Source organism: Paramagnetospirillum marisnigri, assembly GCF_001650715.1.
GTDB lineage: Bacteria > Pseudomonadota > Alphaproteobacteria > Rhodospirillales > Magnetospirillaceae > Phaeospirillum > Phaeospirillum marisnigri.
This window is the reverse complement of sequence record NZ_LWQT01000037.1, coordinates 54986-109777: the sequence shown is the minus strand read 5'-3', so window position 1 is coordinate 109777 and position 54792 is coordinate 54986. Positions and strand designations below refer to the sequence as shown.

58 protein-coding genes (2 of these 58 only partly in view) are annotated in these 54792 nt (G+C 66.2%); 30 read left to right on the top strand and 28 right to left on the bottom strand.

Going from position 1 to position 54792, the window contains the following annotated elements:
• Window positions 1-1242 carry the 5' portion of a bifunctional acetate--CoA ligase family protein/GNAT family N-acetyltransferase gene (locus A6A04_RS02855; protein ID WP_068489744.1) on the bottom strand. It extends 1407 nt beyond the left edge of the window, so the window shows 1242 of its 2649 coding nt (coding positions 1-1242); it begins with the start codon at window positions 1240-1242; its stop codon lies off the left edge, out of view.
• A gap of 129 nt (window positions 1243-1371) precedes the next feature.
• On the opposite strand from A6A04_RS02855, the gene A6A04_RS02850 reads away from it, so the two are divergent.
• From A6A04_RS02850 to A6A04_RS02840, 3 genes are all read left to right on the top strand, one after another.
• Window positions 1372-2226, top strand: a complete 855-nt coding sequence (locus A6A04_RS02850; protein ID WP_068489779.1) for a hypothetical protein — start codon at window positions 1372-1374, stop codon at window positions 2224-2226.
• Between the two features lie 99 nt (window positions 2227-2325).
• Entirely contained in the window at window positions 2326-2793 is a 468-nt protein-coding gene (locus tag A6A04_RS02845; RefSeq protein WP_068489743.1) for a Spy/CpxP family protein refolding chaperone, read from the top strand.
• Between the two features lie 62 nt (window positions 2794-2855).
• Window positions 2856-3338, top strand: a complete 483-nt coding sequence (locus tag A6A04_RS02840; protein ID WP_068489742.1) for a DUF4405 domain-containing protein — start codon at window positions 2856-2858, stop codon at window positions 3336-3338.
• Between the two features lie 49 nt (window positions 3339-3387).
• Here the strand turns inward: A6A04_RS02840 and A6A04_RS02835 are convergent, their stop codons facing one another.
• Window positions 3388-4374 (bottom strand): 2-hydroxyacid dehydrogenase, encoded by a 987-nt coding sequence (locus A6A04_RS02835; RefSeq protein ID WP_068489741.1) that lies wholly within the window; start codon window positions 4372-4374, stop codon window positions 3388-3390.
• 148 nt (window positions 4375-4522) lie between these two features.
• On the opposite strand from A6A04_RS02835, the gene A6A04_RS02830 reads away from it, so the two are divergent.
• Window positions 4523-5023: an SH3 domain-containing protein gene (locus A6A04_RS02830; RefSeq protein WP_068489740.1), complete on the top strand. Its 501-nt coding sequence runs from the start codon at window positions 4523-4525 to the stop codon at window positions 5021-5023.
• A 222-nt stretch (window positions 5024-5245) separates the two neighbouring features.
• Complete coding sequence (locus A6A04_RS02825; RefSeq protein ID WP_068489739.1) at window positions 5246-5464, top strand: hypothetical protein; 219 nt, start codon at window positions 5246-5248, stop codon at window positions 5462-5464.
• Window positions 5465-5507: 43 nt separating this feature from the next.
• Here the strand turns inward: A6A04_RS02825 and A6A04_RS02820 are convergent, their stop codons facing one another.
• From A6A04_RS02820 to A6A04_RS02810, 3 genes are all read right to left on the bottom strand, one after another.
• Window positions 5508-6323: a universal stress protein gene (locus tag A6A04_RS02820; RefSeq protein WP_068489738.1), complete on the bottom strand. Its 816-nt coding sequence runs from the start codon at window positions 6321-6323 to the stop codon at window positions 5508-5510.
• 23 nt (window positions 6324-6346) lie between these two features.
• Window positions 6347-7483, bottom strand: a complete 1137-nt coding sequence (locus tag A6A04_RS02815) for an acyl-CoA dehydrogenase family protein (RefSeq protein ID WP_068489737.1) — start codon at window positions 7481-7483, stop codon at window positions 6347-6349.
• Between the two features lie 124 nt (window positions 7484-7607).
• Window positions 7608-8795, bottom strand: coding sequence for an acetyl-CoA C-acyltransferase (locus A6A04_RS02810; protein WP_068489736.1), 1188 nt, complete (start codon window positions 8793-8795; stop codon window positions 7608-7610).
• Between the two features lie 68 nt (window positions 8796-8863).
• Here A6A04_RS02810 and A6A04_RS02805 point away from each other — a divergent pair, with 68 nt between their 5' ends.
• Window positions 8864-9172, top strand: coding sequence for a nucleotidyltransferase family protein (locus A6A04_RS02805; RefSeq protein ID WP_082914648.1), 309 nt, complete (start codon window positions 8864-8866; stop codon window positions 9170-9172).
• On the top strand, window positions 9162-9521 hold the full coding sequence (locus tag A6A04_RS02800; RefSeq protein ID WP_068489735.1) for a HepT-like ribonuclease domain-containing protein: 360 nt from the start codon (window positions 9162-9164) through the stop codon (window positions 9519-9521). Before A6A04_RS02805 ends, A6A04_RS02800 begins: the two co-directional genes overlap by 11 nt.
• Here the strand turns inward: A6A04_RS02800 and A6A04_RS02795 are convergent.
• The 10 genes from A6A04_RS02795 to A6A04_RS02750 form a co-directional block, all read right to left on the bottom strand.
• The gene (locus tag A6A04_RS02795; RefSeq protein WP_068489734.1) at window positions 9508-10998 is read right to left on the bottom strand and encodes an aldehyde dehydrogenase family protein; all 1491 of its coding nucleotides are present in this window, start codon (window positions 10996-10998) and stop codon (window positions 9508-9510) included. The genes A6A04_RS02800 and A6A04_RS02795 overlap by 14 nt on opposite strands.
• A gap of 2 nt (window positions 10999-11000) precedes the next feature.
• Window positions 11001-12224 (bottom strand): phenylacetate--CoA ligase family protein, encoded by a 1224-nt coding sequence (locus A6A04_RS02790; protein ID WP_068489733.1) that lies wholly within the window; start codon window positions 12222-12224, stop codon window positions 11001-11003.
• A gap of 149 nt (window positions 12225-12373) precedes the next feature.
• The gene (locus tag A6A04_RS02785) at window positions 12374-13198 is read right to left on the bottom strand and encodes an ABC transporter ATP-binding protein (RefSeq protein WP_068489732.1); all 825 of its coding nucleotides are present in this window, start codon (window positions 13196-13198) and stop codon (window positions 12374-12376) included.
• A gap of 90 nt (window positions 13199-13288) precedes the next feature.
• A complete protein-coding gene (locus A6A04_RS02780; RefSeq protein ID WP_068489731.1) occupies window positions 13289-14527 on the bottom strand; it encodes an ABC transporter substrate-binding protein in 1239 nt (412 codons plus the stop codon).
• Between the two features lie 53 nt (window positions 14528-14580).
• Window positions 14581-15651: a branched-chain amino acid ABC transporter permease gene (locus tag A6A04_RS02775; RefSeq protein ID WP_068489730.1), complete on the bottom strand. Its 1071-nt coding sequence runs from the start codon at window positions 15649-15651 to the stop codon at window positions 14581-14583.
• Window positions 15652-15655: 4 nt separating this feature from the next.
• Complete coding sequence (locus tag A6A04_RS02770; RefSeq protein ID WP_068489729.1) at window positions 15656-16549, bottom strand: branched-chain amino acid ABC transporter permease; 894 nt, start codon at window positions 16547-16549, stop codon at window positions 15656-15658.
• A 10-nt stretch (window positions 16550-16559) separates the two neighbouring features.
• Window positions 16560-18494 carry a long-chain fatty acid--CoA ligase gene (locus A6A04_RS02765; RefSeq protein ID WP_068489728.1) on the bottom strand — a complete coding sequence of 645 codons (1935 nt, stop codon included), beginning with the start codon at window positions 18492-18494 and terminating at the stop codon, window positions 16560-16562.
• The gene (locus tag A6A04_RS02760; RefSeq protein WP_068489727.1) at window positions 18491-19318 is read right to left on the bottom strand and encodes an ABC transporter ATP-binding protein; all 828 of its coding nucleotides are present in this window, start codon (window positions 19316-19318) and stop codon (window positions 18491-18493) included. The genes A6A04_RS02765 and A6A04_RS02760 overlap by 4 nt, the downstream gene beginning before the upstream one ends.
• Before the next feature lie 133 nt (window positions 19319-19451).
• Entirely contained in the window at window positions 19452-20372 is a 921-nt protein-coding gene (mmsB, locus tag A6A04_RS02755; RefSeq protein WP_407670236.1) for a 3-hydroxyisobutyrate dehydrogenase, read from the bottom strand.
• Between the two features lie 111 nt (window positions 20373-20483).
• Window positions 20484-21620, bottom strand: coding sequence for an isobutyryl-CoA dehydrogenase (locus A6A04_RS02750; protein WP_068489725.1), 1137 nt, complete (start codon window positions 21618-21620; stop codon window positions 20484-20486).
• A 220-nt stretch (window positions 21621-21840) separates the two neighbouring features.
• Between A6A04_RS02750 and A6A04_RS02745 the strand changes: the two genes are divergently transcribed.
• The 4 genes from A6A04_RS02745 to A6A04_RS02730 all read left to right on the top strand — a co-directional run bounded on the left by A6A04_RS02745 (window position 21841) and on the right by A6A04_RS02730 (window position 26139).
• Window positions 21841-22500, top strand: coding sequence for a GntR family transcriptional regulator (locus A6A04_RS02745; protein WP_068489724.1), 660 nt, complete (start codon window positions 21841-21843; stop codon window positions 22498-22500).
• 221 nt (window positions 22501-22721) lie between these two features.
• Complete coding sequence (locus A6A04_RS02740) at window positions 22722-24248, top strand: malonate--CoA ligase (RefSeq protein WP_068489723.1); 1527 nt, start codon at window positions 22722-22724, stop codon at window positions 24246-24248.
• 2 nt (window positions 24249-24250) lie between these two features.
• Window positions 24251-25285: an enoyl-CoA hydratase/isomerase family protein gene (locus tag A6A04_RS02735; RefSeq protein WP_068489722.1), complete on the top strand. Its 1035-nt coding sequence runs from the start codon at window positions 24251-24253 to the stop codon at window positions 25283-25285.
• A 92-nt stretch (window positions 25286-25377) separates the two neighbouring features.
• A complete protein-coding gene (locus A6A04_RS02730; protein ID WP_068489721.1) occupies window positions 25378-26139 on the top strand; it encodes an SDR family NAD(P)-dependent oxidoreductase in 762 nt (253 codons plus the stop codon).
• Window positions 26140-26148: 9 nt separating this feature from the next.
• Here A6A04_RS02730 and A6A04_RS02725 read toward each other — a convergent pair whose 3' ends face one another.
• Window positions 26149-26382: a TraR/DksA C4-type zinc finger protein gene (locus A6A04_RS02725; protein ID WP_068489720.1), complete on the bottom strand. Its 234-nt coding sequence runs from the start codon at window positions 26380-26382 to the stop codon at window positions 26149-26151.
• A 195-nt stretch (window positions 26383-26577) separates the two neighbouring features.
• On the opposite strand from A6A04_RS02725, the gene A6A04_RS02720 reads away from it, so the two are divergent.
• Entirely contained in the window at window positions 26578-26790 is a 213-nt protein-coding gene (locus A6A04_RS02720) for a hypothetical protein (RefSeq protein ID WP_068489719.1), read from the top strand.
• A gap of 63 nt (window positions 26791-26853) precedes the next feature.
• The gene (locus A6A04_RS02715) at window positions 26854-27051 is read left to right on the top strand and encodes a CCE_0567 family metalloprotein (protein ID WP_068489718.1); all 198 of its coding nucleotides are present in this window, start codon (window positions 26854-26856) and stop codon (window positions 27049-27051) included.
• 67 nt (window positions 27052-27118) lie between these two features.
• Here A6A04_RS02715 and murI read toward each other — a convergent pair whose 3' ends face one another.
• A complete protein-coding gene (murI, locus tag A6A04_RS02710; RefSeq protein WP_068489717.1) occupies window positions 27119-27937 on the bottom strand; it encodes a glutamate racemase in 819 nt (272 codons plus the stop codon).
• 130 nt (window positions 27938-28067) lie between these two features.
• Here murI and A6A04_RS02705 point away from each other — a divergent pair, with 130 nt between their 5' ends.
• From A6A04_RS02705 to A6A04_RS02685, 5 genes are all read left to right on the top strand, one after another.
• Window positions 28068-28766: a cyclic nucleotide-binding domain-containing protein gene (locus tag A6A04_RS02705; RefSeq protein WP_068489716.1), complete on the top strand. Its 699-nt coding sequence runs from the start codon at window positions 28068-28070 to the stop codon at window positions 28764-28766.
• Window positions 28767-28770: 4 nt separating this feature from the next.
• Window positions 28771-29475, top strand: coding sequence for a helix-turn-helix domain-containing protein (locus tag A6A04_RS02700; RefSeq protein ID WP_068489715.1), 705 nt, complete (start codon window positions 28771-28773; stop codon window positions 29473-29475).
• A gap of 91 nt (window positions 29476-29566) precedes the next feature.
• Window positions 29567-30148, top strand: coding sequence for a DUF2249 domain-containing protein (locus A6A04_RS02695; RefSeq protein WP_068489714.1), 582 nt, complete (start codon window positions 29567-29569; stop codon window positions 30146-30148).
• Window positions 30148-31446: a hypothetical protein gene (locus tag A6A04_RS02690; RefSeq protein WP_068489713.1), complete on the top strand. Its 1299-nt coding sequence runs from the start codon at window positions 30148-30150 to the stop codon at window positions 31444-31446. The genes A6A04_RS02695 and A6A04_RS02690 overlap by 1 nt, the downstream gene beginning before the upstream one ends.
• A gap of 5 nt (window positions 31447-31451) precedes the next feature.
• A complete protein-coding gene (locus tag A6A04_RS02685) occupies window positions 31452-31943 on the top strand; it encodes a hemerythrin domain-containing protein (protein WP_068489712.1) in 492 nt (163 codons plus the stop codon).
• Window positions 31944-31970: 27 nt separating this feature from the next.
• Here the strand turns inward: A6A04_RS02685 and A6A04_RS02680 are convergent, their stop codons facing one another.
• Window positions 31971-32315: a hypothetical protein gene (locus tag A6A04_RS02680; protein ID WP_068489711.1), complete on the bottom strand. Its 345-nt coding sequence runs from the start codon at window positions 32313-32315 to the stop codon at window positions 31971-31973.
• Between the two features lie 140 nt (window positions 32316-32455).
• On the opposite strand from A6A04_RS02680, the gene purU reads away from it, so the two are divergent.
• Window positions 32456-33316 carry a formyltetrahydrofolate deformylase gene (gene purU / locus A6A04_RS02675; protein WP_068489710.1) on the top strand — a complete coding sequence of 287 codons (861 nt, stop codon included), beginning with the start codon at window positions 32456-32458 and terminating at the stop codon, window positions 33314-33316.
• A 1-nt stretch (window position 33317) separates the two neighbouring features.
• Here purU and A6A04_RS02670 read toward each other — a convergent pair whose 3' ends face one another.
• Complete coding sequence (locus A6A04_RS02670; protein ID WP_082914647.1) at window positions 33318-33944, bottom strand: FecR family protein; 627 nt, start codon at window positions 33942-33944, stop codon at window positions 33318-33320.
• A 76-nt stretch (window positions 33945-34020) separates the two neighbouring features.
• On the opposite strand from A6A04_RS02670, the gene A6A04_RS02665 reads away from it, so the two are divergent.
• The 5 genes from A6A04_RS02665 to A6A04_RS02645 all read left to right on the top strand — a co-directional run bounded on the left by A6A04_RS02665 (window position 34021) and on the right by A6A04_RS02645 (window position 38959).
• Window positions 34021-34401 carry a DUF423 domain-containing protein gene (locus A6A04_RS02665; RefSeq protein WP_068489708.1) on the top strand — a complete coding sequence of 127 codons (381 nt, stop codon included), beginning with the start codon at window positions 34021-34023 and terminating at the stop codon, window positions 34399-34401.
• An 81-nt stretch (window positions 34402-34482) separates the two neighbouring features.
• Window positions 34483-34848, top strand: coding sequence for a response regulator (locus tag A6A04_RS02660; protein WP_068489707.1), 366 nt, complete (start codon window positions 34483-34485; stop codon window positions 34846-34848).
• A 22-nt stretch (window positions 34849-34870) separates the two neighbouring features.
• Entirely contained in the window at window positions 34871-37129 is a 2259-nt protein-coding gene (locus A6A04_RS02655) for an ankyrin repeat domain-containing protein (protein WP_172822722.1), read from the top strand.
• Between the two features lie 72 nt (window positions 37130-37201).
• Window positions 37202-38164: a hypothetical protein gene (locus A6A04_RS02650; RefSeq protein WP_068489705.1), complete on the top strand. Its 963-nt coding sequence runs from the start codon at window positions 37202-37204 to the stop codon at window positions 38162-38164.
• 354 nt (window positions 38165-38518) lie between these two features.
• Entirely contained in the window at window positions 38519-38959 is a 441-nt protein-coding gene (locus tag A6A04_RS02645; RefSeq protein ID WP_068489704.1) for a CBS domain-containing protein, read from the top strand.
• On the opposite strand, the gene soxZ is transcribed toward A6A04_RS02645, so the two are convergent.
• Window positions 38960-39289 carry a thiosulfate oxidation carrier complex protein SoxZ gene (soxZ, locus tag A6A04_RS02640; protein WP_068489776.1) on the bottom strand — a complete coding sequence of 110 codons (330 nt, stop codon included), beginning with the start codon at window positions 39287-39289 and terminating at the stop codon, window positions 38960-38962.
• 2 nt (window positions 39290-39291) lie between these two features.
• The gene (locus tag A6A04_RS02635) at window positions 39292-39756 is read right to left on the bottom strand and encodes a thiosulfate oxidation carrier protein SoxY (RefSeq protein ID WP_245651061.1); all 465 of its coding nucleotides are present in this window, start codon (window positions 39754-39756) and stop codon (window positions 39292-39294) included.
• Window positions 39757-39938: 182 nt separating this feature from the next.
• Between A6A04_RS02635 and A6A04_RS02630 the strand changes: the two genes are divergently transcribed.
• A complete protein-coding gene (locus A6A04_RS02630; protein WP_068489702.1) occupies window positions 39939-40166 on the top strand; it encodes a sulfurtransferase TusA family protein in 228 nt (75 codons plus the stop codon).
• Between the two features lie 43 nt (window positions 40167-40209).
• Here the strand turns inward: A6A04_RS02630 and A6A04_RS02625 are convergent, their stop codons facing one another.
• The 4 genes from A6A04_RS02625 to A6A04_RS02610 are packed head-to-tail and all read right to left on the bottom strand — an operon-like array spanning window position 40210 to window position 44232.
• Window positions 40210-40887 (bottom strand): N-acetylmuramoyl-L-alanine amidase, encoded by a 678-nt coding sequence (locus A6A04_RS02625; RefSeq protein WP_068489701.1) that lies wholly within the window; start codon window positions 40885-40887, stop codon window positions 40210-40212.
• Window positions 40884-41759 carry a DMT family transporter gene (locus A6A04_RS02620; RefSeq protein ID WP_068489700.1) on the bottom strand — a complete coding sequence of 292 codons (876 nt, stop codon included), beginning with the start codon at window positions 41757-41759 and terminating at the stop codon, window positions 40884-40886. Before A6A04_RS02620 ends, A6A04_RS02625 begins: the two co-directional genes overlap by 4 nt.
• The gene (locus tag A6A04_RS02615) at window positions 41759-43573 is read right to left on the bottom strand and encodes an ATP-binding cassette domain-containing protein (protein ID WP_068489699.1); all 1815 of its coding nucleotides are present in this window, start codon (window positions 43571-43573) and stop codon (window positions 41759-41761) included. Before A6A04_RS02615 ends, A6A04_RS02620 begins: the two co-directional genes overlap by 1 nt.
• Before the next feature lie 41 nt (window positions 43574-43614).
• Complete coding sequence (locus A6A04_RS02610; protein ID WP_068489698.1) at window positions 43615-44232, bottom strand: LysE family translocator; 618 nt, start codon at window positions 44230-44232, stop codon at window positions 43615-43617.
• Between the two features lie 104 nt (window positions 44233-44336).
• On the opposite strand from A6A04_RS02610, the gene A6A04_RS02605 reads away from it, so the two are divergent.
• The 5 genes from A6A04_RS02605 (at window position 44337) to A6A04_RS02585 (ending at window position 52263) form a co-directional block, all read left to right on the top strand.
• Complete coding sequence (locus A6A04_RS02605) at window positions 44337-44762, top strand: Rrf2 family transcriptional regulator (protein WP_068489697.1); 426 nt, start codon at window positions 44337-44339, stop codon at window positions 44760-44762.
• Between the two features lie 55 nt (window positions 44763-44817).
• On the top strand, window positions 44818-45381 hold the full coding sequence (locus A6A04_RS02600) for a flavodoxin family protein (protein WP_068489696.1): 564 nt from the start codon (window positions 44818-44820) through the stop codon (window positions 45379-45381).
• Window positions 45382-45476: 95 nt separating this feature from the next.
• Window positions 45477-45818 (top strand): hypothetical protein, encoded by a 342-nt coding sequence (locus tag A6A04_RS02595; protein ID WP_068489695.1) that lies wholly within the window; start codon window positions 45477-45479, stop codon window positions 45816-45818.
• A gap of 82 nt (window positions 45819-45900) precedes the next feature.
• Entirely contained in the window at window positions 45901-50235 is a 4335-nt protein-coding gene (locus A6A04_RS23055; RefSeq protein WP_068489694.1) for a beta strand repeat-containing protein, read from the top strand.
• Between the two features lie 33 nt (window positions 50236-50268).
• The gene (locus A6A04_RS02585; RefSeq protein ID WP_245651060.1) at window positions 50269-52263 is read left to right on the top strand and encodes an O-linked N-acetylglucosamine transferase, SPINDLY family protein; all 1995 of its coding nucleotides are present in this window, start codon (window positions 50269-50271) and stop codon (window positions 52261-52263) included.
• Here the strand turns inward: A6A04_RS02585 and A6A04_RS02580 are convergent.
• The 3 genes from A6A04_RS02580 to A6A04_RS02570 form a co-directional block, all read right to left on the bottom strand.
• Entirely contained in the window at window positions 52260-53321 is a 1062-nt protein-coding gene (locus A6A04_RS02580) for a hypothetical protein (RefSeq protein ID WP_068489692.1), read from the bottom strand. The two genes, A6A04_RS02585 and A6A04_RS02580, sit on opposite strands and share 4 nt — an antisense overlap.
• On the bottom strand, window positions 53318-53617 hold the full coding sequence (locus tag A6A04_RS02575) for a metal-sulfur cluster assembly factor (RefSeq protein WP_068489691.1): 300 nt from the start codon (window positions 53615-53617) through the stop codon (window positions 53318-53320). Before A6A04_RS02575 ends, A6A04_RS02580 begins: the two co-directional genes overlap by 4 nt.
• Window positions 53618-53818: 201 nt before the next feature.
• Window positions 53819-54792 carry the end of an ATP-binding protein gene (locus tag A6A04_RS02570; RefSeq protein WP_156612438.1) on the bottom strand. The gene runs 1090 nt beyond the window's last position, so only the last 974 of its 2064 coding nucleotides appear in the window; the start codon falls outside the window, past its right edge; it ends in the stop codon at window positions 53819-53821.

The following is a 54792-nucleotide window of genomic DNA, read 5'->3' as shown; positions in this document are numbered from 1 at the left end:
GGCCGGGGCCACCGCCTCTTCCCCCACCCACGAAGTCAGGACGGCGCCGCCGTGACGGCGCTGGGTGTCGATCACCGACTGGGCGGCCTCCACCGGATCGGACATGGCATTGGGGGCATGCACCACCAGGATGGCGTCCACCTCCTCGGCCTCGATCAAGACCCGCAGGGTCTCGGCATAGCGCTTGCCATCGGCGTCGACCCCGAGATCGACGGGATCGTCGGCGACCCAGCCACGCGGCATCAGCGCCGACAGCTTGCGCAGGGTCTCCTCGGACAACTGGGCGATCTGGCCGCCGCCGGGATCGCCCATCTCGGCCTTGGCCATCATGGCGGTGCCGCCGCCATTGGACAGGATGGCCAGCCGGTTGCCCTTCATGGGCCGCGCCCGGGCCAGGGTCTCCACCGCGCCGAACAGCTCGTTGATGTCGTTGACCCGGAGCGCGCCCGCGCGGCGGATGGCGGCGTTGAAGGAATCCTCGGGCCGGGCCAGCGCCTCGGCCAGGAACGGCCCCACCGGGCGGTCGTCGGCGACGCTCCCGGCGCGGACCAGCAGCACCGGCTTGTTGCGGGCGCAGGCGCGGGCGGCGGCCATGAAATTGCGCCGCGCCCCGATATCCTCGATATACAGCAGCACGGCGCGGGTCTGGTCGTCATTGGCCAGATAATCCATCACGTCGGCGAAATCGATATCGGCGCCTTCGCCCAGGCTGACGAAATGGGAAAAGCCGATGCCGCGTGGCCGCGCCCAGTCCAGCACGGCGCTGCACAGGGCGCCCGACTGCGATACCAGCGCCACCTTGCCGGGCAGGGCGGAGACATGGGAGAAGCTGGCATCCAGCCCGATGCGCGGCACCAGCACGCCCAGGCTGCCGCGTCCCAATAGGCGGATGCCGTGAGGGGCGGCGGCGGCCAGCATGGCCTCCTTGTCGCCATCGGCGGCGATGACCACCGCCGCGCGGGTGCCCTTGCGCCCCAGGGCGTCGAGCAGGGCCGGGGCGGCGGCGCCGGGGGTGCACAGCACCGCCAGATCGGGGGCGAGGGGCAGGGCGTCCACATGGGCATAGGCCAGCACCCCGGCCACGGCGCGGTGCTTGGGGTGCACCGGCATGATGGGCCCCTTGAATCCGCCCGCCAGCAGGTTGCGCATCACCACTGTTCCGGCCGAGCGCGGCCGATCCGAGGCGCCGATCACCGCCACCGAGGTGGGCTCGAACAGATAGCTGAGATTGCGAATGCTCATGGTGGTTCCGGTCTGGCGCTTGCAACGCGAAAAAGCAAGGGCGAAGTGTGCCCGCCCGGGGCTTTAATCCGGCCCCGTCCTGGTCTATGTTCGGCTGAGATGATCTCCCGATTGGAAAGTGGTGACTTCATGCGGTGCAAGGCTCTGGTCGTGCTGGCGTCCCTTCTGGTTCCGCTTCTCCCGGCCTGGGCGGCGGACGAGGCCGCCCCGGTGCTGGCCCAGCCGGTTCCCGCCGCTTCCAGCCCGGCGACTCCCAGCCAGCCAGCCGAGGAAACGCCCGGCTTCCTGGCGGTGCGCCCCCTGACCGAGACGGTTGCTCCGGCGCCGGTTGCCGTTCCCGCACCCGCACCGGTTTCCGCTCCCGTGGCGCCGCCGGTGGTGGTGGTTCCGCCTCCTCCTCCGCCGCCTGCCGTCGAACCCGCGCCCGCGCCGCCGCCCGTCGCCACCAGCATCGGCTTTGGCTGGGAAGTGATTGTGGTGGTCGCGGGCCTGATCGCCGCCGCCATGCTGGCCCTGGGCGCCGCCATTGCCGGTTGGACCGGCACCATGATGGCGCGCTCGCTGCAGGCCAGCGACGAGACACGCCGCCGCCAGGCCGCCAAGACCCTGCTGGTGGTGGAACTGGAGGCGCGGCGTCAGGCTTTCGAGGCGGTGCCGGTGCCGCCCAATGCCGATGCCGGTGTATCCTTCGTCTCGGCGGTCTGTGCCCTGGCCGACATGGACAGCGGCTGGCAGGCGGCCCAGACCTCGCTGCATCTGCTGGGCGAGAAGCAGGCCGGGCATCTGGCGGTGCATTACAGCGCCGTGCGCTATGTGGCCAATTTCGTCAAGGGCCAGTCCTTCGCCGCCGCGCTGCGCATGCTCCAGGCCAATCGCATCGGCGGCCATCCCTGCCCCGATCCGGCCGCCATGCGCGAGGCCCATGTGGAATTGGCCGCCGCCTTCCGGGGTATCGAGAAAATCATCCAAGGTCTCAAGGGGTAGGGGCGGGCTGCCCGTTACCTTGTGTTACCATATGGCTCGTCGTCCTGTTACACGGACGGCCTAGAACGGCATCATTCGATCCCCAATCGAGGTGCCGATATGAAGTCCTTTCCCCGTTATACCATCGCCATCCTGATCGCCCTGGGCCTGGCCGGGGCGGTGGGTGCCGCCCGCGCCAATCCCATGATGGGCGGCCATATGGGCGGCGGCGACCAGTTCGCGCGCATGTGCTCCGACATGGATGCCCGCATGGCGGCCAAGAACGCCTATATGGAGATCAAGCTGGACTTGACGGATCGCCAGAAGGGCGAGCTGAAGGCCCTGACCGAGACCATCAAGGCGGCCAATGAGCCGGTCCGCAAGGTCTGTGCCGAACTGACCGCCCAGCCCCAGGCCGCCACTCCGCCTGCCCGCATGGCCCAGATGCAGAAGATGATGGAGGCCAAGACCGCGTCCATGGCCAAGGTGGTTCCCGCCATGACCAAGTTCTACGAGACTCTGACCCCGGACCAGAAGAAGCTCGCAGATACCATGATGAGTGGCCGCCACGGCCCCATGCATCACTGACACCAACCATTTCCCCCCGGCGGCAAGTGGCCGGGGGGAGATCGCTGACGCGAGACAAGATCATGACACTGAGGGAATGGGCCACGCCGCTCACCATGGGCAGCTTCGCCCTGATCGCCGTCACCGGCATCTTGATGTTCTTCCACCTGGACTCAGGCCTCAACAAGCTGGCCCATGAATGGCTGGGCTGGGGGCTGGTGGCCGCCGTCGGCCTGCACGCCGCCGCCAATCTCGGGATGTTCAAGCGCTATTTCCATCAGAGGGCGGCCTTGGCGGTGATGGGCGCCTGTCTGCTGCTGCTGGCGGCGTCCTTCGTGTCGCCGCCGGGCGATAAGGCCAAGCCGTCCCATATCCTGGCGGTACAGGCGTTGCTGGACGCGCCGGTGACGGTGGCGGCCCAGGTCGCCGGGACCGATGCCGAGGACGCCGTGGCGCGGCTGCGCGCGGCAGGCTTCAATGCCCGGGCAGAGCTCTCTTTGCGCCAGATGGCCGGGGCAGGGCGCGATGAGCAGATGAAAGCCCTTGGGGTGTTGTTCAAGAAATGAAAAAAGCCCCCCGAGGCATCGCCTCGGGGGGCTTTGTCCGTCGAGGACTCTAGAACATGGAGGCCAGGACACGGTCCGGCGGATTATGGCCATCGGCAAAGGTCTTGATGTTGATCAGCACCTTCTCGCCCATATCGACGCGGCCTTCCACGGTGGCCGAGCCCAGATGGGGCAGCAGCACCACGTTATTGAGCGCCAGCAGCTTGGGATTGACCGCCGGTTCGTGCTCGAACACGTCCAGACCGGCACCGGCCAGGTCGCCCCGGATCAGCATGCGGGTCAGCGCGTTCTCGTCCAGGATCTCGCCACGGGCGGTGTTGACCACATAGGCGTGCTTGGGCAGCAGTTCCAGGCGCCGGGCCGACAGCAGGTGGAAGGTGGCCGGGGTGTGCGGGCAATGAACGGTGACCACATCCATGCGGGCCAGCATCTGGTCCAGGCTTTCCCAGTAGGTCGCCTCCAACTCGTTCTCGATGTCGGGATGGACCTTCTTGCGATTGTGGTAGTGGATGGCCATGCCAAAGGCCTTGGCGCGCCGTGCCACCGCCTGGCCGATCCGGCCCATGCCGATGATCCCCAGGCGCTTGCCCCAGATGCGGTGGCCCATCATGAAAGTGGGGCTCCACCCCTTCCAATCGCCCGAGCGGATCAGGCGCTCACCCTCGGCCAGACGGCGCGGAACCGCCAGGATCAGGGCCATGGCCATGTCGGCGGTGTCCTCGGTCAGGACGCCGGGGGTGTTGGTGATGGTGATGCCCCGCTGACGGGCGGTGGCGAGGTCGATATGGTCGACGCCGGTGCCGAAATTGGCGATCAACTTCAGATTGGGACCAGCCTGGGACAGGATGGCGGCATCGATGCGATCGGTCACGGTGGGGACCAGAACGTCGGCGGTCTTCACCGCCTCGATCAATTCGGTCTTGGTCATGGGATGGTCGTCGACGTTCAGTCTGGCGTCGAACAGCTCCATCATCCGGGTTTCGATGACGTCGGGCAGCTTGCGGCTGACAACGACGACCGGCTTCTTATGCGGCATTTGTGTACTCCTCCCGGGGACTGCCCCAACGACCTAGCAACTTGGGCCTGCCTTGTCCAGAGGGCAGTTGGAACTTCTTGAAAGTGTCGCTCTCCACCCAGCTTGACCGCAAGGTCGGGGCAACGCCTATAATGAGGGTGGAGGCACGATGAATTCGAGTCTGTTCGGGGGGATCCTTGCGGTATTTCTGATGCTGGTCCAGGCCGCGCCCGGTGTGGCGGGCGAGGCCAGTGGCCTGCCTTTGCCCCGCTTCGTGTCACTGCGGTCCGATGAGGTCAATGTGCGGACCGGCCCGGGCCAGCGCTATCCCATCGACTGGATCTATGCCCGCAAGGATCTGCCGGTGGAGGTCATCGCCGAATTCGAGGCCTGGCGCAAGATCCGCGACTGGCAGGGAACCGAGGGTTGGGTGCATCAAAGCATGCTGTCGGGACGGCGCATGATGGTGGTGATCGGCAGCCAGCGGCAGTTGCGCGGCTCCGATGGCGAGTCCGCCGACACGGTGGCGCTGGTGGAGGCCGGTGTGCTGGGGCGGCTGTTGCAATGCCCGCGCTCGCGCGACTATTGCCGGGTCGAGGTTGGCCAGATGCAGGGATGGCTGAAGCGCGAGGAAATCTGGGGAGTCTACAAGGGTGAGTGGCTGGAATAGCCTGAGAAAAATTGCATAAAATTTTTCGCAAATTCTCTGATATTTATCCTATAAATTTGATAAATATTGAGAACTCTATCCTTTAGAGTAATTAATTCCCTTTCTTCTTAATCTGAAGTATAATCCCACTTCAGGGTGAGTAGACGGCACAGTGCCATCCTGCCCAACCTGGAACGGCGCTTCTCCCCTGTCGGAAGGATCGCCCTGTGTGGTGAGGCGTCCATGACGCTGGGATCCGAAACATGCACCATCCGCCTGGTTTCCGAAATCGGGCGTCAACTGGTCGAGGCCGACGACGAAGCGGCCCTGCGGGATTTCACTCGCAAGACCCTCTCATGCCCCCGTCTGCGCCAATGCCCCAACAGCGATTACTGCACCATCTTCAGCGCCTCGCTGCTGAGCGATCTGGACAAGCATTCTCACGATTACGATGAAGGGTAGGGGCGGGTTCAGCGCCCCCTCCCATTACCGTCAAGAAAACCAGTCAGTTGGACATCAGCACCGGCACGGTCATATGGGCCAGGACGTATTTGGTGCCGCTGCCGCGCTTGAGCGACAGGCCGTACTGGCCATGCGCCCCCATCACCACCAGATCGGCGCCAAGGTCGCAGAGCCGCGACAGCAGCATGTCCATCTTGCCGATATGCTCGCCCGCCAGATGCTCACCCACGGCATTGATGCCATCGGCGGCCAGATGGTCGATCACGTCCACATGGGGCACCTCGCCCATGGCGGCGGCGGCGCGGTCGTGGGCCTTGTGCATGGAGAGCACGGTCACCTGCTTGGCTCCGGCCATCAGCGGCTTGGCGTCGTTCAGCGCACGCACCGCTTCCTTGCCCGCGTTCCAGGCCACGGCGATACGCTCGCCCACGGTTTCGAAGCTGCCGGTATGGGGAACCACCAGGACCGGGCGGCCGCAATGCAGGATGGTATGTTCCACCAGTTCCTTGGGCACCAGCTTGCCCTTGGGGTCGATCTGGCCCATCACCACCAGATCGGCATAGCGGGCACAGAACATGGTCTCGCTCAGCACATGGTCGGGCTCGCCATGGGCCAGTTGCCACCAGCGGCCGGTGACTCCGGCGGCAGCGGTCTTGCTCTCGAACAGGGCCTTGGCCGCGTCGCGGGCGGCGACCAGCACGTCGCTGGCCTTGTGGGCGACGGCGCTGGGCTTGTGGCTTTCGACACGCGCGAACAGGCCGGTCAGGCGGGAGCCGAATTTCTTGGCCAGGCCGACGGCGATATCAAGGCGGGCGACGCAGCGTTCGCTGTCGTCCAGGTGAACCAGAATGTCCTTCATGTGGAAAACCCCCAAGCTCAGTGCTACTGGGCCGCCAGCGCCCGCGAGATCACCAGGCGCTGAATGTCGCTGGTGCCCTCGTAGATCTGGCAGACCCTGACGTCGCGGTAGATGCGTTCAACCGGAAAATCGGCGAGATAACCGTAACCGCCATGAATCTGGATGGCGTCGGAACAGACCCGCTCCGCCATCTCGCTGGCGAACAGCTTGGCCATGGAAGCCTCTTTCAGGCAAGCCCTTCCGGCATCGCGCAACCCTGCTGCGTGCAGGACGAATTGCTCGGCCGCCTCGATCCTTGTCGCCATGTCGGCCAGCCGGAAGGCCACCGCCTGATGCTCGAAGATGGGCTTGCCGAACTGCTTCCGCTCCTGGGCATAGGCCAGAGCATGGTCGAAGGCCGAGCGCGCCATTCCGACGCTTTGCGCCGCGATTCCCAACCGTCCGCCTTCCAGATTGGCCAGGGCGATCTTCAGGCCCTCGCCTTCCTCGCCCAGACGGGCGGAGGCGGGAACCCGGATATCGTCCAGGGTGACGAAGCAGGTGTCCGACAGGTGTTGCCCCAGCTTGTCCTCCACCCGCGCCACGGTGAAGCCGGGCGTGTCGGTGGGAATGATGAAAGCGGAAATGCCGCGCTTGCCCGCCTGCGGGTCAGTGACGGCGAAAACGATGGCCACCTGGCCGTTCCTGGCCGAGGTGATGAACTGTTTGGCGCCGGTGATGACGTAGTGGTCGCCATCGCGCCGCGCGCGGGAGCGGATGGCGGCGGCGTCGGAGCCCGCCTCTGGCTCGGTCAGGCAGAAGCAGCCGATCTTCTCGCCCCGGGCCATGGGCCGCAGGAACTCCTCCTTCTGGGCCTGGGTGCCAAAGCGCAGGATGGGGGCGCAGCCCACCGAATTGTGCACGCTCATGATGGTGGAGACCGGGCCGCAGCCCGCTGCGATCTCCATCACCGCCATGACATAGGAGACGTAATCGGTTCCGGCGCCGTCCCATTCCGGCGGCACCACCATGCCAAGGAAGCCGAGGCTGCCCATCTCGGCCAGCGCGCCGCGCGGGAAATGGTGGTCGCGATCCCACAGGGCGGCGTTGGGCAGCAGCTTTTCCTGAGCGAAGTTCCGCGCCATGTGGCGGATCATCTGCTGTTCCTCGGTGGGGATCATGATTTTTGTCCCTCAAGCGCCGGGCGGCGACCTCCGGTCGCCTTGGCTATCGCGGCACAGGCCGCGCCGGGCCTTGCCCGCAACTCCTCGCTTCGCTCGTCGGTCATGCACGTACCTCCCTCGCCTAGGCCAACTCAACCGCCAGCGCGGTGGCCTCGCCGCCGCCGATGCACAGCGAGGCGACGCCGCGCTTCAGGCCGTATTGCTTCAGCGCCGCCAGCAAGGTGACGATGATGCGCGCCCCCGAGGCGCCGATGGGATGGCCGAGCGCGCAGGCGCCGCCATGGATATTGACGCGGTCGTGGTCCAGCTTGAGGTCGTGCATGGCGGCCATGGTCACCACCGCGAAGGCCTCGTTGATCTCCCACAGGTCGATATCGCCCGCCTTGCAGCCGATCTTGGCCAGCAGGGCATTGATGGCGCCCACCGGGGCGGTGGTGAACAGGGCGGGGGCCTGGGCGAAATTGGCGTGGCCCAGGATGGTGGCCAGGGGCGCGATGCCGCGCTTCTCGGCCTCGGAGCGGCGCATCAGCACCAGGGCGGCGCCGCCATCGGAGATGGAGGACGAATTGGCCGCCGTCACGGTGCCATCGTCGCGGAAGGCGGGCCGCAGCGTCGGAATCTTGTCGGGCTGGGCCTTGCGCGGCTGTTCGTCGATGGCGATCACGCTGTCGCCCTTGCGGGTCTTGAGGATGACCGGGGCGATCTCGGCGGTGAATGAGCCATCGGTGGAGGCCTTCTGGGCACGGGCCAGCGAGGCGAGGGCGAAACCGTCCTGGGCCTCGCGGCTGAACTTATAGCTGTCGGCGCATTCCTCGGCGAAGGTGCCCATCAAGCGGCCCTTGGCATAGGCGTCCTCCAACCCGTCGAAGAACATGTGGTCGAGGACCTTGCCATGGCCCAGGCGATAGCCGCCCCGGGCCTTGTCCAGCAGATAGGGCGCATTGGACATGCTTTCCATGCCGCCCGCCACCATCACCTGGGCGGTGCCCGCCACCAGCAGGTCATGGGCCAGCATGGCCGCCTTCATCCCCGAACCGCAGACCTTGGAAATGGTGGTGCAGCCCGCCGATTGGGGAATGCCCGCCCCCAGCGAGGCCTGGCGCGCCGGAGCCTGGCCCAGCCCGGCGGGCAGGACGCAGCCCATGAAGACCTCGTCCACCTGATCGGGCGCGATGCCGGAACGCTCCACCGCCGCCTTGATGGCGGCAGCACCCAATTGCGGCGCCGACAGGCCCGCCAGTTCGCCCTGGAAGCCGCCCATGGGAGTACGGGCGGCGCCGGTGATGACGATGGGATCAGGGGTGGTCATGGGGATGGTCCTTTGAGCGTGAAGATCGTATCTGGTAAAATGGCGCCATCGGAAACGGAGTGTCCGCCATGGGACAGGTGCCCAAGCTTGAAGAGGTCATCGCCATCCTGAGGGCGCACGAGGATTTCTACCGCGCCAAGGGGGTGACCCGCATGGCTGTGTTCGGTTCGGTCGCCAGGGGCGATGCGGGGCCCGACAGCGATGTGGACTTGGTGATCGATTATGACCGGGAGTCTCGTTTCAGCCTGCTGACCCTGTGTGGCGTTCAGAACGACACGGCCGACTGGTTGGGGCGCAAGGTGGATGTGCTGACCTGGGACGCTCTGAAGCCCAGGATCAGCAAGCGCGTGGCGGAAGAGGCGGCGGATGTCTTCTGACTGGCGAGAGCGCGCCTCCCAACGTGTGGACGACATTCTTGGGGCCATTTCCGAAATCGAGGGATTTATCGCGGACCTGGGAGAACAGGCTTTTCTTGGGGACCGCATGCGCGTGCTGGCGGTGACCCACCTGATCATGATCATCGGCGAGGCGGCCAAGCATCTGGCTCCGGGCATCGAGGAACGATACCCGGAGATTCCGTGGCGGGACGTGCGTTCCATGCGCGACCGCATCGCGCATGAATACGGCACGATCAATCCTCGGCTGGTCTGGCGGATCGCCTGCAACGATCTGGCTCCTCTTCGGCTTGCCATGGTCCAGGAACGCGACTTCCTCACTTCATGTTGAAGATGATGGTCTTCTTGTGGGTGAAGTGCTCCAGCATGGATTCCAGCGAGGCCTCCTTGCCCAGGCCCGAGGTCTTGACCCCGCCATAGGACAGGGTGGGCTGGACCACCAGGTTCTGGTTGACCTGGACGAAGCCTGCCTCCAGCCGCCTGGTGGCGTCCATGGCGACCTTGATGTCGCGGGTCCAGATGGAGGCGGCCAGGCCGTATTCGCTGTCATTGGCCTGCTCGATGACGGTGTCGTAGTCGCTCCACTTGATCACGGCGCAGACCGGGCCGAAGATTTCCTCCTGGCAGATGCGATCCGAGTTCTTAACTCCGGTAAAGATCACCGGCTGGACGAAGCGGCCCTTGGCCAGCTTCGGGTCGGTCGGCATGGCGGAGCAGGTGTGCTTGGTGGCGCCCTTGGTCTCCTCGCCCAGCGCGATGTAGGAGCGCACCCGCTCCAACTGGCCGTCGGAGACAATGGTGCCGATATCGGTCTTCTCGTCCAGGGGATCGCCCATCACCATGGCGTCCACCTTGGCCTTCACCCGGGCGATGAACTCGTCGTGGATGCTCTCGTGGACGAACAGGCGCGAGGAGGCGGTGCAGCTCTGGCCCTGGCGGGTGAAGCGCATGCCGGCCAGGGCGCCCGCCACCGCCTGATCCATGTCGGCATCGGCGCAGACGATCATGGGGCTCTTGCCGCCCAGTTCCAGGGTGACGGGGATCAGCTTCTCGGCGGCGGCCTTGTAGACGATGCGGCCGGTCTCCACCGAGCCGGTGAAGCTGACCTTCCTGACGTCGGGATGCTCCACCAGCGGCGCGCCACATTCGGGGCCGAAGCCCGACAGCATGTTGAACAACCCATGGGGCAGGACGGTGTTCATGATCTCGGCGACGCGCAGCACGGTCAGCGGCGCTTCTTCCGCCGACTTGACCACCACGGAATTGCCCGCCACCAGGGCGGCGGCGGCCTTCATGGCCATCAGCAGCAGCGGCACGTTCCACGGGATGATGCAGGCCACCACGCCGACCGGCTCGCGCACGGTGACGGTCAGCATGTCGGGGTTGAAGGGGATGGTCTCACCCTTCAACTCGCTGCCCAGCCCGCCGAAATAGGTGAACATATCGGCCAGCACCCCGGCCTCGACCCGGCTTTCGGTGCGCAGGGCCTTGCCGGTTTCCAGCGCCACCAGACGGCCCAGCTCCTCCACATGACTGGCCAGAACCCGGCCGCATTCGGCCACCAGCTTGCCGCGCGCCCGGGCCGCCAGCTTGGCCCATTCCTTCTGCGCTGCCTTGGCCGAGGCCACGGCGGCGTCCACATCCTCCTTGGTGCCGAAGGCGGCGGTGCCGATGACCTCGCCGGTGGCGGGATTATCCACGTCGAAGGTCTTGCCCGACTTGGAGGCAACGAAGGCGCCACCGATCAGGTGCTTGCCCGAAAGCTGCTTGGCCAGCGCGAAGGGATCGAGATTCGGGGTCAGGGTCATGCTCAGGCTCTCTTGTCTTGGATGACGATGCCGTCGTTGGGCAGGCTGCCGGGGGCGTGCAGGACGATCTCGGTCTTCAGCTTGCACAGCGACTGGAAGGAGTCCTTCAGCGCCGCTTCCAGTCCGGATGCGGCGCTTTCGATATTGAGGGTCAGGCGGTCGGCTCCGGCCTCGCCTTCCACCACCAGTCGGGCGCGGATCACCTCGGGGTGGCGCTTGATCACCTCGGCGATCTGGCGGGGATGGACGAACATGCCCTTGATCTTGGTGGTCTGGTCGGCGCGGCCCATCCAGCCCTTCAGGCGCATATTGGTGCGGCCGCAGGGACTGACGCCCGGCAGCACCGCCGACAAATCGCCGGTGGCGAAGCGGAGCAGGGGATAGTCCTGGTTGAAGCTGGTCACCACCACCTCGCCGACCTCGCCCTCGGGGGCCGGGTCACCGGTTCCGGGGCGCACGATCTCGACGATGATGGCCTCGTCCACCACCAAGCCTTCCCGCGCCGCGGTCTCATAGGCGATCAGGCCCAGATCGGCGCTGGCATAGCACTGGGTGACGTCGACCCCCAGATCCTTCAGCCCCTGGCGCAGCGGCGGCAGCAGCGCCTCGCCCGAGACGCAGGCCTTGGTCAGCGACGAGTGGTCCAGGCCCAGTTCCTCGGCCCGTTCCAGGATGATCTTGAGGAAGGACGGCGTGCCGCCATAGCCCTGGGGCTTCAGGTCGGCGATGGCCTTGGCCTGGTTGTCGGTATTGCCCACCCCGGCCGGGAAGACCGGGCAGCCCAGCGCGTGGGCGCCGGTCTCGAACATCACGCCGCCGGGGGTGAAATGGTAGGAAAAGCAATTATGCATCAGATCGCCCCGGCGGAACCCGGCGGCGAACAGGGCGCGGGCGATGCGCCACCAGTCATTATCCCAGCCCTCGGGGTCGTAGATGGGGCCGGGCGAGGCGAAGACCCGGCGCAACTCGGATTTCGGCGTCGCGATCAGCGAGGCGAAGGGCGGGTCGGCCTGCTGGGCGTCGATCAACTCGGACTTCCGGGTCACGGGCAGCTTGGCCAGGGCGGCGCGGTCGGTGATCGCGGCCGGGTCGAGTCCGGCCAGCAGGCGGCCATAGGCGGGGGCATCGGCCTGGGCCAGCCTGATCTGCTCGGGCAGGGCCGCGAACAGCGCCGCCTCGCGCTCGTCGGCCGAGCGGGTTTCCAGGGAATCGTAGAAGTCGGTCATTTTGCTTCCGTCGTTTCAAACCCTCTCCCGCTTGCGGGAGAGGGAGGAGGCGCGCCCGCGCCGGAGGGTGAGGGCCAACTGGATTGGATGGGAGGGGCCCAGGCCCCCACCCCGACCCTCCCCCGCAAGCGGGAGAGGGGGCTAGCTGCCTACAGCCACCGCTTGCGGCGCTTGTAGGATTTCAGGTTCTTGAACGATTTGCGTTCCTTGTCGCCGCCCAGATAGAATTCCTTGACGTCCTCGTTGTTGACCAGGTCGTCCTTGGCTCCGTCCAGCACGATCTTGCCCGATTCCATGATATAGCCGAACTCGGCGATCTTCAGCGCCATGCGGGCGTTCTGTTCCACCAGCAAGATGGTGACGCCGGTCTCGGCGCACAGCTTCTCGATGATGCCGAACACCTCCTTGACCAGCAAAGGCGACAGGCCCATGGAGGGCTCGTCCAGCAGGATCATCTTGGGCCTTGCCATCATGGCGCGGCCGATGGCCAGCATCTGCTGTTCGCCGCCCGACAGATAGCCGGCCAGTCCGGTGCGTTCCTTCAGGCGGGGGAAATAGTTGAACACCATGTCGATGTCGTTGCGGATGGCGGCGCCGCCATCCTTGCGGGTGAAGGCGCCGAGCCGCAGATTCTCGGTCACCGTCATGTCCTCGATGATGCGCCGTCCTTCCATCACCTGGAAGATGCCGCGCCGGACGATCTCTTCCGGCGCGCGGTTGGCGATCTCCTCGCCCATGAAGGTGATGTTGCCGCGCGTCACCTCGCCGTCCTCGGTGCCCAGCAGGCCGGAAATGGCCTTCAGCGTGGTCGACTTGCCCGCGCCGTTGGGACCCAGCAGGGTGACGATGCGGCCCTTGGGCACGTCGAGGCTGACGCCGCGCAGGACCAGGATGACGTCGTCATAGACCACTTCGATATTGTTGACCGAGAGAAGGATTTCCTCGGGGGCCAGCTTCGGTGCGGGTTCAGCCATAATTCAGAGCCTCTTGGAACCTCTGGAGTTTAGAGCCACGTCATGCCCGGACTTGTTCCGGGCATGACGTGGAGGTCTTAACGTTATGACTTACCAGCCCAGCCATTCCTTGCGGCGGGGGATTTCGGCGGTATAGATCTGCTTCATGCCGATACTGCCGCCCTTGGTGGAGGCCTGGTAGACCTTCACCGTGGTGGTGCCGCGATGGTCCTCGTTGGTCCAGGTCGACGGCAGGCAGACGCCTTCCAGCCCGGCGGGGACCTTGTCCTTCATGCCTTCCATGGCCTTCTTGATGTTGGGGCCGCTGATGCCGCCCGACTTGGCGGCGGCTTCCATGGCTTCCTTCATGTAGAACACCGAGCAGACGGCGCGGATATAGTGCACCGGCCGGGCCTCGGCGCCCGAGGCATCGGAGACCTTGGAAATCTCCTTCACCAGCTTCATGCCGGGGACGTCGTCGGCCCAGGTGGCGGCGCCCACCACCCAGACCAGCTTGTCGGCGGCATCACCGGCGGTCTTCAGCGAGCCCTCGTCGGTGCCCCAGATATTGGCCAGGAACTGGGTGTTGACGCCCACGGTCTCGCACGACTTCAGCAGCGAAATGGTCGAGCCCGAGGTATTGGCCAGATAGGCGTATTGGGCGCCGGATTCCTTGAGCGACAGGCACTGGGCCTTGAAGTCGCCGGGCTTCAGCGAATACTGGATCTCGTTCAGCACGTCGAAGCCCAGTTCCTTGGCATAAGCGCCGCAGGACTGCTTGGGAGCGTTGGGATAGGGGTGGTTGTCGCCCATATGGACGTATTTCGGCTTGCCCGTTCCGCCCTTCTTCTTCCAGTCGTCGGCGGCCCATTGCACCAGGCCGCGGCAGGCGTCGGAATAGCTGGGGCCGTAGAAGAAGTTGTAGGGCGCGCCCTTGACCGAGGTCTTGCCCTGCGGGTCGGTCAGGTGGCCGGAATAGGAGGCCGAGAAATAGGGAATCTCGTCCTTGGCCACGTTGGTGACCAGCGCTTCGGTGTCGCCGGTGCCCCAACCCTGGATGGCCACCGCCTTTTCCGAGCCGGTCAGCTTCTTGTAGGCGGCCATGGCGCGCGGCACTTCATAGGCATAGTCCACGGTCTCGAAGATGATCTTCTTGCCCGCCACGCCGCCATTGGCGTTGATGTAGTTCATGGCGTCGGCGATGCCCTGGCCGTAGGGCTTGCCCACCGACGAGGTGGCGCCGGTGATGTCGGCGATATGGCCGACCAGGATGCCGTCGGCGGCCACCGCCGCTCCGGCGGTGACGGCCATGGCGGCCAGGGTGGCTCCGGTAGTCAGAATCCGCTTCATCTGGTTGTTCCTCCCAATTTGGTTCAGGCGTCTTGGTTTGTTGTTCTTATGGTTCAGTACGAGAAGGGATATAGCTTCCAATAGGACTTGATCAGGCGCCAGCGATGGACCAGTCCATCGGGCTCGAACATCAGGAACAGCACGATGGCCAGGCCGATGGCGGCCTCCTTGATATAGGCGAGCGCACTGGTCAGGGCGGGAATGTCGCCCGCCACATGTTTGATGGTGCTGACGGTGGCCTCGGTGGCTTCGGGCAGCAGCACCATGAAGGCGGTGCCCATCAGGGTGCCCATCACCGAGCCCATGCCGCCGATGATGATCATCCCCAGGAACTGGATCGACAGCAAGATGGTGAAGCCCTCGGCCGAGACATAGCCGAGATAGTGGCCGTAGAGCGCGCCGCCCACCCCGGCATAGAAGGACGAGATGCCGAAGGACAGGATGCGGTACTTGGTGAGGTTGATGCCCATCACCTCGGCCGACAGATAGTGGTCGCGCACGGCGACGAAGGCGCGGCCGTCGCGGGTGCGCAGCAGGTTGGCGCCCAGCAGATACATCACCACCAGGAAGAACAGCACCACGTAGAAGAAGCCCTTGTCGCCGCTGACCTCGTAGCCGAACACGTTGATCGGCCCGGCCATGGCGCCGGAGGACCCGCCGGTGAACCAGTTGGCGCGCGAGAAGAAGTCTTCCAGGATGAACTGGGAGGCGAAGGTGGCGATGGCGAGATACAGCCCCTTCAGCCGCCCGGCGGGAATGCCGAACAGCAGGCCCAGGGCGGTGGTCATGACCCCCGCCAGTGGGATGGCCAGCAGCACCGGCACGCCGAAACTGTTGTTGAGCCAGGCCGAGGCGAAGGCGCCGAAGCCGAAGAAGGCGGCATGGCCGAGGCTGATCTGGCCGGTGGAGCCCACCAGGATGTTGAGGCCCAGGGCGGCGATGCCGTAGTAGCCGATCTGGATCAGGATGGCCAATAGGTAGTTCGACGCCACCAGCGGCGCCGCCAGGGCCAGCACCACGCCGAAGATGCACCAGTTGCGCGACGCGGGCGTCAGGAAAAGCGTGGTGTCGGCGGCGTAGCTGGTCTTGAACTGGCCGCAGGGAATGAGGCTGCTGCTGATCATGGTCTCACACCCTCTCGATGGTCTTGGTGCCGAACAGGCCGTAGGGCTTGATCATCAGGATGATCACCAGCACGTAGAACGGCGCCACGGTGTAGAGGTTGCCCACATGCAGCCATTGGCCGTCCACGTATTCGGCCATGTTCTCCAACAGGCCGATGATCAGCCCGCCGATGATGGCGCCGACGATGGAATCCAGCCCGCCGACGATCACCGCCGGGAACACCTTGATGCCGAAGAAGGAGAGCGCCGAGGACACGCCGTTGACCATGCCCACCACCACGCCGGCCAGGGCGGAGACCATGGCCGAGATGGCCCAGGCCATGGCGAAGACATTCTTGACCGAGATGCCCAGGCTTTGCGCCACCTGCTGGTTGAAGGCGGTGGCCCGCATGGCCAGGCCCATGCGCGAGTATTTGAAGAACCAGGCGAACAGACCCATGATCACCACCGAGACCACCAGGCTCATCAGATAGGCGGGCTGGACCTGCAGGCCCAGCACATTGACTGACTTGACCGGGAAGATTTCCGGGAAGGGCTGCGGCCAGACGCCGAAGATGGACTTCATCACCGCCTGGAAGAAGATGGACAGGCCGATGGTGACCATGATCACGCTGATCACCGGCTCGCCGATCATGGGGCGCAGCACGACCATCTGCAGGGTGACGCCGAAGGCCAGCATGAACAGGAAGGTCATGGGAAAGGCGATCCAGAACGGCAGCGCCATGCTGGTGACCAGCCACCAGCAGGTCCAGGCGCCGATCAGCAGGAATTCGCCCTGGGCGAAGTTCACCACCTGGGTCGACTTGTAGATCAGCACGAAGCACATGGCGACGACGCCATACAGCGTGCCGACGATGACGCCGTTGACCATCAGTTGGAACAGCAGGTTCGATTCCATGGGGCGTCTCCTATTCGGCGGCCATCTGGGCTTTGGGCGGGGCCAGCAGGGTGACCACCTTGAGGTCGGTCTTGATCCGGGACGTGGTGCCGTCCTGGAAGGTGATGACCGCGTCCACCGGCACCATGGGCCGGTCGGCATAGACCGCGTCGATGATGTCGCCGTATTTGTCGTTGATGACGCCTCTGCGCACCTTGCGGGTGCGGGTCAGCTCGCCGTCGTCGGCGTCCAGCTCCTTGTAGAGCAGCAGGAATTTGCGGATGCGCTGCGGCTCGGGCAGGGTCTGGTTGACCTTTTCCACCTCGGCGGTCAGCAATTCGTAGACCTGTGGCTGCGCCGACAGATTGGTGTAGTTGGTGAAGCTGATGCCCTTGGCCTCGGCCCATTTCGACACGATGGAGAAACGGATGCAGATGATGGCCGACAGATAGGGCTTGTCCGAGCCCAGGATCACCGCCTCGGCGATGAAGGGCGAGAATTTCAGCTTGTTCTCGATGAACTGCGGCGAGAAGCGCACGCCCATCGAGGTGGTGGCCAGGTCCTTGATGCGGTCGATCACCACCAGATGGCCGTTTTCCTTCTTGATATAGCCCGCGTCGCCGGTCCGCAGCCAGTTGCCGTCGACGATGTCTGCGGTGCTGGTCTCGGGGCTCTTGTAATAGCCGGTGAACATGCCGTCGGTGGTGGCGACGATCTCGCCCACCCCGTTGGCGTCGGGATTGTCGATGCGCAGTTTGGCGTCGTCGAAGGGCACGCCCACCGAGTCGAAGTCGATATCGCCCTCGCGGTGCACGGTATAGGCCCCCGCCAGCTCGGTCTGGCCGTAGATCTGGCGCAGCGGCACCCCCATGGCCAGGAAGAAGCGGAAGGTCTCCGGCCCCAGCGCGGCGCCGCCGGTGGCGGCCGAGCGCAGGAAGGAAAAGCCGATGCGGTCCCTCAGCGCCGAGAACAGGATCAGGTCGGCCAGCTTGGACCGCTTGCCCTCGTCCAGCGCCTTCATGCCCAGCTTCATGCCCCAGTCGAACATCCACTGCTTGAAGCGGGTGGAATCCATCATGCGGGCACGCACATCGGCGGCGATGCCTTCCCACATGCGCGGCGCCAGCAAGATGAAGTTGGGGCCGATCTCGCGCATATCGGCCATCATGGTCTCGGGCTCTTCCACGAAATTCACGATGTTGCGCGCCACCAGCGGCTGGGCCACGGCATAAATCTGCTCCATGATCCAGGGCAGCGGCAGCACCGAGACGTAATTGTCGCCCGCCTGCTTGGGGTCGGCGCGCAGATAGGCGGCCGCATGGCGCAGGAAGGGACCGGCCTGCAGCATGGCCAGCTTGGGGTTCGAGGTGGTGCCCGAGGTGGTGCACAGAATGGCGACGTCGTCGCCCTTGCCCGCCGCCACCTCGGCCTCGAACAGGCCGGGCTTGGCCTGCAGCAGGTCCTCGGCCTTGACCCGCAGCTCGTCGGCCGAGATCAGCCGCGCGTCCTTGTATTTGCGCATGCCGCGCGGGTCGAAATAGACGATGTGCTTCAGGCAGGGGACCTCGGCCGAGATTTCCAGCAGCTTGTCCACCTGCTCCTCGTCCTCTGCCAGCACCGTGGTGGCGCCGGTATAGGTCAGCAGATAGGCGACCTCGGCATTCATGGAATCGTGGTAGATGCCCATGGACAGGGCGCCGACCGCATGGGCGGCCAACTCGCCCCACACGCTTTCGGGGCGGTTCTTGCCCAGGATGGCGATGACCTCGCCACGCTCGACCCCCAGGGCCTTGAGCCCCAGCGCGATCATCTTCACCCGGTCCAGGTAGTCGGCCCAGGTGAAGGCGTTCCAGATGCCGAACTCCTTTTCCCGCATGGCGGTGTCATTGGGCCAGCGTGTGGCGTTGTGCAGCAGCGCCTTGGGGAAGGTGTCGTGGATGGCGGTGTCAAGAAACTCGCTCGTCACGCTGCGTTCTCCCCGGCCGCTTCGTCGTCGTCGATGCCCAGATAGGCCACCTTGACCCGCTCATTGGCCATGACCTCGTCGGGCAGGCCTTCGGCGATCTTGCGGCCGAATTCCAGCACCATCACCCGGTGGCTGATATCCATCACCACCCCCATGTCGTGCTCGATCATCACCACCGTCATGCCCCATTCCTCGTTCAGATCGACGATGTAGCGGGCCATGTCCTCCTTCTCTTCCAGGTTCATGCCCGCCATGGGCTCGTCCAGCAGGATGATGGAGGGCTCCACCGCCATGGCGCGGGCCAGTTCCACCCGCTTGCGCAGGCCATAGGGCAGGGTGCCCGCCACCGCCTTGCGGATATGGGCGATTTCCAGGAAGTCGATGATGTCCTCGACCTTGCGGCGATGGGCCAGTTCCTCGCGCCGCGCCCCGGTCAGCCAGTACAGCGCGCCGCTGACGGCGTTGTTCCTCAGCAGGTGGTGGCGGCCGACCATGATGTTGTCCAGCACGCTCATATGGCCGAACAACGCCAGGTTCTGGAAGGTGCGGCCGAGGCCCAGGGTGGCGCGGGTATTGGGAGTCAGCCCGGTGACGTCGCGGCCCTTGAGGAATACCCGGCCCGAACTGGGCTTGTAGCGTCCCGAGACGCAGTTGAGCATGGAGGTCTTACCGGCGCCGTTGGGACCGATGATGGAGAACAGTTCCCCCTTCCTGACCTCGAAGCTGACCTCGGTCAGCGCCCGCACGCCGCCAAAGCCCAGCGACACGTCCCGCACTTCCAGCACGGGACGCGATTGGGGCGCGGCAATTCCTTCCACGGACATCGGCCTAGACTCCCGGACGGGATCGGCGTCATGGCCGATCCTTTATGTTTCCACCCTGTGAAAGGCCCCTCTTTGGCGGGGGCTCCATTTCAATAAACGAGCATACGTTTTTTTAATTGCCGCGCAAGCGGGTTTAGGTGCTTCCCCGCAGCATGTGGATAATGCCGGAAAAGTCGAGGCCGCCCTGGCCGGTTCCCGCCATCATGGCATAGAGCTGGGCCGCTTCGGCGCCGAGAGGGATCGAGGCCCCGGCAACCGAGGCCGCCTCCACCGCCAGCTTCAGGTCCTTCAGCATCATGGCGGCGGCGAAACCGGCCTTGTAGTCGCGATTGGCGGGCGAGGTCGGCACCGGGCCGGGCACCGGGCAATAGCTGGTCATGGACCAGCACTGCCCCGACGACTTGGAGGCGATGTCGAACAGCTTCTGGGCGTCCAGGCCCAGCTTCTCGGCCAGGGCGAAGGCCTCGCAGGTGCCGATCATGGAAATGCCCAGCAGCATGTTGTTGCAGATCTTGGCCGCCTGGCCATTGCCGGGGCCACCGGCATGGACGATGGTCTTGCCCATGGCCTCCAGGAACGGCTTGGCCGCTTCGAAAGCCGCGTCGGGACCGCCGACCATGAAGGTGAGCGTCGCCGCCTCGGCGCCGCCGACACCGCCCGACACCGGGGCGTCGACGAAGGCGTGGCCCGCCTTGGCGGCTTCCTCCGACACCAGACGGGCGGTGGCGACGTCGATGGTGGAGGAATCGATGAACACGGTTCCTTTACGGGCGGCGGCGAACAGGCCGCCTTCGCCCAGCATCACCGACTTCACATGGGCACCGGCGGGCAGCATGGTCACCACCACGTCCACATCGCGCGCCGCGTCGGCGGCGACCGTGACGGCGGCGGCCCCGGCATCGGCGGCGGATGTGCGCGCCGCCTCCGACAGGTCGAAAGCCTTTACCGCGTGGCCCGCTTTCAGCAGGTTGCGCATCATCGGCGCGCCCATATTGCCCAGACCGATGAATCCGACGCTCGCCATGTGGTTGTCCCTTTCCTTTTTGTCCCTCAAGCGCCGGGCGCTCACTCCGTTCGCTTGGCTTCCGCGCCACGTGGCGCGCGCCCTCAACGGGCTAGTCGCTTCGCTCCATCCTTGGAGCGCGGGCGTCCTCGCCCGCCTCCCCTAGCTCGTCAACGCTCGCCCCACGATCACCCGCATGATCTCGTTGGAGCCTTCCAGAATCTGGTGCACCCGCAGATCGCGCAGATAGCGCTCGATGGGGTATTCCTTGATATAGCCATAGCCGCCATGCAGTTGCAGCGCCGCGTCCACCACCGAGAACCCCACATCGGTGGCGACGCGCTTGGCCATGGCGCAGTGCACCGTGGCCTCGGACGACGCCCGGTCGAGGGAATCGGCGGCGCGGTGGATCATCAGCCGGGCAGCCTCCAGTTCGGTGGCCATGTCGGCCAGCTTGAACTGTGTCGCCTGGAAGGTGGCGATGGCCTGGCCGAATTGCTGGCGCTGCTTGGTGTAGTCCACCGCCAGTTCCAGGCATCGCCGGGCGCCGCCCAGCGAACAGGCGCCGATATTGATACGGCCGCCGTCCAGGCCCTTCATGGCGATCTTGAAGCCGTCGCCCTCGGCGCCGATGCGGTTGGCCACCGGGATGCGACAGTCCTCGAAAATGACCGAGGCGGTGGGCTGGCTTTTCCAGCCCAGCTTCTTTTCCTGCTTGCCGAAGTCGAGGCCGGGAGTTCCCGCCTCCACCACCAGGCAGGAAATGCCCTTGGGGCCGGGGCCGCCGGTGCGGGCCATCACCACATAGACATCCGAGCGGCCGCCGCCCGAGATGAAGGCCTTGGTGCCGTTCAGCACATAATGATCGCCGTCGCGCTCGGCCCGGGTGCGCAAGCTGGCGGCGTCGGAGCCGGCATTGGGCTCGGTCAGGCAGTAGCTGGCGAAACGCCGCATGGCGGTCAGGTCGGGCAGCCAGCGCTGGCGCTGGTCCTCGGTGCCGAAGCTGTCGATCATCCACGACGCCATGTTGTGGATGGAGATATAGGCGGCGGTGGAGGGGCAGGCGGCGGCCAGTTCCTCGAAGATCAGGGCGGCGTCCAGGCGCGACAGCTGCGAGCCGCCCACGTCTTCCCGCACATAGATCCCGGCGAAGCCCAGTTCGGCGGCCTTGCGCAAGGTGTCCTCGGGGAAGATGGACTCCTCGTCCCAAAGGGCGGCATGGGGCGCCATCTCGCCCTCGGCGAAATCGCGCGCCGCCTGGCGAAAGGCGTCCTGGTCGGAGGTCAGTCCGAAATCCATGGTGGCGTCCGTCCCTGTCCGGGCTCTGGCGGCCCGGTGTATGGTCAAAGCGTAGCGGTCTTGGCGACCGATGGCTATGGAATTAGCATATCGGATGCGGGCGGTCCATATCCTGTATACGGAAATGGTGAAATTTGTGTGCGGAGCATGCTTCCGGGTTAGACATGTATGACCGAGCTTGTATAGTGGTGGGCGTAACCGGGTGGTGCGGGATGGCAAGATGAGCGAGCAGAAGCGACCGGCGACCAGGGCTGACGAGATTCGTCAGGCCATCGAGAAGGACATCTTCCAGGGTGTGCTGCGCCCCGGAACGCGGCTGGACGAGGAAAGCCTGGCCGCCCGCTTCGGCTTGTCGCGAACCCCGGTGCGGGAAGCCATCCTGCAACTGGTCTATTCCGGTCTGGTGGTGAAGAAGCCCCGGCAGGGTGCGGTGGTGGCGCCGCTGGACCTGCACCGCATGGTGCAGATGTTCGAAGTCATGAGTGAAATCGAGGGGTTATGCGCCCGCTACGCCGCGCGGCGCATGTCGCCGGACGAGAAGGCCCGGCTGGCGGAGTTGCATGGCCGCGCCGCCAGTTTGTGCGAGTCCCGCGAGTTGGACGAATACTACGCCGTCAACCGCGCCTTCCACGACGCCATCTACGATGGCAGCCATAACGAGGTGCTGCAGGACATGGCGCGCTCGCTGTTCGCCCGCCTCGCCCCCTATCGCCGCTACCAGCTCAACCATCCCCATCGGGTGGAGGGCAGCTTCGCCGAGCATGGCGAGGTGGTGGCCGCCATCAGTGCCGCCGATCCCGACCGGGCCCAGGCCGCCATGCGCAAGCACGTCACCATTCAGGCCGATATTTTTGCTGAATTCGTGTCCATCATGTCGTGATCTTGTATCCAAGATGTGATGAATTTGGATACAATTTCCTGGCGCCCTGGTTCCAGGTGTGCTATCGCCGAAGACAGGATCAACCAAAGCAGTCGTCATGGCCGGGCTTGACCCGGCCATCCGCGTGATGCCGAGGCTCCGCCGCCCGAGGGGCGGAGCCATGGGGATGCCCGGAACAGGTCCGGGCATGACGACGAAATGGATGGGGAGTGCGCCGCCGCATGTTGGACAATCTGTTCGAGCTGTTCCGCTCGCGCTTTCCCGCCGACCGTTCCCGACCGTTCATCCAGGTGCCCGACGGCCAGACGCTCAGCTATGGCGATGTGGAGGCCCTATCGGCCCGCTTCGCCAATCTGCTGGTTTCGGTGGGGGTGGCGCCGGGTGACCGGGTGGCGGTGCAGGTGGACAAGTCGCCGGAAGCCGTCGCGTTGTATCTGGCCTGCATGCGTTGCGGCGGCGTGCTGCTGCCCCTCAATACCGCCTATCAGTCCGACGAGTTGGAATACTTCCTGTCCGATGCCGCTCCGGCGGCGGTGGTGTGCCAGCCGCACCGGCTGGCGGAACTGGAAGGCCTCGTCGCCAAGGCGGGGATCCGGGCCACGGTGCTGACCCTGGGGGCGACCGGCGATGGCAGCCTGTGCCAGCGCGCCAAGGGATTGCCGTCCGACATCGCCACCACCGGCCGGGGCGGCGACGACATCGCCGCCATCCTGTATTCCTCGGGCACCACCGGGCGGCCCAAGGGCGCCATGATGAGCCATCGCAACCTGGCCTCCAACGCGCTCACCCTGCACAAGCTGTGGGGCTTCCGGCCCGACGACGTGCTGCTGCACTGCCTGCCCATCTTCCACACCCACGGCCTGTTCGTGGCCATCAACTGCGTGCTGCTCAACGGCACGTCCATGATCTTCTGTCCCAAATTCGACGCCGAACAGGCCATCCGCCTGTTGTCCAAGGTGACGGTGTTCATGGGGGTGCCCACCTTCTACACCCGCTTCATCGCCAGCCCCTCGCTGACCCCCGCGGCCTGCCAGACCATGCGGCTGTTCATCTCGGGCTCGGCGCCACTGCTGGAAGAGACCTTCAACGAGTTCAAGGCGCGGACCGGATTCACCATTCTGGAACGCTACGGCATGACCGAGGGCGGCATGTTCACCTCCAATCCGCTGGACGGCGAGCGCCGGGCGGGGACGGTGGGCTTTCCCCTGCCGGATGTGGAGCTTCGCATCACCGACGAGGATGGGCGCGTGCTGCCCCAGGGCGAGATCGGCATCATCGAGGTCAAGGGGCCGAACATCTTCACGGGCTATTGGAACATGCCGGAGAAGACCAAGGCCGAGTTCACCGCCGACGGCTTTTTCAAGTCGGGCGATGTGGGCGTGGTGGACGAGCGGGGCTATGTCTCCATCGTCGGGCGCGCCAAGGACCTGATCATCTCGGGCGGCTACAACGTCTATCCCAAGGAGGTGGAGGACGCCATCGACCGCATGGCGGGCGTGGTCGAATCCGCCGTGGTCGGCATGCCCCATCCCGATTTCGGCGAGGCGGGCCTGGCGGTGGTGGTCACGCCCGCCGACACGGCCCTCACGCCCGATGGCATCATCGCCGATCTGCGCGGCCGTCTCGCCAACTACAAGGTGCCCAAGCAGGTGGTGCTGGTGCGCGACTTGCCCCGCAACGCCATGGGCAAGGTGCAAAAGACCGTGCTGCGCGACAGTTACGCCCAGATGTGGAAGGACAGCCTGTGACCATGACGTCTGAGATACATTTCGAGCGCCAGGGCCGCCTCGGCCGCATCACCCTGGACCGCCCCAAGGCGCTGAATGCCCTGACCCTGGATCAGGTCCACGTCCTGCATCCCCAGTTGGACGCCTGGGCCGCCGATCCCGAGGTCACCTGCGTGGTGATCGAGGGCACGGGCGAGAAGGCGTTTTGCGCCGGTGGCGACATCAAGCAGTTGTACGAGGCGTGCAAGGCGGGCGATCTGGAGTTCGTCGCCGCCTTCTATCGCGATGAATACCGCCTCAACCGCCGCATCAAGACCATGCCGAAACCCTATATCGCCCTGATCGGCGGCATCGTCATGGGCGGCGGCGTCGGCGTCTCGGTGCACGGCAAATACCGCATCGCCACCGAGAAGACCCTGTTCGCCATGCCGGAAACCGGCATCGGCTTCTTTCCCGATGTGGGCGGCAGCTATTTCCTGCCCCATCTTCCCGGTGCCATCGGCCAGTATCTCGGCCTGACCGGAACCAGGCTGAAGGCGGCCGATACTCTGCACGTGGGGGTGGCCACCCATTACGTGGACAGCGCCCGGATCCCCGCCTTGGTGGAAGCCCTGTCCGAGGCCCGCGATGAGGCCGGGGTCGCCGCCACCCTGGTCGGTTTCGCCTCCGACCCCGGCCCGGCGCCGCTGGATGACAAGCGCGCCCTGATCGACCGCTGCTTCGGCCATGACAGCCTGGATCAGGTCTTCGCCGCGCTGGAGGCGGAAACCAATCCCTTCGCCGCCGAGACCCTGGCCACGCTGCGCGCCAAGTCACCCCATCTGGTGGCGGTCAGCTTCGAGATGATCAAGCGCGGCCTGAGCCTGAGCTTCGACGAATGCATGAAGATGGAGTTCCGCCTCGCCCTGGCCCTGGCTCCGGCCCATGACTTCGTCGAGGGGGTGCGTGCCCTGCTGATCGACCGCGACAACCAGCCCCAATGGCGCGAGCGGGGAGCCGAGGCCGAGATACTGGCGGCGTTCGATGCGGTTCCCGCCTGCGGGGATCTGAGCTTTTAGTGTGCCCCCACCCCAACCCTCCCCCGGCCGGGCCGGGGGAGGGAGGGACCCGCGCAGCGGGAGGGAGGGGGCCTCATGACCAGGAGGCTTTCATGAACATCAACGGATTGGCCGCCATCGTCACCGGCGGCGGCTCGGGATTGGGGCAGGCCACCGCTCGGGCCCTGGCGGCCCAGGGCGCCAAGGTGGCGGTGTTCGATATCGATGCCGCCAAGGCCGAGGCCACCGCCAAGGAGATCGGCGGGGTCTTCGCAGGCTGCGACGTCACCGACGAGGCCTCGACCCTGGCCGCCTTTGCCAAGGCACGGGACGCCAACGGCCCCGCCCGCATCGCGGTCAGTTGCGCCGGGGTGGTGACGCCGGGCAAGGTGGTGGGGCGCAAGGGGCCGATGCCGCTGGAAACCTTCGCCCGCGTCATTCAGGTCAATCTGGTGGGAACCTTCAACGTCATGCGGCTTGCCGCCGCCGACATGGCCGGGCTGGAACCGCTGGAGGGCTTTGAGCGCGGCGTGGTGGTCAACACCGCTTCCATCGCCGCCTGGGACGGCCAGATCGGCCAGTGTGCCTATGCCTCCTCCAAGGGCGGCGTCGCCGCCCTGTCGCTGCCCGCCGCCCGTGAACTGGCGCCGCTGGGCATCCGGGTGATGGCGGTGGCGCCGGGCTATATGGAAACCCCCATGCTGGCGGGCATGCCCGACGAGGTCATGGAGGGGCTGGTGGCCTCCACCTTGTTCCCCCATCGCCTGGGGCGGCCCGAGGAATTCGCCAAGATGGTGCTGGCCATCATCGACAATCCCATGCTGAACGGCAGCGCCATCCGCCTCGACGGGGCGGTGCGCATGCCGCCGCAATAGGGACGGGAGCTAGGGACGGGGGCCGCAGCGGCGGTGGCGCAGGCGGTGGATTTCCTCTTCCTCGGCGCAGCAAGCGCACAGCCGGGCGCGGGGATTGGCCCGCAGCCGTTGCGGCTCAATGGGATCGGTGCAGGAACGGCAGACCCCCGAGGATGGCGGCCCGTCCAGGCGGAGCAGCACCGTTTGCAGGGCAGCCTCGGTAAAAACCTGCGAGCGTTCAGCGGCGTGATCGAGATCGTCCAACCCCATCCTCCATGTCCAGGTGACCGTGGCTGACAGTGGCAGTCCCTGCCGAAATGGAACAATGAAGAGTTGGTTGCAGTTGATTTCCATCAAATAGCCACAGTCCATGGCTACCGTAACTGAACCTTCGCTTGAAACCCTGCGGCCAAGCGGGTAGGCAAGGCCCAGATTTTGAACCCTGAGATGATTACCCCCATGTTTTCCACCAAGGACGAATTTCGCCACTGCCCCCATTGCGGTCAATTGACCCGCCATTCCATCGTGCGGGAAAGGGTGCTGGCGCCGGTTCTGTGGTGCCTCGGCTGCTTTCATACCCGCATCGGCGACGATCCGCCGGTCCAGGGGCATGCCATGGCCGCTCCCCTTTCATCGGCCGATGCAGGGCAGGCCTACCGCCTGGCGGGTTGAGGTCGGCGCATATCCTGATACAGTGATCGGGCCGCCACCGCCCACGTTTCAGGATGATCACCGATGAGCGATGTCGAAGCCATCAAGGCCGAGGTCAAGAAGCTGAACGCCCAGGCCACCCAGGCCAAGATGGACCTGCACGACCTGTCCGAGGAACTGCCGATCGGCTGGGAGCGGATACCCGAAGTGGCGAGGAACTGCCACGATCTCTATGCCAAGCTGACCGATGCCCGCGCCCGGCTGAAATCCGCCGGAGGCTGAACAGCGGGCGAGGATGCCCGCGCTCCGGGATCGCGTCGCGTTTTGGAGCGCGGACGCCTCGTCCGCCCTACAGGTCGATCCCCTCGATGTCGCGTTCCGCGATGGTCCAGGGCACGAACACCCGCGCCACCCGGGCGAAGCGCTCGGGGGCGTCGGTGGCAAGGTAGCGGACGGCTCCCGGTTCCCGCCCGGGGGTCCGCAGCCGGCGCAGCGACAGCAGGTCTTCCAGGACCATGGCGGTGGTCGATGCGGAATCCACCACCGCCACCTCGGGCAAAAGGCGGCGGAACAACGGCGCCAGGGCGGGAAAGTGGGTGCAGCCCAGCAGCAGGCAGTCGGCGGCCTCGGCACCGGAAAACAGCGAATCGAGATAATGGTGGGCGATCTGTTCGGCGATGTCGCCCTCCACCAGCCCTTCCTCCACCATGGCCACGAATAGCGGGCAGGGCAGTTGCGTCACCTGGGCATTGGGGCGTGAATGCAGGATGGCGCGGGGATAGGTGCCCGCCTGAACCGTGCTTTCCGTGGCCGCCACCACGATGCGGCCGCGGGCGGAAGCCGCTGCGGCGGCGGTGGCGCCGGGCTCGACCACGCCGATCACCGGCAGGCCGGGGAATTCAGCGCGCAGGGCCTCCAGCGCATGGGCCGACGAGGTGTTATCGGCCACCAGCAGCGCCTTGATGCCATAGGAGACCAGTCGGCGCGACGCCTCCAGGGCATAGGCCGCCACGGTCTGGGCGCTTTTGGTGCCATAGGGCAGGCGGGCGGTATCGCCCAGATAAATCAGCGATTCCTGGGGCAGGCGCTCGCGCACCGCCTTCAGCACGGTCAGCCCACCCACGCCGGAGTCGAAAATCCCGATGGGCAGTGCTGCTATGTCATTCATCTGTCAATTCCCCGAACGTCGTAACTCTTATATCCACGTCCCCGGCTCCCAGGGCAACCCATAAACCGCTGGAACGCCCGGCGCCTTCGTCGTAGGGTCTTGGCTTGGCTGGAAGATCGGAACGCGCATCATGACGCAGGGGCTGGACCGCGAAGTCCTGCTGCAGCTTCAGTTCGCCCCCCTGTTCACGGGGGTGATGGAAAAGGACGTCAAGGACCTGCTGGGCGGCGCCGAGGTCCTGAGCCTGGGGCACGAGCACGAGCTTTATCGCGAGGGCCAGGTGGTGGACCGCTTCTTCGTGGTGCTCGACGGCCATGTGGAGCTTTCGGTGGACGTGGAAGGCAAGAAGAGCGTGGTCGAGGTCGCCCGGCGCCCCACCGTTCTGGGCGATGCCGCCATGTTCGGGTCGGGACGCTATATCATGTCCGCCCGGGTGCTGACCGGTGCCCGCCTGCTGTCCATTCCGGCCCAGGCCTTTTGCCAGCGCCTGGAAGGCCGCATGGACATCATGCTGCACATGCTGACCACCATGTCGTTGCGCCTGCGCATGCTGGTGCGTCAGATCGCCGAATTGAAGCTGAAGACCACGGCCCAGCGCCTGGGCAGCTTCATGCTGACCATGGTGGAGGCCGACGAGGGGCGGGCGGAGCTGCGCTTTCCCTATGACAAGCGGCTGGTGGCCGACCAGTTGGGGATGAAGCCGGAAAGCCTGTCCCGCGCCCTGGCCAAACTGGCCCGGGTGGGTGTGGAATCGCGGCCGGACAATCTGGTGGTGATCGCCGATGTGGAGCGGCTGCGCGACTTCTGCGCCGAGGACGAGGTGGGATGACGCCATGAGCACCCTGACCACCGCCGATTTCGAACGGATCGCCAAGGCCCCCCTGTTGGCCGGGTTGGCCCTCAAGGACCTCTCCCTGCTGCTGGACGGCGCCCATGTGAGTTCCTATCCCGAGGTGGAACTGCTGTTCAGCCAGGGGGATAAGGCCGATCGCTTCTTCGTGGTGATGGAAGGCCGCGTCAACCTGTTCGCCCTGACCGAAACCGGCGACCAGTCCATCATCGAGGTGTTCGACCCCATCTGCACCTTTGCCGAGGCCGCCATTTTCTCGTCGGGCATCTTTCCGCTGAACTGCGAGGTGGCGGCAGGCTCGCGGTTGGCCCATATCCCCGCCGCCCCTTTCATGAAGCGCCTCGCCGACAATCCGGCCCTGGGCCTGGCCCTGCTGGGCGGCTTGGCCCGCTGGCAGACCCTACTGATCCGCGAGATCACCGAGTTGAAGAGCAAGTCGCCCAGCCAGAGGCTCGCCACCTTCCTGCTGGCCCTGGCCGCCAAGGCCCAGGCGGGCGGCAATTCCGAACGCGTGCGGCTGCCCATCACCAAGTCGGTCCTGGCCAGCCGCATCGGCATCGCCCCCGAAAGCCTGTCGCGTGCCCTCAACCGCCTCAAGACCGTCGGCGTCGAGACCCATGGCCGCGAGGTGGAAATCACCGATATCGATGCCCTGCGGAGACTTGTCCGCGAAGGTGCGAACGATTAAAACCTGTGCACCCGCCCCATCTGCTTAACGAACGTCAAGGTCGCTGCCTTGGCGAGACGTCAGGCTATGTCAAGAATTCGAAGGGCGCGTCATGGCAGCTACCACAATGGATTCCGGTGAAGCAGGCAAAGGCGGTCCACCCGAGTGGATGGCCCTGGCCCTGGACGCGGCGCCCATGGATGTGCGGGGATTTCTGGCGCAGGGGGAAGACCCCTTCGCCGCCATCATGGAAGCGGCCGCCGTCGTCGAATTCGGCGGCTTCCTGGTGATCGATGCGCCGTTCAATCCATCGCCGCTACGCCGCGTCCTGGCGGGACGCGGTTTCTCGTCCTACGGCCGCAAGTTGTCCGAAGGGCATTGGCGGGTGTTCTTCCACCTGGATGGCGGTGCCGACTGGGAAAGCGGCGCCGAGGTCCAGGTTCTGCCCGAGGGCGCCATGACCTGGCGCGAGGACGACGGCATCCATATCGACGTGCGCAAGCTCAGTCCGCCCAATCCCATGCTGGCCATCCTGCGGCTGATCGAGGGCCTGGACGGCGACGAGACCGTGGTGGTCCATCACGAGCGCGAGCCCCATTTCCTGATTCCGGAACTGGCGGAGCGTGGCTGGAGGATCGCCCGCGTCGCCAATGAGGTGGTCAATGTCCGCCTCTGGCTGGAGCGCGCCGTCTGATGTTCCCCGGAAGCCTGATGATGGGGGCGAAGGACCGCCTGCTGCCGCCCTCGGTGCCCTACCGCTTCTTCGTGGCCGCGGTGGCCTTCCATCTCGCCGCCTGGGTGCTGCTGGCCGTGGCCGGTCCCGATGCCGCCCTGGGCTTCGTCGGCGGCCAGGGTACCGCCCTGGCGGCGTTGCACCTGATCACGCTGGGAACCCTGGCCATGACCGCCATGGGAGCCGCCATCCAGCTGCTGCCCGTCGCCACCCGCCGCCCGCTGGGGCCGGTCTGGGCCTGCAAGCTGATGTTCGCCGTTTATGCGCCGGGAGTGGCGCTGTTCTGTACCGGCATCGCCCTGGCGGTGCCGGGGCTGCAGCATGGCGGCGCCGGTCTGGCGGCGCTGGGGCTGCTGATCTTCGGCGGCCTGGTGGCGGCCAATCTGCGCAAGGTCGACGATCTCCCGGGCGTTACCCGCCATGCCTGGCTGGCCCTGGCCGGGCTGCTTGGCATAGTCGTGCTGGGCTTTGCCCTGGTGGTGGATTTCACCAAGGGATTTCTGGGCGATCACGGCGCCATCGCCGCCGCCCATGGCGTGCTGGCCGCCTATGGCTTCATGGGCATGCTGGCGCTGGGCTTTTCCTATGTGCTGATCCCCATGTTCGTGCTGGGCTCGGCCGTGCCCGATGTGCTGGGCAAGCGTACCGCGCTGTTGTCCGCCGTGGCGCTGGGCCTCGGCGCCCTTGGTGCCGCCCTCGGGCTGGGCGTGCTGGCTGCCTTGGGGGCGTTGGTGGGACTGGCGGCGGCCGTTCTCTATCTCAAGGGCATGCGCGACAGCCTGAAGACCCGCATGAAGAAGCGGCTGGAGCCCTTCTTCCGCCTGGTGTGGATCGCCTGGGGCCTGCTGCCGTTCAGCCTGCTGCTGGCCCTGCCCCCGGCCCTGGGCGCGCCGCTTGATCCCTGGGGCGTGTTGTGGGGCTTCGTGCTGGTGTTCGGCTGGCTGCTGTCCTTCGTCACCGCCATCTTGCAGCGGATCATGCCCTTCCTGGCCTCCATGCATTCCTCGGCCCTGGGGGGCAAGCCCGCCCTGTTGTCCCATCTGTCGCCCAAATTGCCGGTGGACATTCACCTGGGCTGCCACGCGGTGGCGCTGGTCCTGATCGGCGTCGCCTTGGCGGGCGGTTGGGCCTGGCCCATGCGCCTTGGTGTCCTGGCCGGTCTGGCCGGGGCGGTTTCGTTCGGCGTCTACACGGTGGAAGTGTTGCGCCGCTATGGTTCCCACATGGCGGCCGCGGCCGCCGCCCATCAACAAGGATAGTCTTCATGAATACCCAGACCGGCGCCCTGCTGCATCAGGCCCATATGACCACCATCGAGGCGTTGCAGTCGTTGGACGAGCTTCTTGGCTCCAACAAGAAGGCGCCCGCCATGGACGACCTGCTGGGGCGCAAGCTGAAGCAACTGTCGGGCATTCTGCGGTCCGAGGTGGAAAGCCACTTCGCCTTCGAGGAGAACCACCTGTTCAAGGTGTTCATCAATCAGGGTGAGACCGGCATCGTCACCATGCTGACCCACGAGCATCAGTCCATCCTGCCGCTGGCCTTGCAGGTGGCCGATCTGGCGTTGGCGGCGTCGAGCGCCGGATTCACCGATGCCAGCTGGGGCGAGTTCAAGGATGCCGGGGCCGAACTGGTGGAACGCGAAATCTTCCACATCCAGAAGGAAGAGATGGGGCTGTTGGCCGCCATTTCCGCCATGGTCGACCCCGAGATCGACGAGGAACTGGCCGATATCTATCGCCGCGAAGTGGGCTGAGGCGGGTGACGGGGCGCGAAGCGCCCCTTATTCGCCGTCGTCGATGGCCGAGGCGGGCATGACGGTGACGCCCGAGCCGTCCTCTTCCTCGATCAGGACCACATCGCCCTCGATGCGGTCATCGCCCTCGGCGAGATGATTGAAATAGTGCCAGATGAACGAGACCGCGATGGTCTGGTCGATCTCGTCCTCCTCGTCCATCTCGTCCTCGTCCATGGCCGAAATGTCGCGCAGGATTTCCAGCGAGTCGTCGAACATTTCGGTGAGGTCGGGGCTGTCTTCCAGCACGTTCTTGATGATGTAGTCGTGCTCGGCGTCTTCCAGTTCGTACTTCCACTGGGCGGTGCCCGACTTGTAGTAGACGGTGATCATCGAGCCTCTCCTCAGGCAGAGCTGGAGTCGGCCCGGACCATCGGCGATTTACGCAAAAAAGGCAAGGGGGCGATTGCCGTCTTGGCGTGGAGGCGATCCTCGGCTAGACCTGTCGGCCAAGGAATTGACGGAGAAGAGGCATGGCCGACAAACAAGCTTGGATTCTGACCATCACCTGCCCCGACACGGTGGGGATCGTGGCGGCGGTTTCGGGCTTCCTGTCCCAGCACGACTGCTTCATCACCGAGGCCGCCCAGTTCGGTGATCCGCTGTCGTCGCGCTTCTTCATGCGCATCGTGTTCGGCCCCGGCGCCATGACGCCGCCCAAGGCCGAGGTCGAGAAGCTGTTCACCTCCATCGCCGACCGCTTCCAGATGATCTGGAAGCTGCATGATGCCAACCGCAAGGCCCGCGTGGTGATCCTGGTCTCCAAGTTTGGCCATTGTCTCAACGACTTGCTGCACCGCTACCACACAGGCCAGTTGCCCGTTGAGATTCCGGCGGTGATCTCCAATCACCAGGACATGCGTTCCATCGTCGAATGGCACGGCATTCCCTATCATTACCTGGCGGTGGACAAGCACGACAAAGCCGCCCAGGAGGCCCGGGTGCTCGAGGTGATCGACCGCGCCGACGCCGATCTGGTGGTGCTGGCCCGCTACATGCAAATTCTGTCCACCGACATGTGCATCCGGCTGCAGGGCCGCGCCATCAACATCCATCACTCGTTCCTGCCCAGCTTCAAGGGCGCCAAGCCCTATCACCAGGCCCATTCCCGCGGCGTCAAGATCATCGGCGCCACCGCCCATTACGTCACCGCCGACCTGGACGAAGGCCCCATCATCGAACAGGGGGTCGAGCGAGTGGACCATACCCATACCCCCGACGATCTGGTGGCCATCGGCCGCGACATCGAGAATGTGGTGCTGGCCCGCGCCGTGCGCTGGCACACCGAGCAGCGGGTGCTGCTCAATGGCTCCAAGACGGTGGTGTTCCGGTAGGTTATTTGTCGAAACTTACGGTGGCGAAGGCGCGCTTGATGCGGTCCTCGCCCCAGAAGGACGGCGGGGTGGGGGCCTCGCCCGCCACCGGAATCGAGGTCCCGGCGCCGGGCTCGTTCAGGTCCACGGCTCCCTTTGGGCTGGTGACCACGATGCGGCCGTCCAGCAGCAGCACATTCAGCGGATCCCCCAGCGAGCCGCCCCAGAATTTGGTGCCGCGCACTCCGACCGAAGCCATGGGCGTCTTGACCAGCAGCGGATGGTCGGGCAGCTTGCCGACCCGGCCGGATTCCACCAAGAAAGCGCCCGTCAGCACCGCCAGTTCGGCCTTGCCCCGGTTGGCGGCGGGCGCCCAGGCGAAACTCTCCACCACCAGTTCGGCGCCTTCGCCCAGGGTCAGGTCCATGCCATCGGCGAAGCGCAGTTCCAGGCGGGCACCGGGACCGGTGCGCAGCCGGTCGCCGCTGTTGACGGGATCGCCCACCGCCAGCGAGCGGCTGCCCCGGGCTTCCACGGCCTGGACCATGCCCTGCAGCCGGGTGATCAGGGCGGCGGCCTCGGCCCGGGCGGCATGGTGAGACATCAGCAGGAACAACAGGGCAAGGAGTGCTGCATGGCGGGGCTTCATTCTTCCCTCTCGTCCTGGTCGATGGGTCTGGTCATTATCGCCGCGCGATTCATCCATCGGTCAAGGAGTTATGCACATGCGTCCCTGGAGCCTGCTGGCGGGAGTCAACGGTGCCCTGGCCATCGGCCTGGCGGCCTATGGCGCCCATGGTGTCGACCCTCAGGCGGTGCCGCTGATGGAGAAGGCCTCGGCTTTCCAACTGATCCATGCCGTGGCCCTGCTTGCGCTGGAGGCGCGCGGCCTGAACGGCGATCGCTGGTCCATGGTGGCGGGCGTGCTGTTCGTGGCGGGAATGCTGCTGTTCTCGGGCTCGCTTTACGTCAAGGCGCTGAGCGGTCCGCTGCCGCTGCCCATGGTGACGCCGGCGGGAGGGGTGGCGTTCCTGCTGGGGTGGGGGGCGGTCGCGGTTTCGGCATGCGTCAGGCGGGCATCTCCATCGTTTGACTCAAGGCAATGAATTGGGGATGATGCGTCGATTGGATATGCAGTCGGTCTGATTTGTCTCCGGCGGCGCCGGGGAAGCGAATTGAGGAGCGGAATGGCGAAGTCGGTACTGATCGTTGAAGATAACGACTTGAACATGAAGTTGTTCAATGACCTGCTTCAGGCCAACGGCTACACCACCCTGCAGACCAAGGATGGGCGGGAAGTCATGGACATCGCCCGCAAGAGCCGTCCTGATCTTATCCTGATGGATATCCAGCTGCCCGAGATTTCCGGCCTGGAAATCACCAAGATGCTGAAGGAAGACGCCGAACTGAAGGCGATCCCGGTCATCGCCGTCACGGCCTTCGCCATGAAGGGCGACGAGGAGAAGATTCGCGAGGGCGGCTGCGAGGGCTATATCGCCAAGCCGATCTCGGTGTCGAACTTCCTGCAGACCGTTTCCCGCTTCCTTAGCTGATCCAGCCGCCATGCGCGCGGCCTTGCTCGTCGCACTGGCCGTGATCGCCGTTACGGTGATGGCGCTTGCGGCCGACCATTATCTATACCGTCCCACCATCGTTTTTGTTGACGACCGTCCCGGTGCCAGCCAGGCACCCCGGCGGGTACTGTCGCGCATTCAGGCCGACCTGGAGCGGGTGGCCGTGGGGGAGACGCCCTGGCCGCTGCCGCCGGGGGTCGGGCGTGATCCGCTGGAACGGCTGGTGGAGGCCGAGGACGCCCTGTTGCGCGGCCGCTGGCGCGCTTTCCACGATCATGCCGAGGCGGTGCGGGCCGAGGCGTTGCGAAGGCTGGCCCGCCAGGACGAAATGATCCGGGGGCAGCCCCATCAGGCCGATCTCGACCGGGTGATGCTGCCTCTCGCCTATGCCGAGGCCCTGACCCCGCCGAAGGGGGCCGAGCCGCTTGGCGTGCTGGTTCGCACCCTGCGGCTGGTGGATGCGGTGCTGGTGCTGGAGGCGGCGGAGACCTCCCATCACCAGATGCGTTACGATATGACGGCGCGGCGGAATCTCTGGGTCCTGACCGAGCGGGACGGCATCCTCGACGGAGTCCGGCTGCGGCTGCCCTGTCCCCTGGTCAAGGGCCGCGCCGCCGCCTTCGCCACCCTGGCCAAGGAGATGGGCGAACTGGCCGGGCCGCTGCTGTCCTGTCCGGTGCCCGATTCCCTGGCGGGGGACTTCGCCCTCTTGGAGCGTCTGGCCCGCCATCCCGCCGATTTCGCCCGCCACGCGGTGCCGCCGCCGCCCGCGCCGCCATCGCTCTACGGCGAGGCGCCACCCTCGCCGCCCTGGGACAAGGCCGCCGCCATCCGCTTCATGGATGTCAGCCCCGATGGCGCCGAACCGGCCTTGCGGCTGGCCACCCTCGACAGCGCCTCGGCGCGCCTCGACCTTGCCCTGTTCCTGCATGCGTTCCGCGACCGCTCCGCCGCCCGCGACGAGGAAATCCGCTCGCTGATGGCCGGGATCGACGGTCTGAGCCTGGGGCGGGTGCGAGAGAGCATGGGGCGCTTCTTCACGCCGCCGGTTCCCTATGACGGCACCGACGCCTCGCTGGTGCCCAGTCTGCGGCTGGCGGCCATGACCAAGGTGGCGGAAAGCCGTTCGGGAGAGCGGTATGTCTATTCCTACGCCATTCCCTGCGCCGTGCTGCTGGCCCGGCCCGCCCTGGCGGCGGCCATGGACTTCACCGCCGCACCCGGTCCCGACGACGATTCCATGACCGTGGACTTCACGCCCGCCATATCCGGATGCCTGGCCGGGCGGGGACGGGTGCCCGGCTTCCCCGAGGCCGATCTGGCCGCCTTCGTCGAGGCCAGTGCCGCCGCCGATGGCGCCCAGAACGGCAATCATCCCAAGACGCCGCGCTATCCGGTGATGCAGATGGATTTGCCCCGGATGGCGGCGGTGGTGTTCGATCCGCGCCAGACTTTGGACTGGCCCGAGCCGGTGATGGAGTTCCCCTACCAGACCTGGGGCTATGGCTCGCTGGACAATCACGCAGCGGCGGAGACATTGCGATCGGCCTATCTGCGGGCGCGGGAGTCGCTGGCGGGCTGGTTCCGCGCCAAGGGCCTGTCCGAGGCCGAGTCCGTCTCGGGGGCGTCACGCGCCCTGTTCGTCCTGGCCCATGGCTCGTCCTGTGGCGATGCGCCGCCGCCCGCCTCGCTGCGCCGATTGCTGCTGGAGCGGGCCTCGGTGGCGCGCATGGCCGAACTGCCTCCGCCCGAGCCCGAGAGGCTGAAACCCTTCGGTGATTGCGCCCGCTTTGCTCCGTTCGACCCGCTGGTGCATCTGGCGGTGGGGCATCCCGCCCTGCCACTGCTGTGGGAACTGGCGGGCGGCAAGATGGTGCCCGATCCCGAGGGCTTCGCCAGCCTGCGCGACGTCGACCGCCGCAACCATTTCGGCAAGACGCCGCTGATGGAGGCGGCACGCTTCGATCTGGCCAATGCGGCCGCCTTCCTGTTGGACAAGGGCGCCAGGGTCAATGCCGATACCTGGCAGACGAGCAGGCTCCAGCCCTTGGCCCATGATTCCCGCACCGCCTTGATCTACGCCGCCAGCAATGGCTCGGCCGCCACCATCCGCCTGCTGCTGGCGGCGGGCGCCGATCGCCGCCAGACCGATTCCAAGGGCTTGCGCGCCGTGCATTACCTGCTGGGGCTGGGGCCGCTGCCCGCCAATATGCGGTTGAGTCCCGCCGAGCGCGAGGAACTGGTTCGCGCCCTGTACTGAAAGCGGGGCTGACTCCCAGGCCGGGCTCGGTTATGGTCCGCCGCCGAACCGGGATCAAGGATCATCCGAGCAATGTCGAAGAACACGGTTATCGCGGGCGCGGCGGCGCTGCTGGTGGCGGCTGGCCTGGGGGCGTGGTGGCTTGGCAGCCATCTTCCCGCCACCGGCGCCGAGGACTTCTCGCCGCTGCCGGGCGACGGGCTGGTCACCTTCGCCCGCATCCAGACCGAGATGAACCGGGCCGCCGCCGGGCGTCCCGCCCTGGCGACGCCGCCCGAGGCCGATCCGCTGGAAAAGGTTGCCCGCGCCCTGCGTGAGTTCCTCACCGGCAACACGGTCAGGGCCGCCAGCCTGCTGGACGAAGTCGATACCGAAATCGAGGCGCGGGTTCCCAGCGAGGAACAGGTGGCCGCCGATCCTCTGCTGGCCGACAAGGAGGAATGGCTGATCAGCTATTTCGACCTGCTGCCTGAACCGCCCTCGGGTAAGGGGATCAAGGCCGACACCTATGTCTTCAACCGGCTGGCGGTGACCTTGCGCCGGGTCGATGCGATCTTGCTGGCCGAAATCCTGCCCACCCTCAAGGGCTATGACCTGGTGGCGCGCCGGGCCGAGCCCGAGCCGTCGGTATTCGATGGCATGGTGCTGCGCCTGCCCTGCCGTCTGGCCGCCAGCCACCGCCCGGCCCTGGCCGAGGCGACCCGGCTGCTGGGGAGGCTGGCGGTGTCGCCCACCGATTGCCCGACCTCCAGGGGGCGCGAGGCCGATATGGAATTGCTGGAGCGTATCGCCCGCGACCCGGCCACGGCCCTGGTCAGCGCCGCCGATGGCAGTGGCGCGGTTCCCCGCGACCTGCGCACCAGTCTGATGACCGCCGCTGCCAAGGGCAGCATGGCCGATATCTCCAAGGCCCTGGCGGCCGGAGGGGATCCACAGCGGGCCGATGCCCGTGGCCGCACCGCGTTGCACTACCTGCTGGGCAATGCCGCCGTCACCGGCGCCGACCGGGCACAAGCGATAAAGCTGCTGTTCTAGAGCGGCGTGCCCTATATGTGAAACGCCCTGACGGAGGGGATTTGGTTCAGAATCGAGGCAAGGGGCGCGGAGCGTAGCCAATGCTACGGTCAAGCTCCTTGCCGACGATGATGGAGCAAATCCGCCTGTCCCTTCGGGTTTCCATGGGGCGGGCATCCGCTACGTTCCGCTTCTTGCCCGATGCGCCGCATCGCGCGGCGAAGCGCGCCTCGCGGCCTGTCTCGCCCCATGAGAAACAGGGCTGTTTCAGATATAGGGCTCCACGCTCTAAAGGGATAGCCCCCCTTGAAGGGGGGGCAGTCCCATCCCTTATCTTCCCTATGGGTGTGAAGACCTGATTGGGGAGGATTGAGAATGATCGTCAAGACCATCATGAAGGCCAAGGCGCGTGGCGGTGGCATCGTCAGCATTTCGCCGGATGCATCTGTGGGTGATGCCGCCCGGTTGCTGGCCGAGTACAAGATCGGCGCGGTGCTGGCCATGGATGGCGACAAGGTGGCTGGCATCTTGTCCGAACGCGACATCGTGCGTGGTTTGGCCCAGGCGGTGGATGTCTGCTCAACCGCCAGGGTGCGCGACCTGATGACCGCCGAGGTCTTTGTCTGTCACGAGGATGATACCGTCGAGCGGTTGATGGAAATCATGACCAGCAAGCGCATCCGCCACCTGCCGGTCATGGGCACCGATGGCAGGGTCAGCGGCATCGTCACCATCGGCGACGTGGTGAAGTCGCGCCTGGACGAGACCAAGATGGAGGCGGATTCGCTCCGCGACTACGTCATGGCGGGGCGCTGATCATTCCACCACGATGTCGTGGACGTATTCATAGACCGCCCCGGCTTCATCCCACCAGGTCAGCTTGATCTTGCCGCTGGCCGGGGCGGCGGCGAAAAAACTGGTGATCGGGTTGGCCGAAACGCCCTGATACCAGTCGGCGCTGATCACCGGCTCGTCGTTCCAGGTGCAGGTGAATTTGTTGACGATGCGCCGGGGTATCGGCTTGCCATCACCGTCCTTGCGCTGGCCACTTTCCATGTCGTGGCTGAGCTGGGCCTTGATCTCGATGATCTCGCCCTTCTTCGCCTTGGCGGGGATGCGGACCTTGACGCGGTCGGAATTCGCCATGATCAGCCTCCGCATCCGCCAATGGTGACCTTGATCTCCTGGCGATCCATCCAGACCGCCCCGTCGCTGGTGACCGCATAGGCACGCAGGAACTGGGTCTTGGCCAGACGCATGCGGAAATTGACCTCGGCGCGGCCAGAGCGCGGCGTCAGGTACCACGAGGCCACCACCGGATAGGGATTGCCCTCGGCCAGCACATGGATGGCCTTGACGTGGTCGGCGGGAGTCATGGGGCTGTCCACCACCACGCCGATGGGCTCGAAGGCGCCGCTTTCGGCGGTGTCCTTGATCTTCAGATGAACGCGGCCTTCCTTGGCGGCGAATTTGCCCATCAGCTTGCGGGCGGCTTCCTCGGTCTCGGCGGCGTCGGCCCGGGCGGGCGACACGGGCGTCATGCTTAAGGCCACGGCACTCGCCGCGCCCGCCGCCAGCACGCCACGGCGGCTCATGGGTCTTTGACTGTTCACCTCAGGCACTCCCCGGTACGGATTCTCTTTTATATTATCGGGCGATGCTAGCGGAGCGGCGGCGGCCGATGCAACATGTATATGATGATATCTTGATATTAGCGATTGTTCATGGGACTGTAGCGGCAAAACACAATCTGGTACCCTTTGCCAAGCAATGACACTCCCAGGGAGGAATAGGAATGTCGAACACCGTTCTGGACGTGAAGGGGCTGAATTGCCCGCTGCCCATCCTGCGGGCCAAGAAGGCCATCAAGGAACTGGCCGATGGCGCCATGCTCGAGGTCATCGCCACCGACCCCGGGTCGGTCAAGGATTTCGACGCCTTCTGCCGCCAGACCGGCAATACCCTGGTCAGCCAGAAGGAAGAGGCCGGCGTCTATACCTTTGAAATCAAGAAGGGGGCCTGACGGCTCCGGGCGAGATCAAAAAGGGGCCTGACGGCCCCGGCGCCTATCTCAAAATCCGCATCAAGGCGCGCAGGCGGCCCACCGATTCCGCATCGGTGTGGCCGTCCACTTTCCAGGGGCGGAAATGGCGCTGGAATGCGGTCAGCGCCGCCTTGGGATCGTGGATGTCGTAGCCCACATGGGCCAGCCCGGCCAACAGCACATGATCGGGGGGCAGTTCGGTGGGCTCGCCGCAGGGCCACAGGCCGATGCCATGGACCTCCGCCAAGTCCTTCCAGGGGAACAGCTCGCCGGGGTCCTCCTTGCGGGTGGGCGCGATATCGGAATGGCCCACCACGTTGCGGGCCGCAATCGGCCAGCGGGTCAGGATAGCTTGGGCCAAGTCCACCAGCGCCGCGATCTGGGCCTCCGGGAAGGCGCGATAGCCGAATTCGTGGCCGGGATTGACCAGTTCGATGCCGATGGACCGGGAATTGATGTCGGTCTCGCCCCGCCACCACGACTTGCCCGCGTGCCAGGCCCGCTGGTCCTCGGGCACCAGGGCGAAGACGCGTCCATCCTCCTCGATCAGGTAATGGGCGCTGACCTCGGTCTTGGGGTCGCACAGCCGGGCCAGGGCGGACGGGCCGTCGGGCATGCCGGTATAGTGCAGCACCAGCATGTCGACGGTGCTTCCCTGGCGGGGGCCGAAATTGGGCGAGGGGTGGGGGATGGGAGTCATGACGTCGCCTCCTCGGCCTTGGGCTTGGGCCATAGCTGGATCACCGCCACGCCGCCCACCGTCAGGGCGCAGCCCAGCAGCTTGTGCCAGGTCAGCGGCTCGCCCAGCAGCAGAACGCCGCCGAACAGCCCCACTCCCGGCCCCAGCAGGGTGAAGGGCACCACCCGGTTCAGCGAGTGCTTGGCCACCAGCCGATACCACAATGTATAGGCGATCAGGGTCGAGCCGATAGTGGTATAGGCCAGTCCGGCCCATCCGGCGGTGTCGGTGGCCTGGATACGGGCGAGATGATCGCTTTCGGTCAGGGCGGAGATGGCCAGCAGCATGGGAAAGGAGAACAGCGCCACCCAGCCATTGATGGCCAGTGGGTCCACCGGCCCGACCCCCTTGATCATGACGTTGGACACCGCCCAGGCCAGGGTGCTGGCGCTCATCAGCATGATGGGCAGCAGGCTGGTGACATGGGGCTCGCCCGCCAGCACCACCACCCCCGCGAAGGCCACCGCCATGCCCACGAATCTGGCCCAGCCCAGTACCTCGCGATAGGCGATCCAGGCGACCACGGCGCTGAATGGGGTGGACAGTTGCACGGCGATACCGGCGCTGGCGGAATCCATGCCGTCGATGGCGGCGAACAGCAGGCCGAAATGACCGATGCCCAGCACCACCGCCAGCCGCAGGATACCCGGCAATTGCCCGGCGGCGGGACGGAACAGCGGCGCCAGCACCAGCGCCACCAGGGCAAAGCGCATGCCGGTCAGCAGGAAGGGGGGCAGCGACAGGGTCGCCATCTTGACCGCCACCACATTGCCGCCCCACAGCAGCGAGACGGCCAGGGCGGCGATCCAGTCGGCGGGAGTGAAGCGGGGCATTATTTCCCCGCCGCCTCTTCCCGCTTGGCCTCCAATTCCAGCCAGCGCTCCTCGGCGGACTCCAACTCGGCGCGGGCGGCATCGACCCGGGCGGCGAATTTCTGGAACTTGGCGGGATCGCGGGAATAGAGCGCCGGATCGGCCAGATCGGCTTCCAGCCGGGCGATTTCGGCGCTCAAAGCCTCCATCTTGCCGGGAAGCTGGTCCAGCTCGCGGGCCTCGTTATAGGACAGGCGGTTGCGGGGGCTTTGCGGCTTGGGCTGGGCCTGGGGCTTGGGGGCGGGGCGGGGCGCCGCCTTATCGTCCTTGGTCGGGCGCTGGTTGAGATAGTCGGAATAGCCGCCCGCATATTCCATCACCTCGCCGTCGCCTTCCACCGCGATGACGCTGGTCACCAGCCGGTCGAGGAAGTCGCGGTCGTGGCTGACCACCAGCAGGGTGCCGTCATAGTCGGCCAGCACCTCTTCCAGCAGGTCCAGGGTGTCCATGTCCAGGTCGTTGGTGGGCTCGTCCAGGATCAGCAGGTTGGACGGCTTGGCCAGCAGCTTGGCCAGCAGCAGCCGGTTGCGCTCGCCGCCCGACAAGGCCTTGACCGGGGTGCGGGCCTGGGCTTCCGAGAACAGGAAGTCCTTCATATAGCCGACCACGTGCTGCGGCCGTCCCCGCACCCAGACATTGTCGCCGCGCCCGTCGGTCAGGGTGTCCCAGACGCTGAGCTCGGGGTCCAGCGCGGCGCGGCGCTGGTCGAAATAGGCGGCCTCCAGATTGGTGCCGAGGCGGACCAGACCGGAATCCGGTTCCAATTCACCTGTCAGCATCTTGAGAATGGTGGTCTTGCCCGCGCCGTTGGGGCCGATCAGCCCGACCCGGTCACCGCGCAGGATGCGGGTGGAAAAGCCCTCGCAGATCAGCTTGTCGCCGAAGCGCTTGCCGACATCCTTGGCCTCGATCACCAGCCGACCCGAAATTTCCCCGGATTCGGCGGCCAGGGCGGCCTGGCGGGCGCTGTTGAGCAGGGCGGTCTTGGTCTCGGCCCTCTCCTTGCGCAGCACGTCCAGCGCCCGGCGCCGTCCCATGTTGCGCTTGCGCCGCGCGGTGACGCCCCGCGACAGCCAGTGCAGTTCCTGGCGCAGATGGGTGTTCATGCGGGCCAGTTCGGCTTCCTCTGCGGCATAGACCTCTTCCTGCCACTGGGGGAAGCGGGAGAAGCCCCATTCGGCGCGGCGCACCAGGCCGCGCTCCAGCCACAGGGTCTGCTTCGAGACATTGTCGAGGAAGCGGCGGTCGTGGCTGATCACCACCAGGGCGCCGCCATAGGATTTCAGCCACTCCTCCAGCCACAGGATGGTGGGCAGGTCGAGATGGTTGGTGGGCTCGTCCAGCAGCAGAGCGTCGGGCTGGCCCACCAGGGCGCGGGCCAGGGCGGCGCGGCGGCCCTCGCCGCCCGACAGCGCCACCGGGTCGCGGCTGCCGTCGATGCCCACCGCGTCCAGTACCGCGTCGACGCGGAACATCTGGTCGCGCTCGTCGGGCAAAAGTCCCTGGGCGACATAGTCGGCCACGGTTGGGGCGATGATGATGGGGTCCTGGGGCAGCACCGCGATGCGGGCGCCGGGCTGGACGAAGCGTTCGCCGGAATCGGGGGCGATTTCGCCCGCCAGCACCTTGAGCAAGGTCGACTTGCCCGAGCCGTTGCGGCCGACCAGACAGGTCTTGTCGCCCTTGGCGACCCAGGTGGTGACGCCTTCGAACAGCGGCTTGCCGCCGAAGGTCAGGCGAACGTCGCGCAGAGCGAGGAGGGGAGGAGGAGCCATGGCCCTTGGCTACACCTCCCCGGCGCGGGAGTCAAACCTGCCTAGCGTTCGGAAAGCGCCAGCTTTGCCCCCAGGGCAACGAAGGCGCCCGCGAAGCCGCGCCGCATCCAGGTCAGGATGGCCGGGCGCGACACGATGCGATGGCGGATGGCGGCGGCGAACAGGCCGTAACCAACGAAAACCACGAAGGTCATGGCCATGAATACCGCGCTGAGTTCCAGCATGCGGGCTACCGGAGCGGCTTCGCCGACATTGATGAACTGGGGCAGGAAGGCCATGAAGAAGATGGACAGCTTGGGGTTGAGGATGTTGATCAGCACGGCAGTGACGGTGACCTGGAGGTCGGATCGCTGGCCCATCTCCTCCTCGCCCGTCATGTCGAGTGAGCCGTTGGCGCGCAGGGCGTCCCAGGCCATGTAGAGCAGATAGGCGACGCCCAGATATTTGAAGACCTCGAAGGCGACGGCGCTGGCGTGCAGCAGTGCCGCCAGTCCCAGGATGGCGGCGGCCATGTGCGGCACGATGCCCAGGGTACAGCCGAACGCCGCCACCACGCTGGCCCGCCTGCCGCGCGACAGACCCGCCGCCAGGGTGAAGACCACGCCAGTCCCCGGCGAGGCGACGATGATCAGCGAGGTCAGGAGAAATTCCAGGGTCATATGGAGGCCCTTTCCTGGGGGCGAATGGTCGCGCCAGCGTGGCGGCAATCGGATGTCGGAGCAAGAGGCTTGCAATTGGAAACAGATTCGATTACATATATCCCATGTCCAGAAGCTGCAAATTCGCCGTCGCGGTCCATATCGCCTCCCTGCTGGCCACCAGCCCGGGGCAGGCCCTGACCTCGGATTGGATCGCGGGCAGCGTCAACACCAATCCAGTGGTGGTGCGCCGCCTGCTGTCGGCCCTGGCCAAGGCCGGTCTGGTGGCGTCCAGCCGGGGCAGCAACGGCGGTTCCACCCTGGCCCGCTCGCCCGAGCGGATCAGCCTGCTGGATATTCACCGCGCGGTGGAGGCCGATGACGGCCCCGCCTTGCACCACCAACCGCCCAATCCGGCCTGTCCGGTGGGGCGCAACATCCAGTCGGTGCTGGTCCGCGTCATGGACCGGGCCGAGGCCGCCAAGGAGGCGGTGCTGGCCACCACCACCCTGGCCGAGGTCACGGGTGCCCTGGCTGCCGCAGAGAAGTGACTATTTTTTTGTGGATTTATGTAATCGAACCGGTAACAGTTACAAGGAGAGTGCCATGACATCCATCGCCATCGTCTATCATTCCGGCTACGGCCACACCAAGGCCCTGGCCGAGGCGGTCGCCACCGGTGCGGGCTCCGTCGCCGGAGCCCAGGTTCATCTGATTGGAGCCGAGGAGGCGGAGGCCAAGGCGGATATTCTCAACGCCGCCGACGCCATCGTGTTCGGCTCGCCGACCTATATGGGCTCGGCCAGCGCCAAGTTCAAAGAGTTCATGGAGTGGTCCAGCAAGATCTGGTACGGCCGCGGCTGGGCCAACAAGGTGGCGGCGGGTTTCACCGTTTCGGCCAGCCAGAGCGGCGACAAGTTGTCCACCTTGAACCAGCTGGCGGTGTTCGCCGCCCAGCACGGCATGATCTGGGTGGGTATCGACCTGCTGCCGGGCAATAATTCCAGCAAGGGCAGCGTCGAGGACCTGAACCGGCTGGGCAGCTTCCTCGGCGTCATGGCCCAGGCCAATTCCGACCAGGGCCCCGAGGGCGTCACCGCCGCAGACCGCAAGACCGCCGAGCATCTGGGCCGCCGGGTGGCCGAGACGGCGGCGCGCTGGACCCGGTAGGCCTGACACGGTTCCGGCGGTTCACGGGTGCTTCCCGTGGACCGCCGGGTGCATCGGCGATAGAGTGCCTTGGGCAACCAGGGAGAGGACGCCAGATGCCCTATGTCAGCCGCGATGCCTCCGGCAAGGTGGTCGGACTGTCGGAAGCGCCGGTGGAGGAGGCGACCGAAAGCCTGCCCGCCAGCCATCCCGACGTGCTGGACTTCCTGTTCCGCGACACGGCGGGCGATCGGGCGTCCACGCGCTTCCTCGCCTCCGACCTGGGCTTCATCCGCGTGGTCGAGGATCTGGTGGCGGTACTGATCGAGAAACGGATCATCGCTTTCACCGACCTGCCCGCCGCCGCCCAGGACAAGCTGCTGGACCGCCGCTCGCTACGCTCCTACCTCTCGGATGTCTCGGGGGTGTTCGAGAGCGGCGAGGGTAAGATCATCTGACGAAACTATTCCGGTTAACCACGCTTTAAGGCTGTGTCTGCTAAACGGGAAAGTGCCCTTCCGTCCGCTGGGGTCTTGATCCGTGGTCTCGCCGGTTTCCTATCTCACCGCCACCCAGATATCCAACCTGACCACCACGGCGGTCTCGGGGATGTCGGCCACGGATTTCCGCGCGCTCACCACCACCCAGATCGGCGCCTTCACCACTACCGCCATCGGCGCCATGAGCAGCACCCAGCTGTCGCGGTTGTCCACCAGCCAGATGGCGGGGCTGACCACCACCCAGATCACGGCGCTTAGTCCGGGTCAGATGGGCTTCAGCTCGTCCCAACTGGCGGTGCTGACCGCCGCCCAGGTCCAGGCCATCGAGGTGGCCGAGCTGGCGGTTCTGAGCACCCAGCAGATGAAGGGGCTGACCAGCACCGAACTGGCGGCGTTGACCACCACCCAATTGGCGAGTTTGAGCCCGGCCCAGCTCGGGGCCTTGACCACCACCCAGATCCGGGGCGTGACCACCACCACCCTGGATGCCCTGACCACCACCCAGCTCGGTGGCTTGGCGATCACCCAGATGGCGGGCCTGTCCACCACCTTGGCCTCGACCCTGACAACCACCACCCTGGCGGGTCTGACCAGTACCCAGGCCGGGGGTCTGACCGCCAGTTGCCTGGCGGTGATGACCACCACCCAACTGGCGGCGCTGAGCTCGACCCAGCTGTCGGGACTGTCGGCGGCGGGCATGGCGGGCCTGACCTCGGGTCAGATGGCGGCGCTGACCACCACCCAACTGGGCGGCCTGAGCGCGACCCAGCTCGGCGGCCTGAGCACCACCGCCATCGGCGGCTTGACCAGCACCCAGGTGGATGCCCTGAGCGCGGGGCAGTTGGCGGGCCTGACCTCGTCGCAGCTGACCGCCTTGAATACCACCCAACTGGCGGCCCTGACCGAAACCGACCTGGGCGGACTGACCACCAGCCAGGCCATGGGCCTGGGCACCGAGGAAGTGGCGGCGCTGACCACCACCCAACTGGCGGGCCTGACCAGTTCCCAACTGGCCAATCTGCGGGCTACCGCCGTGGCCGCCATGACCTCCACCGTGCTCGGCGCGCTGACTACCACCCAACTGGCGGGGCTGAGTTCGACCCAGTTGGGGGCGCTGACCACCACCGCCCTGGCCGGGATCACCACCACCGAACTGTCGGCGCTGACCACCACCCAGGTGAAGGGGCTGAGCGTGGTCGGGCTGGCGGCCTTGACCACCACCCAGTTGGCGGGTCTGACCAGCACCGGGCTTGGCGCCATCACCACCACCCAGGCCAAGGCGCTCACCAGCACCCAGCTGGCGGCGCTGACCACCACCCAGGCCGCCGGATTGACCACGACCGCGCTGTCGGTCATGAGCGCCACCCAATTGGCGACGGTGAGCGAGACCCAGATCGCCGCCCTGACCACCACCCAGGTCACCGGCCTGAATGCCGGTCAGTTGGCGGCCATGACCACCACCCAGCTGGCGGGCTTGACCAGTACCCAGATGGGGGTGCTGGGCGCGACCCAGATCAAGGCCTTCACCACCACCGAACTGGCGGCGCTGACCACCACCCAGTTGGACGGATTGACCGCAACCCAGCTGGCGACCCTGACCAGCGCCCAATTGCTGGGCTTCACCTCGACCCAGATGGGAGAGTTCAGCACCACCCAGGTCGGCGGCTTCACCACCACCCAGATCGCCGCCTTCAGCACCACCGCCTTCGACGGCCTGACCCCGACCCAGTTGGGAGCCATGAGCACCGCCCAGATCAGGGCGCTGACCACCACTCAACTGGACGACTTGACCGCCACCCAGATATTGGGCCTGACCAGCACCCAGATCGGGGCCATGACCACCACCCAGTCCCGCATGTGGACCAGTACCGGCTTGGCGGGTATAAGCACCACCCAACTGGGCGGATTGACCAGCACCCAGATCGGGGTGCTGACCACCACCACCCTCGTCGCCCTGACCACCACCACCGTCGCGGCGCTGACCACCACCCAACTGGGCGGTCTGACCTCGTCCGGCGTGGCCGTGCTCACCACCACCCAACTGGGTTCCTTGTCCTCGACCCAATTGGGCGGACTGTCCACCCTGGGGGCGGCGGGGTTGAGTTCCACCGACCTGGCGGCGCTGACCACCACCCAACTGGCGGGACTGACCGCCACCCAGATGGCGGTATTGTCCACCACCGGCATCGCCGGTCTGGCCGCCACCCAGATGGCAAGCCTCAGCACCACGCAACTGGGCGGGCTGACGGCGGCCCAGGGTGGGGCGCTGACCGGGACCCAGTGGCTGGCGCTGAGTTCCACCCAGTTGGGGGCCGTGGCTCCGGCGGCCATCGGTGGCATCACCTCGACCGGCTTCGCCGCCATCGACGTGGCCCAGGTTCCCGGCATGACCAGCACCCAACTGGGGCGCTTGTCCACCACCGCCCTGCTGGGGCTCAATGTGGGCCAGTTGGCGGCCATCACCACCACCCAGTTGGCGGGCATGACCTCGACCCAGTTAGGGGTGCTGAACACCACGGGCATCGGCGCCGTGACCACCACCCAGCTGTCGGCGCTGACCACCACCCAGATCAAGGGACTGCCCGCCACCGGCATCGCCGCCCTGACCACCACCCAGTTGGGCGCTTTGAGCAGTACCCAGCTGGGCGGGCTGACCACGGCGCAAGGCGCCGGGCTGACCACCACCGAGATGGCGGCGCTGACCACCACCCAACTGGGCGGATTGACCAGCACCCAGGTTGGCGCCCTGACCAGCACCCAGTTGGGCGGCCTGACCACCACCGGGCTGCAGGGCCTGACCACCACCCAGATCAAGGGCCTGACCGCCGCCGGAATGACCGCCATCACCACCACCGTGCTGGCGGGGCTGGCCTCGACCCAGGTGGATGCCATGACCACTACCCAGGTCCGGGCGCTGTCCACCACCAATGTGGCCGCCTTGGTCACCAGCCAGTTGAACGGGTTGAACGCCACCTTGCTGGGATCGCTGACCACCACTCAGGTCAAGGCCCTGACGGTGACGCAGCTGCCCGAATTCACCACGACCCAGGCCGGGGGACTGACCACCACCCAGCTCGGCGCCCTGACCACCACCCAGATGGGCGGCCTGACCGCCACGGTGCTGTCGGGGCTGACCACCACCCAGGTCAAGGGGCTCAGTTCCTCGGGCATGGCGGCCTTGACCACGACTCAGCTGGGGGCCCTGACCACCACCCAGATGGGAGCCTTGACGGCCACCCAGCTCGGCAGCCTGGACACCACCGTCCTCAACGCCCTGACCACCACCCAGGCCTCGGCGCTGGCGGCGGCGTCGCTGGCCCAACTGACCTCGACCCAGATGGCGGGGCTGTCCACCACCATGCTCGGCGCGCTGACCACCACCCAGATGGGCGGGCTGGGTTCGGCAGGCCTGCTGGGCCTGACCACCACTCAACTGGCCAGCCTCAGCTCGACCCAGGTGGGCAAGCTGTCGGCGGTGGGCTTGCCGGGGGTGAGCACCACCTTGCTGGCGGCCCTGGACACCACGCAATTGGGCGGCATCACCGCGACGCAGCTGCTGGCGCTGACCACCACCCAGGTCAAGGGCTTCACCAGCACCCAGATCGGCGGGCTGGCCACCACCCAGATCGGCAGCCTGACCTCGCTGCAGGTGGGCGCCCTGACCACCACCCAGCTGACCGGTCTGACCAGCACCGGGCTTGGCGCCCTGGGTACCAATCAGGTCAAGGGGCTGACCTCGACCCAGTTCGCCGCCCTGACCACCACCCAGTTGTCCGGGGTGACCAGCACCCAGGTGGGGGCGCTGTCCACCAGCCAGGCCCAGACCCTGACCTCCACCGTGCTCGGCGCCCTTGACACCACGCAGTTGGGCGGCCTGACCAGCACCCAGATGGGGGTGCTGACCAGCACTGGCCTGGGCGGACTGTCCACCACCCAACTGGCGGCGCTGACCGCCACCCAGACCGCCGGTCTCAGCACCACCGGCTTCGCCGGGTTGAGCGTGACCCAGATCGCGGGAATGTCCACCACCCAGGCGGCGGCGCTGACCGCGACCCAGTTGCGCGGCATCACCTCGACCGCCATCGGCGGCCTGACCACCACCCAGTTGGGGGTGATGAGCTCGACCCAGGTGTCGGCCCTGACGGCGGCCCAGGCCCCCGGCCTGACCATCACCCAACTGGGGGCGTTGACCACCACCCAGGGCGGCGGCCTGACCGCCACGGCGGTGGCCAGCCTGACCACCACCCAGATCGGCGGCCTGACCACCACCTTGATCGCGGCGCTCAGTTCGGCCCAGGCCGAGGCCTTCACCCAGGCCCAGGTGGAGGCCATGACCGATCTTCAGGTCGACGCCATGTTGACCGCTTTGGACTGATGACAGGGGCATAGAATTTCGATGGCAAGCGAGTTGTTTTCGACGGCGATCGACCGCGCCGTGGGGCGGAATCTCAGCGTTCTCGACCTGATCCAGGCCGCCGAGGCCATCCGGCTCAGCGATGGCGCCTCTTTCGTCGCGACCTTGTACGAGGCCTGGGTCCGCCATAACCCCGACAATCCGCTGCTTTATGCCGTCTTGTTCAATTTCGGCGTGGTGCAGATGGATGCGGGCGAGTTGGGGCCGGCCCGCGACAGCCTGGAACGCGCCATCGCGCTCAACCCCGATTTCTACCCCGCCTATGTCAATCTGGGCCGGGTGCATGAACGTTTGGGCTCGGCGGCGGCGGCGGTGACCCAGTGGTCGGCCATGGTCGACCGGCTGGCCGGGGTGACCGGCTCGGCCATCAGCCACAAGACCACCGCGCTCAACCAGATGGGCCGGGTGCTGGAGGCGGGCAATCAGGACGAGGCCGCCGAATCCATGCTGCGCCAGAGCCTGGACCTGGAGCCGGTGCAGCGCGAGGTGATCCAGCATTTCCTGGCGCTCCGCCAGCGCCAGTGTGAATGGCCGGTGGTGCAGCCCTGGGATCGGGTCAGCCGTTCCGTGCTGATGGAGGGCATGTCGCCCTTGTCCATGGCCGCCTATGCCGACGATCCGCTGCTGCATCTGGCGGCGGCATGGAACTACAACCGGCTTGATGTCGGCCTGCCCGTCGCCGAGCCGCCCATGCTGGACCAGGCCCGTGCCGCGCGGGGCGAGCGGTTGCGTATCGGCTATCTGTCGTCGGACCTGCGCGAGCATGCGGTGGGGCATCTGACGGTGGAGCTGTTCGAGGAACACGACAAGGCCAAGGTGGAGCTGTTCGCCTATTATTGCGGCATTCCCTCCGACGACCCGTTGAACCGGCGGATCAAGGCGCGCTTCGACCATTGGATCGATATTTCCGCCATGGGTGATGCCGAGGCGGCGGCCCGCATGGCGGCGGACGGCATCCAGATCCTGGTGGACTTGAACGGCTATACCAGGGACGGCCGCACCAAGCTGATCGCGCTGCGCCCGGCGCCGGTGATCGTCAACTGGCTGGGCTTTCCCGGCACCATGGGCAGCCCCTATCACCACTACATCATCGCCGACGACTGGATCATTCCCGAGGAGTCGGAAGGCTATTATTCGGAAAAGGTGCTGCGGCTGCCCTGCTACCAGCCCAATGACCGCAAGCGGGTGATCGCCCCCAACCGGCCCGCCCGCGCCGATGCCGGTCTGCCCGAGGACGCGGTGGTCTATTGCTGCTTCAACGGGTTGCACAAGCTGACCCGCTTCACGGTGGAGCGCTGGCTGGACATCCTGGCGCAGGTGCCGGGCAGCGTGCTGTGGCTGCTGAGCGGCGCCGAGGGCGCCCAGGCCCATCTGCGCGAGCAGGCCGCCGCCCGGGGCCTTGATCCCGCCCGGCTGGTCTTCGCTGACAAGCTGGCCAATCCCTACCATCTCGCCCGCTATCCCCTGGCCGACCTGTTCCTGGATACCTTCCCCTATGGCGCCCATACCACCGCCTCGGATGCGCTGTGGATGGGGGTGCCGGTGCTGACCCTGTCGGGGCGCTCCTTCGCCGCCCGGGTCTGCGGCAGCCTGGTGCGCTCGGCCGGGCTGGACGACCTGGTGTGCGAGACGCCCGGCGACTACGTATCCCGCGCCGTGGCTCTCGGCCGCGACCCCGCCGCCCTGGCCGCCTTGCGCCAGCGCCTGGAGATGAACCGGGGCAACTGTGTCCTGTTCGATACCACGTTGCTGGCGCGCAAGCTGGAGGAACTGTTCCAGGCCATGTGGCGGGACCATCAGGCGGGCAGGCTGCCCCAGCCCGATCTCGCCAATCTGGATGCCTATCTCGAGGTCGGCATCTTCGCCGACTACGACCAGATGGACGGCACCGGCATCACCGATTATCCCGGCTGGTGGACGGAACGGCTGGCGGCGCGTCATCGCTTCCGCCCGCTGCCGCCCGACCGGCGGCTGTGGCGGGACGGTTAGGCTTTCCGTGCCCGCAGCACCACGGTCAGGGTGGTGGCGATGAAGACCAGGACGGCGGCGGCATTGGCCAGTCCGCCCCATTGCCGCACCGCGTGACTCTCGGCGAGGTCGCCCACCAGGCGCAGCAGCAGCGAGGCATGCAGCAGGCCCAGGGGGAGATAGAACACCGGCCGGAATGGGACGCCCACCCGCAGCACGGCGGGCAGGATCACGGGGGCGTGACCGAACACCATGGAAAAGACGAAGCCGACGAACAGGGCGTGCAGGGCGGCGTCGGCCCAGGCGCCGCCTTCTCCCAGCCGGAGGCCCAGCATCAGCAGGCCCGCGACCATGACCCAGCCATAGCCCGACAGCAGGCAGACCGCCACATAGCGGGGCAGGCCGCTCTGGCGGATGGTGCGTCGGGCCACGTCGTTGCGCATGCTCCACAATCCCAGTCCGATCAGGCCGAGGCCGAACGGTGTCCAGGCCAGTTCCCAGCCCAGGCCGGCCGACACCGCCCCCGCCATCAGCAGGCCCAGCACCGGCAGCAGGGTGGGGGTGCGCCAGCGCCAGGGCGGCAGGAAGCGCGACAGTTCCAGCCGTTCCCCCGCGATGGTCAGGACCAGGAAGGCGGCCCAGGGGACCACCGCCGAAGCGGGTTCGCCCCGGGCCAGCCAAGCCAGATTGCCCCCCAGCCAGGCGACACCGCCCAGGCCGAGGACCAGGGTGAAGACCTCGCGCTGGCGGATCAGCACCGCGATGCTCATGGCGACGAAGACCAGGCTGCCCAGGCAGAGCAGCAGGCCGCCGATCTGTCCTTGCCCCAGGATCAGGCCGATGCCGCCGAGCGCGGCGGCGAGGGGCGAGACATAGCCCCAGGGACGCCCCAGCGCCACGGCGCGTTCCAGACCGATCACCGTCCCGAAGAATCCCGAAATCATCAAGGCGCCATGCACCGCCATGGCATCGGTGCCGGGGCCGGGCCAACCCAGGCGTCCCAGTCCGGCCGCCATGCCCACCATCAGCGATACGGCTCCCCCCATCAGCAGGGGCAGGCGGCGGGCCAGCAGGCTCATCCCGGCCAGCCCATGATCTTCTTGGCGGAAGCCGACATGCGCGAAGGCTCCCAGAACGGCGAGTCCAGAACCTCGACACTGACGGCGGCGGCTCCGGCCGCCTTGATCCGGCGTTCGGCCTCGTCGCGGATATAGGCGCTTTGCGGGCAGGCGGGGGTGGTCATGATCAGGTCGACATAAACGCCCTCGGGCGCGGCGTCGACGCGTTCCACCAGACCGAGATCGACGATGTTGACGCCGACATCGGGATCGATGACACCGCGCAGGGCCTCTTGGATTTGAGCTTCGGAGATCATGGGCATTCCCTCGCGTTAACCGTGTCCAGGCGAGTGTCTGCTTGAGTTTGGTGGAATTAATTATCCCTTTCGTCACCCCCGGGCTCGACCCGGGGGTCCATGGATGGCCGGGTCAAGCCCGGCCATGACGGGTGGATGAAGTGTTTCAGCCTGGACCTGGCAGACACTAGGCCCGGCCCGCGCCAATGGGCATGATGGAGGTCAAGCCGGGGCGATGGGCAGGGTAAAGTGGAAACTGGACCCGCGGCCAGGGTCGGACTCCACCCAGATGTTGCCGCCCATCTGCTCGATGATCTTCTTGCAGATGGCCAGGCCGATGCCGGTGCCATCGAACTTGTCGCGGGTGTGCAGGCGTTGGAAGATGCCGAAGATCTTGTCGAAATAGGCGGAATCGATGCCGATGCCGTTATCCGCCACCGTCACCACCCAATTGGTGCCATCGCGCCGGGCGGAGACGGAGACTTCCGGATCGCGGTCGGGATCGCGGTATTTCAGCGCATTGCCGATCAGATTCTGGAACAGGCGGACCAGTTCACCCGTATTGCCCGCGACCACCGGCAACTCGTCATCGCGAACGACCCGGGCCCCGGTTTCGGTGATGCGGGCCGCCAGATTGGCGCAGGCATCGTCCACGGCCCGTCCTAAGGCGACCTGCTCCAACGGTTGGGCCGAATGCCCCACCCGCGAGAAGTCCAGCAGGTCGATCACCAGTTGGTTCATGCGCGCCGCGCCGTCGCGGGCGAAGGCAATGAAATCCTTGGCATCCTGCTCCAGTTGTTCGCCATAGCGCCGCTCCAGCAGCGAGACATAGCTGGACACCTGACGCAATGGTTCCCGCAAGTCATGGCTGGCGATATAGGCGAACTGCTCCAGATCGGCGTTGGAGCGGGCCAGTTCCGCCGCCTGGCGGGCCAGGCGTTGCTCGGCCTTGATCCGCTCGGCGATGTCGTGGAACACCACCACGGCACCGACAACGCTGTCTTCGTCAGTGACGGCCGAGGCCACCAGATCCACCGGCACCGGGCGTCCCGTGCTGTGCCAGAACGTCTCCTGATGGACTTCCCTGGTTTGCCCGTCCGTCAGGGTCTGGGTGACCGGGCAGTCGGCACCGGCATAAGGGCTGCCGTCGGGATGGGAGTGATGGCAGAGCAGGTGAAAGTTCCGGCCGACTGGGT

Excerpts from the sequence above, each read along its gene's own strand:
- A6A04_RS02850 (WP_068489779.1), top strand. The coding sequence starts at position 1,372 with ATGCGGTGCAAGGCTCTGGTCGTGCTGGCGTCCCTTCTGGTTCCGCTT.
- A6A04_RS02845 (WP_068489743.1), top strand. The coding sequence starts at position 2,326 with ATGAAGTCCTTTCCCCGTTATACCATCGCCATCCTGATCGCCCTGGGC.
- A6A04_RS02840 (WP_068489742.1), top strand. The coding sequence starts at position 2,856 with ATGACACTGAGGGAATGGGCCACGCCGCTCACCATGGGCAGCTTCGCC.
- A6A04_RS02835 (WP_068489741.1), bottom strand. The coding sequence starts at position 4,374 with ATGCCGCATAAGAAGCCGGTCGTCGTTGTCAGCCGCAAGCTGCCCGAC.
- A6A04_RS02830 (WP_068489740.1), top strand. The coding sequence starts at position 4,523 with ATGAATTCGAGTCTGTTCGGGGGGATCCTTGCGGTATTTCTGATGCTG.
- A6A04_RS02825 (WP_068489739.1), top strand. The coding sequence starts at position 5,246 with ATGACGCTGGGATCCGAAACATGCACCATCCGCCTGGTTTCCGAAATC.
- A6A04_RS02820 (WP_068489738.1), bottom strand. The coding sequence starts at position 6,323 with ATGAAGGACATTCTGGTTCACCTGGACGACAGCGAACGCTGCGTCGCC.
- A6A04_RS02815 (WP_068489737.1), bottom strand. The coding sequence starts at position 7,483 with ATGATCCCCACCGAGGAACAGCAGATGATCCGCCACATGGCGCGGAAC.
- A6A04_RS02810 (WP_068489736.1), bottom strand. The coding sequence starts at position 8,795 with ATGACCACCCCTGATCCCATCGTCATCACCGGCGCCGCCCGTACTCCC.
- A6A04_RS02805 (WP_082914648.1), top strand. The coding sequence starts at position 8,864 with ATGGGACAGGTGCCCAAGCTTGAAGAGGTCATCGCCATCCTGAGGGCG.
- A6A04_RS02800 (WP_068489735.1), top strand. The coding sequence starts at position 9,162 with ATGTCTTCTGACTGGCGAGAGCGCGCCTCCCAACGTGTGGACGACATT.
- A6A04_RS02795 (WP_068489734.1), bottom strand. The coding sequence starts at position 10,998 with ATGACCCTGACCCCGAATCTCGATCCCTTCGCGCTGGCCAAGCAGCTT.
- A6A04_RS02790 (WP_068489733.1), bottom strand. The coding sequence starts at position 12,224 with ATGACCGACTTCTACGATTCCCTGGAAACCCGCTCGGCCGACGAGCGC.
- A6A04_RS02785 (WP_068489732.1), bottom strand. The coding sequence starts at position 13,198 with ATGGCTGAACCCGCACCGAAGCTGGCCCCCGAGGAAATCCTTCTCTCG.
- A6A04_RS02780 (WP_068489731.1), bottom strand. The coding sequence starts at position 14,527 with ATGAAGCGGATTCTGACTACCGGAGCCACCCTGGCCGCCATGGCCGTC.
- A6A04_RS02775 (WP_068489730.1), bottom strand. The coding sequence starts at position 15,651 with ATGATCAGCAGCAGCCTCATTCCCTGCGGCCAGTTCAAGACCAGCTAC.
- A6A04_RS02770 (WP_068489729.1), bottom strand. The coding sequence starts at position 16,549 with ATGGAATCGAACCTGCTGTTCCAACTGATGGTCAACGGCGTCATCGTC.
- A6A04_RS02760 (WP_068489727.1), bottom strand. The coding sequence starts at position 19,318 with ATGTCCGTGGAAGGAATTGCCGCGCCCCAATCGCGTCCCGTGCTGGAA.
- A6A04_RS02750 (WP_068489725.1), bottom strand. The coding sequence starts at position 21,620 with ATGGATTTCGGACTGACCTCCGACCAGGACGCCTTTCGCCAGGCGGCG.
- A6A04_RS02745 (WP_068489724.1), top strand. The coding sequence starts at position 21,841 with ATGAGCGAGCAGAAGCGACCGGCGACCAGGGCTGACGAGATTCGTCAG.
- A6A04_RS02740 (WP_068489723.1), top strand. The coding sequence starts at position 22,722 with ATGTTGGACAATCTGTTCGAGCTGTTCCGCTCGCGCTTTCCCGCCGAC.
- A6A04_RS02735 (WP_068489722.1), top strand. The coding sequence starts at position 24,251 with ATGACGTCTGAGATACATTTCGAGCGCCAGGGCCGCCTCGGCCGCATC.
- A6A04_RS02730 (WP_068489721.1), top strand. The coding sequence starts at position 25,378 with ATGAACATCAACGGATTGGCCGCCATCGTCACCGGCGGCGGCTCGGGA.
- A6A04_RS02720 (WP_068489719.1), top strand. The coding sequence starts at position 26,578 with ATGTTTTCCACCAAGGACGAATTTCGCCACTGCCCCCATTGCGGTCAA.
- A6A04_RS02715 (WP_068489718.1), top strand. The coding sequence starts at position 26,854 with ATGAGCGATGTCGAAGCCATCAAGGCCGAGGTCAAGAAGCTGAACGCC.
- murI (WP_068489717.1), bottom strand. The coding sequence starts at position 27,937 with ATGAATGACATAGCAGCACTGCCCATCGGGATTTTCGACTCCGGCGTG.
- A6A04_RS02705 (WP_068489716.1), top strand. The coding sequence starts at position 28,068 with ATGACGCAGGGGCTGGACCGCGAAGTCCTGCTGCAGCTTCAGTTCGCC.
- A6A04_RS02700 (WP_068489715.1), top strand. The coding sequence starts at position 28,771 with ATGAGCACCCTGACCACCGCCGATTTCGAACGGATCGCCAAGGCCCCC.
- A6A04_RS02695 (WP_068489714.1), top strand. The coding sequence starts at position 29,567 with ATGGCAGCTACCACAATGGATTCCGGTGAAGCAGGCAAAGGCGGTCCA.
- A6A04_RS02690 (WP_068489713.1), top strand. The coding sequence starts at position 30,148 with ATGTTCCCCGGAAGCCTGATGATGGGGGCGAAGGACCGCCTGCTGCCG.
- A6A04_RS02685 (WP_068489712.1), top strand. The coding sequence starts at position 31,452 with ATGAATACCCAGACCGGCGCCCTGCTGCATCAGGCCCATATGACCACC.
- A6A04_RS02680 (WP_068489711.1), bottom strand. The coding sequence starts at position 32,315 with ATGATCACCGTCTACTACAAGTCGGGCACCGCCCAGTGGAAGTACGAA.
- purU (WP_068489710.1), top strand. The coding sequence starts at position 32,456 with ATGGCCGACAAACAAGCTTGGATTCTGACCATCACCTGCCCCGACACG.
- A6A04_RS02670 (WP_082914647.1), bottom strand. The coding sequence starts at position 33,944 with ATGAAGCCCCGCCATGCAGCACTCCTTGCCCTGTTGTTCCTGCTGATG.
- A6A04_RS02665 (WP_068489708.1), top strand. The coding sequence starts at position 34,021 with ATGCGTCCCTGGAGCCTGCTGGCGGGAGTCAACGGTGCCCTGGCCATC.
- A6A04_RS02660 (WP_068489707.1), top strand. The coding sequence starts at position 34,483 with ATGGCGAAGTCGGTACTGATCGTTGAAGATAACGACTTGAACATGAAG.
- A6A04_RS02650 (WP_068489705.1), top strand. The coding sequence starts at position 37,202 with ATGTCGAAGAACACGGTTATCGCGGGCGCGGCGGCGCTGCTGGTGGCG.
- A6A04_RS02645 (WP_068489704.1), top strand. The coding sequence starts at position 38,519 with ATGATCGTCAAGACCATCATGAAGGCCAAGGCGCGTGGCGGTGGCATC.
- soxZ (WP_068489776.1), bottom strand. The coding sequence starts at position 39,289 with ATGGCGAATTCCGACCGCGTCAAGGTCCGCATCCCCGCCAAGGCGAAG.
- A6A04_RS02630 (WP_068489702.1), top strand. The coding sequence starts at position 39,939 with ATGTCGAACACCGTTCTGGACGTGAAGGGGCTGAATTGCCCGCTGCCC.
- A6A04_RS02625 (WP_068489701.1), bottom strand. The coding sequence starts at position 40,887 with ATGACTCCCATCCCCCACCCCTCGCCCAATTTCGGCCCCCGCCAGGGA.
- A6A04_RS02620 (WP_068489700.1), bottom strand. The coding sequence starts at position 41,759 with ATGCCCCGCTTCACTCCCGCCGACTGGATCGCCGCCCTGGCCGTCTCG.
- A6A04_RS02615 (WP_068489699.1), bottom strand. The coding sequence starts at position 43,573 with ATGGCTCCTCCTCCCCTCCTCGCTCTGCGCGACGTTCGCCTGACCTTC.
- A6A04_RS02610 (WP_068489698.1), bottom strand. The coding sequence starts at position 44,232 with ATGACCCTGGAATTTCTCCTGACCTCGCTGATCATCGTCGCCTCGCCG.
- A6A04_RS02605 (WP_068489697.1), top strand. The coding sequence starts at position 44,337 with ATGTCCAGAAGCTGCAAATTCGCCGTCGCGGTCCATATCGCCTCCCTG.
- A6A04_RS02600 (WP_068489696.1), top strand. The coding sequence starts at position 44,818 with ATGACATCCATCGCCATCGTCTATCATTCCGGCTACGGCCACACCAAG.
- A6A04_RS02595 (WP_068489695.1), top strand. The coding sequence starts at position 45,477 with ATGCCCTATGTCAGCCGCGATGCCTCCGGCAAGGTGGTCGGACTGTCG.
- A6A04_RS02580 (WP_068489692.1), bottom strand. The coding sequence starts at position 53,321 with ATGAGCCTGCTGGCCCGCCGCCTGCCCCTGCTGATGGGGGGAGCCGTA.
- A6A04_RS02575 (WP_068489691.1), bottom strand. The coding sequence starts at position 53,617 with ATGATCTCCGAAGCTCAAATCCAAGAGGCCCTGCGCGGTGTCATCGAT.